Raw genomic sequence first — 57,671 nt, forward strand, 5'->3', positions numbered from 1 at the left:
ATGAACGAGAAGGCAATGAGGGAAACGCCGAGGAATGTCGGGATCAGCACCGCAAGGCGGCCGATGAAAAAACGCAACATGGCAGATGTCCAATAGTTTCCGGCGGTCAGGGGGTGCCTGACCGCCGGCTGCGCCCAGCTCTGCCGGGCATTCTTACATTTTTCTTGTTATTCGGATACGTCGACGCCGTCGAAGCGGTGAATGCCGAGCGGATCCATGAAGAAGCCGGTGACCTTCTTGCTCATCGGAACGAAGACGAGCGAGTGATCAAGCGTCGCCCAGGGGGCTTCCTTCTTGAAGATCAGCTGTGCCTGCTCATAGGCCTTGGTGCGCTCGCCGACATCGGCGGTGAGCTTGGCCTTGGTCATCAGATCGTCATATTCCTTGTTGCACCACTGAGCACGGTTGTTGCCGCCGACGGCATCGCAGCCAAGCAGCGTATCCATGAAGTTATCCGGGTCGCCGTTATCGCCGGTCCAGCCGAGGATGACGGCACCGTCGCGCTTCACGTCGGAGGAGAGCTTCAGATATTCGGCCCATTCATGGGTGACGATCTCGACCTTGACGCCGGCCTTGGCGAAATCGGCCTGGATCAGTTCGGCAGCGCGGCGCGCGTTCAGCATGTAGGGACGCGATACCGGCATCGCCCAGACCTTCATGCTGAGATCCTTGACGCCGGCATCGGCGAGAGCCTTCTTGGCGGCGTCCGGATCGTACTTGTCGTCCTGAACGGCGTCGTTATAGGACCACATCGTCGGCGGGATCGGGTTTTTGGCAACGGCCGCGGCACCCTGGAAGACGGCGTCGATGATCGCCTGCTTGTTGATCGCCATGTTGAGCGCACGGCGAACTTCCGGCTTGTCGAACGGGGCCATCTGCGTGTTGTAGGCGAGGAAGCCGACATTGAGGCCGGCCTGTTCCATCACCGTCAGATTGCCGTCCTTCTTCAGTTCGGGAACGTCAGCCGCATTCGGATAAGGGATCAGGTGGCATTCGCCGGCCTTCAGCTTCTGCGCGCGGACGGCAGCATCAGAGGTGATGGCGAAAACCAGATCGTCGATCTTTTCCTTGCCCTTGAAATAGGTTTCGTTGGCCTTGTAGCGGATGACGGCATCCGGCTGGTAGGCGACGAAGGTGAAGGGGCCGGTGCCGAGGGGCTGCTGGTTGAGCTGCGCCATCTTGCCGTCGGCGGCGAGCTTGTCGGCATATTCCTTGGAAACGATCGAGGCGAAGTCCATCGCCAGGTCGGCAAGGAACGGCGCTTCGGGATGGTTGAGCGTGAACTTGACCGTGAGGTCGTCGACCTTCTCGATCGACTTGATCAGATCCGGGAAGCCCATGCCGGCGGCGTATTCGTAGGAACCGCCCTCGACATACTTGTTCCACGGATTGTCGGCCTTCAGCTGGCGCTCGAAGGAGAACACGACGTCGTCGGCGTTGAAATCGCGCGTCGGCGTGAAGAAGTCGGTGGTCTGATACTTGACGCCGGGATGTAGCTTGAAGGTGTATTCCGTGCCGTCGGCCGAAACGCTCCAGCTGTCGGCGAGGCCCGGTTCGATCTCGGTACCGCCATGCTTGAATTCGACCAGCCGGCTATAGACCGTGCGCGACGAGGCGTCGAAGGTCGTGCCAGCCGTATAGAGGCTCGGGTCGAAGCCTTCCGGCGAACCCTCGGAGCAATAAACAAGGGTTTTGGACCAGGCCGACGTCGCCATGACCGAAATCAGGGCCGTCGCTGCCAGCATGACAGAGATCTTTTTCATAATTTTGTTTCCCGGTTGTTCTTTTTTGATGTCTGGAGACCGCAGATATTCATCCCGATCGACGGTCGATGGAACGATATTTATCTACTGAAAGCAACGGTCTACGGAGAAAATTTTTCCAGCTGGACAATTTTAGAAATTTTAAGTCAAAAATCGGCCTCATTTGGACAGATTCGGATAAAAACGTCCGGGATTTCGTCGTATCTTGGATAATTGCCCCTCTTAAACGTGTCGCGACCAATCGGATTCGCTTGCCACGGGTGGGATGTTTATGTCTTGCCGAGGGGCGAGACGCGCCAAAGCAAAAACCGCGATGGCCGGGGCCACCGCGGTTTGAAAACTCTGTCCTGCCCTTTTAAATTCAGGCGGCGGGCGCAACGATCGCGGGTTTGCGATAAGGCTGCTCGCCGGTGATTCCGAGAAGGAAATTGATCTGCGGCCGCGCCTTGACGAGGTCGTCGATGGAATAGTCCGACAGCACGGCGAAGAAGGCGTTGAGCGCCTTGCGCAGCGCCGAATTCAGGCCGCAGCTGTCAACCAGCGGGCATTCGACCACGCCGTCATCCTCGAAGCATTCGGCCATGGCGAAACTGTCTTCCGTCACCCTGACGACATCGAACAGCGTAATGTCGGCCGCCGGCTTGCCCAAACGCACGCCGCCATTGCGACCGCGCACGGTTTCGACGAGGCCGGCCTTGTTCAACGGCTGGAGGATCTTGAAAAGAAACAGTTCGGAAACGCCGTAAGCCCTGGCGATTTCCGGAATCCGACTCAAGTGCCCGTCGTTGGCAGCACAATACATCAACATGCGAACCGCATAGTTGGTCTGCTTCGTCAACCGCATGCCATTCTCCTGACTCGTGCCCGTTCAGACCTATATAGGCGGTTTGGTAGTTTTGAACAATTCCAAAATATGAAATTCGCATTCAGCTTATGAGGCCAAATGACGCGACGTCAATCCTGCGCCGAAATGCCATGCGCGGTTCTAGCGCGTGTGCGGTGCGTTGGTCTCCAAGACAGCAAATAAAACGGGGGCCAAAAGGCCCCCGAATTGCAGATCGATCAATCGTCAGATCACTTCATCGTCGGCATGACGAATTCCGCGCCGCTCTTGATGCCGGAGGGCCAGCGGGCGGTGACGGTCTTGGTCTTCGTCCAGAACTTGATCGAATCCGTGCCGTGCTGGTTGAGGTCGCCGAAGCTCGAGGCCTTCCAGCCGCCGAAGGAATGGTAGGCGAGCGGAACCGGGATTGGAACGTTGATGCCGATCATGCCGATATTGATGCGCGAGGCAAAATCGCGGGCCGCATCGCCGTCACGGGTGTAGATCGCGACGCCGTTGCCATATTCGTGCTTCATCGGCAGCGACAGCGCCTCTTCGTAATTCTGGGCGCGAACGACGGAGAGGACAGGTCCGAAGATCTCGGTCTTGTAGATATCCATCTCGGGTGTGACGTGATCGAACAGGCAGCCGCCGACGAAATAGCCGTCCTCATAACCCTGGAGCTTGAAGTCGCGGCCATCGACGAGGAGCTTGGCGCCTTCCTCGACGCCACGGTCGATCAGGCCGCGAACACGGGTATAGGCGTCCTTGGTGACGAGCGGGCCCATGTCGGCCTGGTCGTCGGTGTAGGGGCCGATGCGCAGCGATTCGATCTTCGGGATCAGCTTTTCGACGAGGCGGTTGGCCGTTTCTTCACCAACGGGAACGGCAACCGAGATCGCCATGCAGCGTTCGCCGGCCGAGCCGTAGCCTGCGCCCATCAGCGCGTTGACGGCCTGATCCATATCGGCATCCGGCATGATGATCATGTGGTTCTTGGCGCCGCCGAAGCACTGGGCGCGCTTGCCGTTCATTGCCGCCGTACCATAGACGTAACGGGCGATCGGCGTCGAGCCGACGAAGGAGACGGCGCCGATATCGGGATCGGTGAGGATCGCATCGACGGCACCCTTGTCGCCGTTGACGACGTTGAGGATGCCGGCGGGCAGGCCGGCCTCGATCATCAATTCGGCAAGACGGATCGGCAGGGAGGGATCACGCTCGGAAGGCTTCAGGATGAAGGCGTTGCCGCAGGCGATTGCCGGGGCGAACATCCACATCGGGATCATGCCGGGGAAATTGAAGGGGGTAATGCCGGCGCCGATGCCGACCGGCTGGCGGATCGAATACATGTCGATCGCAGGACCCGCGCCCTCAGTGAACTCGCCTTTGGCGAGATGCGGAATGCCGCAGACGAATTCGCAGACTTCGAGGCCGCGGATGACGTCGCCCTTAGCATCCTCGATCGTCTTGCCGTGTTCCTTGGAGAGCATCTCGGCAAGTTCATCCATGTGCTTGTTGAGGAGTTCGACGAATTTGAAGAAGACGCGGGCGCGGCGCTGCGGATTGGTGGCAGCCCATTTCGGCTGCGCAGCCTTGGCGTTTACGACGGCGGCGCGCAGTTCCTCGACGCTTGCGAGCGCGACCGTCGCCTGCACTTCGCCGGTTGCCGGATTATAGACATTGCTCACGCGGCCGCTGGTGCCGGCGACCTGTTTGCCGCCGATGAAATGACCGATCTCACGCATGGGTGCTCCTCCTGTTTTTGGGATGGCCTACAATCGCACTTCAATTTGCACAAATCAATGCGCTGATATAAGTAACCGTTGTGCGTAAATTATAGCGCCGCCATTTGCATCAGGCGTTGCTGCTGCTCCCAAACTTGGAACGGCACGCGGACAAGTCAAATCCCAAGGGGAGGTCAAAACGATGAGCTGCAAACCCGTCGTCAGAATGGCGGAGCTGGAGATTGATCCGGACATGCTTGACGCCTATCGCGCTTTGCTCACGGAGGAAATCGAGGCATCCGTCAGTCTGGAAGCAGGCGTCCTTTCTCTCAGTGCTGTTTCCCTCAGGGACGCCCCGAACCGGATTCGTATTCTCGAGGTCTATGCCGACCAGGATGCATACGAGGCTCATCTGCGGACGCCGCATTTCCTCAAATACAAGGCCGAGACGGTGGGCATGGTGACATCGCTGATGCTTCTCGACGTCGATCCGATCGCCATGCGGGCCAAGCCATGAACTGGGACGACGTCCGAATTTTCCTTGCCGTCGCCCGCACCGGGCAGATCCTTGCCGCCTCGAAGCGGCTGGGGCTCAATCACGCCACGCTCTCGCGCCGGCTGACCTCGCTGGAAGAAGCGCTGAAGACACGGCTTTTCATCCGCCGCACCAATGGCTGCGAGCTGACGGCCGAAGGCGAAGTGTTCCTGGCGTCGGCCGAGCGGATGGAAACGGAAATGCTCGCTGCACAGGCCAGCCTCGGCCACACCGATACGGCAATCGCCGGGACGGTACGCGTCGGCGCGCCTGACGGCTTCGGCGTTTCTTTTCTGGCGCCGCGCATGGGCCGGCTGATCGAGCGTCATCCGGCGCTGAAGATCCAGCTCGTCCCGGTGCCACGCTCCTTTTCGCTATCGCAGCGCGAGGCCGATATCGCCATCACGCTGGAGCGGCCCGAACAGGGCCGGCTCGTCTCATCCAAGCTCACCGACTACACGCTCGGCCTCTATGCCTCGCGTGACTATCTCGCCTCCCGGGGCACACCTTTTGATATCGAAGCGCTGAAGGCGCATCCGCGCATCGGCTATGTCGAAGACCTGATCTTCACCGCCTCGCTGAATTTCTCCGGCGAGGTGATGCGAAGCTGGGATGCAAGCTTCGAGATTTCGACGTCGATCGGGCAGACCGAGGCAGTGCGATCGGGCGCCGGCATCGGCATTCTGCATAATTATATCGCCCGGCAATATCCCGAACTCCAACGCATCCTGCCGGATGTGTCAATCAGACGCGCTTACTGGACGACCTATCACGAAACGGCGCGCGACCTGGTCCGCGTCAGGAGCGTTGTCGATTTCCTGCAGGAACTCGTCGGCGCCGAGCGGCAGATCTTTCTTTAGAGCCGACGTGCCTTGCCGGCTCGTCATTCTCGTCGGGATTGGGAACCGGCGCCTCGTCAGGAAGTCTGTCCGGCTCGGGCTCCGTGATCGGCGGCACCGGCTTCCAGCCAGGTGCCGGCATCGGCGGCTGATCGGGAATAGGTTCGTTGGGCACGGACATGGCCGCCTCCCTTTTGATACTGGATAAAACTGACGTCGGGCCGGAGTTATTTCTCCGCCTTCAGCACATCGGCAGCGCGCATCGGCATGCTGTCGATGATGGCGAAAAGCTCACGATCGGTTATCGGCTCGCTGACCTTGAGCTTCACCGTGCCATCCTTGCCGACAAGGAAGGAGGCAAATTCCCCGATCTCCGCCGCCTCGAGATCGCGGCGGATCGCCTCGCCGTCAAGGCCGTCCGCCGCACCGAAGAGCGGCCGGACAGTTGCGCCTGAGATTTTGAGCACCACCAGATCACGCTCGTCGAGGGCTGAGCGGTCGGCCAAAAGCTGATTTTCCTGCCGGGCGGCGCGGGCATTGTCCTTGTCGGCACAAACGACGAAGACGCGGTTTTTCCACTGGTACGCCGCGAGGCTTTCGACCGGGGCATAGGCGCTGTTCGTCTCGTCGATTTTTGTCGCGCCGTAGAGAAGGGTTTTTGACATGCATAATCTCCCATCAACTGGAGAACGGGGCGCGACGGCTTGGGTTCCATCGAAAAGAACGAGAGGTGGGTCGACTTTTTGTCACTGGAAAAATGACATTGCTGATGTGCGGTCTAGCTGCCCGGGTTTCGCGAACACCAGAGGCTGGAGTTTCCACTTCTTTAGCTGGTTTTAAACACCTCCTAACGCAATCCCGCGCCCACGATTGACCGCACGTTCCCGCCGTTCCGCGATAATCTGCTCACTGCTTTCCTGGCGGACGGTCTGCTGCAGGACCTTGAACCTCTCCTGCATCGCCGCGAAGGCCGGGCGCTGCGCCGGCGGGACCCGATTGATGAGATCCTTTTCACCGCGGATGATGGCATTGCGCCCGAAGCGCTCGTCAAGCGCCCGACTGACGTCCGCGAACTCCCGGCGAATGTTGGCATCGAGAGAAGTTGCCGGGATATTTAGTTTGCGACCATTCTCCCTCGCCTGCGCTGTCAGACGCATAAGCGCGTCTTCCGCAACCTTCGACAGACCCGGAATGGCAACCGCCATGCGCCTGCGCTCATCGATGATGGTCTGACGCTCGGCTTCGAGGGTGTTTGCATAGGCGGTCCCAAGCGACCGCAGGCGGGCCGCGGCTTCCGGCACGGCCCGCATCGCCTCTTTCCGCTCCCGGCCGGACGCCAGCATCCGGTCCATCAGGCGATCCGAACCGCGCAAAGCCCCATAGGCGGCCGGATCATTGGTCACCGCGGCGGCGATGCGATCAGCAGCAAAGCCTTTCCGGAGCAGTTCCTCGATCTTGCCGACGGCGCCCGACGGATCGCGCCAGATCATTGTCGCGGCGTTGGCCAATGCGCCACGCTGCTGGCGATAGAAAGGGTTGGAGAACACGCGCAATCGAGCCTCGTCGTCGACCGACGTCTTGAACGCGGTGACGGCAGCAAGCATCGGCGGCACGGCGACATTCTCCTTCCCCGGTCCGTTCTCTGTCTCTTTGCCCGGAACGACACTGGCAGCCATGACGATCTTCGAGCGATCCTGCCGCTCGGCGAGATGCTGCGCCTCGGCAAAACGTTTGACCGCTTCGAACAGTGCGGTCAGTTCCTCGCGCCGGCCGGCCGTCAGATCTTCCGGCAAACGCTCGGCCATATTGCGTTCAGCAACCGCATCCACCTTCGCGGTGAACGCACTCCAGCCAAAGCGGGCCGTTAACGCTTCGCTGACCGCCTTGATCTCCTGCACGACCTTGCGGTCCTCGGCGGCGAGCGCAAAGGCGCTCTTATAGGCGTCGTCCCCGCCCCGGTTGCGCACCGCCTCGACCTCCATAAGACGCGCCACCGCGCGCTCGGAAAGCGCCGGGATCGATAATGACATGTAGGAGCGCCGCGTCTGCTCACTGAGTTCGAACCGTTCGGCATTCCGCCGGAACCCGGTCGCATGGGCCCGGGCCAGGGGAAGCAGTTCCTCCAGGGCTGCCTTTGCGACCTTGCGCTCGTTACGCGCCGTGCGTCCGTCGACGATCAGCTCGGAGCCACGCAACCGGCCGAGCCGGTCGGGTGCTGCGGCAAGATCATCAGTGAGCCTGCGGGGTTGAGTGCCGGCGTCCGAGGCGAGCGCATTCAGGGCAACAAGTGCTGCATCCGGATCCCGGTAGATCTTAGTAAGCAGCGGTCGCAGCATCGTTTCCCGCTCCGTCCAGGCCGGTGATGAACGCTGCGCCAGCCGCGCATCCGCCTCGACGCTCCTGACGAACGAAGTGGTCGGCGGGATCAGATAGTGTGCTTCGCCAGCACTTGCGCCCGAGACGGTGTGGGATTCAGTTCGCGCCTCGTTGTAGGCGAAGCGCCGTTCCCGCTCGATGGCAAAGCCGAGCGCCACGCTTGCCCGTTCCCAGAGCTTTTCCACCTGCTCCCGCTTTGCGGCAATCCATGTCCAGCGCCGGGAAAGGCTTTCCTCCATCTCGGCGGCAGCAAGCGAGAGATGATCGAGCCCGCGGCGCCGGGCGAAGTCTTGCGCCTGGGCGCGATAGCCCGCCTCGCTCTCAAAATCGAGCGTCGTCGTCTTGGCACCGGAGCGCGACAAGCGTTCGACGAGACGGCTGAACACATCCGGCCGGTGGCTTTCCCGCTCGATGCGCTCCTGACGCGCTTCGGCGGTTTCGATCTGTCTGGCCGTCCAGACATTGCGGTCGACTTCCCTCTCCTCGTAACGCTTCTGACCTGTCTCCTCATCGACAATGGCAATCTGGACCTTGACCCGCTCGACACCATCCTTGCGCAGCGTGATGGTGTCGCCGTCGGAGATGCCGGCATCGTCGAGCGCTTTCGGCAGGCTGACGCCCCAGAGCCGATGGACGGTTCCGTCATCCGTCCTGACATCGGCATAGGGGCTGTCGTCGGCATCCTCGTCCTCGGGCCGGAATTTGGCTTCGCCGGTTTCGACAAGCTCGCCGGTGACGCCGGCGGCATGATCGACACGCGGCTTGCGTCCCCATTCCGGTCTTGGCTCAAAATCCTCTTTCGCCGCATAAAGGTCGACGCGGTCGCGATGCCGGGTCATCGACACATAGGTCAGATGCCGGTCCATCATGCCGGTGGCGAGCACGAAGGTGCGGTCGACGGTCGACCCTTGAGATTTGTGGATCGTTGCGGCATAGCCGTGGTCGACATTGTCATAACTGTCCTCGCCGAAGACGACTTTATTGCCATTGTCGAGCAGAACCGACAGCAGCGGATCGCCGCGTTTGTCGCCGGTCGCGGTGATCGTGCCGAGCATGCCGTTCTTCACATATTGTGGGCCGGAATGCCTGGCTCGTGGCTCTAGGAAGCGGGCGTTCTCCAGGAAGATGATGCGGTCGCCGACGGCAAATTCCCGCGTCCCGCGCTCGGTCCGGAAGCTGCGGCTGTCGGCGAGCGCGCCCTCTTGCGCCATCACTTCACGCAGCGCCTCGTTCAGGCGTTTGACATCATCGTTGGTGTGGGCGAGCACCAGCAGCTCATCTCCGCGAAGACGGCCATCCCTGCCCTCGGAGATCGAGCGACCGATTGCCTGTTTGCGTGCCTCTGTCCAATCGACCACAATCCTGTCGATCGTTTCCTCGCGTGTGCCCGCCTCGACCAGGTGGCCCTGCTGGGCATAGGCGTCGAGGCCCTTGTCGACTTCGCCGCGGGCAAACAGCCGTGAGGCGTCGCGCGCCCATTCCTCGCGCTGGCGGCGCACGCCGGCAAGCTCGGCAAAGCCGATCCGTTCGGTGATTGCCCGGAAGGCCGCACCTGCCTGGATCGGCTGCAGCTGCATCGCGTCGCCGACGAGAACGACCTTTACCTCGGCCTCTTCGGCAATCTTCAGCACACGGGCCATCTGCTGCGAGGCCACCATGCCGGCCTCGTCGATGACCAGCACATCGCCGCGATGGAGCGTGTCGCGCCCATTGGCCCAGGCCAGTTCCCAGGAGGCGAGCGTGCGCGAGGTGATGCCGGAACTGTCTTCCAGCCCTTCCGCCGCCTTGCCGGCAAGGGCGGCACCGATCACCCGGTGCCCCTCGCCTTCCCAGGCAAGACGCGCTGCCGCCAGCAGCGTCGATTTGCCGGCACCTGCCAGGCCGACAACGGCGGCAATACCGCTGTCACCGGAGACATGACGGATGGCATCGACCTGCTCCGCATCGAGCCGGAACGGCGTTTGAGGATCGCCGCTCTCGACGCGATCAATCGCCGCTTCAACGTGCCGCCTGGAAACACCGAAGCCGCCGCGCGCCGACAATGCCCGCGCCGACTGCGCCATGTCGTACTCGATGCGCAGCATGTCGCGGGTGGTGAACACGGCAGGCGTGGCCGCCTTCCCCGTCTCTGCATCGATCGCCTGCGGCTTCAAGATGACCAACTGGTCCGACGCCATCACCCGGGCGCGGATGTTGGCAAAATCGACCGGGTCGTCGACATAGCGGTGCAGCGCCTTGGCGATATCCTTCTCGTCGAAAGTGGAGCGTTCATTGCCGAGCTGCGTCAACAGAAGCTCCGGCTCTGCCAGCAACCGGTCGGCCATCTGCTGGCGCCTGGCGAGATCGGCCGGTGCGAAGTAGAGCTCCCTGCCCTTCCGGGCGAGTGCGGCCTTCTCCGGCCCAAGATGTTTTTGGGCGATGCCGTCGAGGCCCTGCTCGGCATAGGAACGACCGTCGAGGCGGATCTCGTGGCCGGCAAGCGCCAGATGCCGGTTGGCCGTCTCCGCCCAGGCGATCTTCCACGCCTTCAATGTCTCCTTGTCGCCGGCCCAGACTTTGTAAACGATCTTGCCGTTTTTTTGCGACGCAATGGCTCACCATTTTCCTCCAAAATTGGAGAGCTTTTCGGCCCGAATCCCTCTTCAGTCAGCGGTCGGATCGTCGTCATCAAATGGACGTGTGGATTACCCTCCTTGTCATGATAGACCCAATCGGCGACGATGCCCGCCGCGGCAAGTGTGTCGCGGACGAAATCCCGGACCAGCGTGATGTTTTCGTCCCGGGTCAGCTCTTCCGGCAGCGCAATGATCAGTTCGCGGGCGAGTCTCGCGTTCGCGTCCGTTTCGAATGCCTCGACGGCATTCCACAGTGCCTCACTCGCCCGGGCGACCGAATGGCCGTCGACCACCTTGTGAAGCCATGCCGGAATTTGCTCAGGCAGCGTCAGTTCCTCATGCACAAGTTCTCGACCACCGCCGCGATAGCTGAAGGATCTGCCCACCTGCTGATCCGTCATCTGGGTGCGGTGACGGTAGGCAGCTGCCGAGACGATGTTGCGTCCTGCGCCCCTGCTGATCACTTGCGCTCTGACAAACATGATAGCCAAATGACGTCTCCCGATCGTTAAGCATCGCCATTCAAGCGGACGGGACCGACCGGTCTGACGCCGTTTCCAGAACGTGTTTCAAAACCGTTTTCGTGCCGTGTTGCTTCCAATCGCGACAACCTACGCGATTTTACTGACTTATTCAAGATAGTATCAGTGAGAAGGGGCTCAAGAATTCCGTCGCCATTGTGCATCCGGAGAAAAAACGCTCAGACACGCCGTTGAAATTGAGATTGCCCCTGCCGAATTGTCATGGACGGCATAGGAACTTTCGCCTATCGATGATGCCATGAAGTCGTCCCTCGACCATATGCCGCTTCGCAAGCAACGCGAGATCGGCCGCGTTCTGGAGATCCTGCACGAGGAATTCGTAGACGCGCTAAAGGACGGGACGGCAGAATTTAAGAAGCGCGGCCGGATCCTGAAGATCATTCTGTTTGGTTCATATGCCAAGGGTGGCTGGGTCGATGAGCCATTCACGATGAAGGGTTATCGCTCCGATTTCGATCTTTTGATCATCGTCAACAATCGCAAGCTCTGCGATTTCGCCGAGTACTGGCACAAAGCCGCCGACCGGCTGATCCACGACAAGTCGATCGAAACACCAGTAAGCTTCATCGTCCACTCCAGGCGAGAGGTGAATACCCATCTCAAGGAAGGGCAATACTTCTTCTCCGATATCCGCAAGGAAGGCATTGTCCTTTACGAACTGGATGACGAGCCCCTGGCTCAGCCACTGCCACTCTCGCCGGCGGATCGGCACCGGGTGGCGAAGGAGCACTTTGAGGAGCGCTATCCAACCGCAGACGGGTTTCTGGATACTTCACGATATGCGCTTAGCCGAGGGCGCATCAAGGAAGCCGCCTTTCAGATGCATCAGTCCATCGAGCAGGCCTATTCCTGTGTCCTGCTCACACTCACCAATTACGGCCCGCCTTCCCACAACATCAAATTCCTCCGTTCACTCGCCGAGGAGCAGGACCGGCGCCTTGCCCAAGCTTTTCCCCGCGACCAGCATCGCGAGCGCGCCTGGTTCAACTTGTTGAACGAGGCCTATGTGAAAGCTCGGTATTCCAAGCATTTCGAGATCAGCGAGGAAGCCCTGGGATGGCTTGCCGAGCAAACCGCCACGTTGCTTACGCTGGTCAAAACGGTATGCTCGGAGCATCTGCAGACTTTCGAGCGGAACAGCGGGTAGCAGCGTCGCAAGCGAGATCAGATGCATACTGCTGGGCTAATCGATTGGATCCATCCTGAGAATCGACGGCACCCTTTTGATGGAGGTTTGCGATCAAGCCAAGCGCCCGACAACACGTGCGTTTGCCGCATGACCGACACCCACCTGAACGTTGGGAGGATGACAAACCTCAAACCAAGGCATGTTGGGCTCATTCGTTCGAATGAGCCGACAACTAGTCGACCGAATAACGCAATATCGGCAACTGGATCGGTAAAAATTTAGGGGCGCCGACGCCGACCATATTTCGGTCGACGGCGTCAACTGGAATTCTCGGTCGGTCTATCGAGGATTAACAAGATTGGAATGGTACGGTTGGGGGGTCTCGAACCTCCGACCTCAGGTGCCACAAACCTGCGCTCTAACCAACTGAGCTACAACCGCATAAATCACGCTTGGCGCGATGGGGGTCACATACGAGGACTTGGCGACGAATTCAAGCCCCATTCCTCGTCAATATACAAAAAGGCTGGACGCGAGGTCCAGCCCTTTGTCTCCGATCGGTCAAGACCGATCAGGCAACCTTGAAGGAAGCCATGGCCTTTTCGGCGGCGTCCTTGGAGGGCTTTGCGAGCTTTTCGGCAACCTGCTTGGTGGTTTCCTGGATCGACTTCGCCTGCTCGACGGTCAGCTCAGCCTGCTTGCGGATGAACGAGGTCTGCAGCTCGAAGAATTCAGCGGCAGACTTGACGCCGAGCAGCGCTTCGAAGTGCGAGAGCGAGTTCTCGGAATTGACGCGCAGGATGTCGATCGCCTTCAGGCCGAGTTCGACGCTGCCGGCCTGTGCCGTCTGGACAGTGGCTTCGAGCGTCTTGCCGGCTTCTTCGCCGGCGGTCTTCAGCTTGGCATAGGCGTCTTTGGACTGCTGAGCGCCTTTTTCGGCGAAATCGCGGAAGGATTCCGCGAACTTGGACGGATCGAAAGAAGCGATTGAAAAAACGTCGTCGGTCTTTATGGTAGCCATGGGTCGCATCCTTTGGGCTGAGGCAGTCGCTGCCTGCAATAGTTGGGATGTTGCTTATATAAGACATTTCATTGTGCATTGCAACAATTATTGTGCGATGCACAAGACGTTAACCTTGCCGGCCGAAAACCTCCTGCTCTTCTGGACCCGCATGCCCCCCGCAGTTATTAATAAGCCGTTAATTTAAGAAGGCCGACAGCGACAAGGTTCGATCATGCCCGCAGTCCAATATCCGTTCATCGATATCGCCGTGCATGCACGGGTGCGGGAACGTTTTTCACGCGGCGAGGCGATGGTGCTGTTTTCGGCCGACCTTGCCCGCCTGCTCTGGGCGAACGGCGCGGGTGCCGAACTTTTCGGCCATTCGGCCGTCTATGATCTGCTCGATCAGGGCGTCGACCGCACGGATATTACCTTCCGCCAGTTGGAAACGGCGGCGCGCCAGCTTTCCGATATCGGCGATAGCCGCAGCCTGATGATCCGCGTCGCCAAGGGTTTTCAACGCGTGCAGGTGCAAGCAGCGGTCGAACTCATCCGGCTTTCTTCAGCCGAAAAGGCCATGCTGTTTTCGGTGCCAGTCTCGGCAAAGCCGCTGACGTCAGGCGCCTCGGCGGCCCAGATGCTGCAGGGGCTCGATGACCCCGACACCCATATGGCTGTGATCGGCGCCGACGGCGACGTCATCGCCGCCTCGCCCGGCTTTGCCTCGCTCGGGATTTCCGCGCCGACGGCAAAGACCTTGATCAATCTTGCCGGCGCGCATCCGGACCGGTTGGTGAAGCGACCTGTTGCCACCGGCAGAGGCAATCTTCCGGCTGCCGTCGGCAAGCTCAGCGACGAGCCGGCGCTCAACCTGCTCTTTGCCGTGGAAACCGCAATCGGCCATCTCGATCCGACCGACGTGGCCGTTTCCGATCCGATCGATACGCCGGCGCTCGACTTGATTGATACGCCCGTGCAGGAAGACAGCGTGCCGCCGGCCGAAGACTTCACCAACGCGCCCGTTGCCGACACAGGCTTAACTGAGATCATCGAGGCGGTCTCGGGGATCGAGGAAGTCGAGGAAACGCTCGAAGACATCACCGACGAAAACGAACTTGCGGCGGAAAGCGCAGCGGCAACAGCAGACGAGATGGCCGACGAAGCCGATCTCACCGAACATGCGGAGCCGGAAAGCGACGGCGGCGTGATCGAAAGCAGCGCGGATGAGGCCAACGAGCCTGCCGCGATCATCAAGAACGACCTGGCCTCCGTCACGCAGACGGTGGAAACGGCGACGACGGCGGAGCCGCCTGTTGAAGCCGGCGAAGCGCCTGTCGAAGAGCCGCCGGAAGCCGCTCACGAAGAGCCCGTCGTCGCACCGCCTATAGTCGCCGACGCCTCCCCTGCTCCTGAGCTTGCGGCTGAGCCCGGCTTCGTCTTCAAGCCGAACAGCCGCGCCACGCGCTTCGTCTGGAAGATCGATGCCGAGGGCCGGTTCAACGAGGTCAGCCACGAATTTGCCGAGGCCGTCGGTCCGCATGCATCCGAGATTATCGGTTCTGCCTTCGGCGATATCGCCGCCCTCTTCAATCTCGATCCCGACGGCAAGCTTGCCGAAGCGCTCGCCCGCCGCGACACATGGTCGGGCAAAACCATCCTCTGGCCGGTCGAAGGCACCAGCCTCGTCGTTCCCGTCGATCTTGCCGCGCTGCCGACTTATACCCGCAACCGCGACTTCGACGGTTTCCGCGGCTTCGGCGTCGTCCGGCTTTCCGATGCGCAGGAAGATCCGCTGGCGCTCGGCCTGACGCTCGGCCCGGATGGGGTCGGCCATGATGCGGCAAGCCTCGGCCCGGTGAGCGATACCACCGCCGAGGCGGTACACGACGCGCCGGCAGCGCAGGAAGAGGTCGTGAGCAAACCCGCCCTGACGGAGGTCGAGGACCAGGCGCCTGCGGCAAGCGGGCCGCAGCCGGAGACGGAGCCAGCGCCTGAGGAGATTGCCGCCGAGCAGGCGTCGATCGAGCACGAGTCCGGCGAGCAGGCGTCCGACGAGCCGCCTATCCAGCCAAGCGCTTCGGAAACAGCAGACGATAGCGCCGAGGCCGGCGATATCTCCGCCGTCGAACCGGCAACGGAAACATCGAACGAGCCGCCGGCGCTTCGCATTTCAGAAACGCCCAACCGGCGTTTCTCCGACAAGATCGTTCAGCTCCATAACAGCGGCGCCGCACTGACGGCCGCCGAACAGGCCAATTTCCGCGAGATCGCCAAGCGTCTCGAGGCCTTCGGCGCCAGCAAGGACGAACCTGCTGCGCCGGCACGGAGTGAACCCGCCGGCACGGAAACGGCAAGCTTCGAAGAGGCTTCTGGGGCCGAAGCGCTTGAGGCCGAAACACCCGTTGCCGACGAGGAAGTGCCCTCGCTCAAGGAGATCGCGCCGCAGGAGGCGATTTTCGAGAATGCTGCCGACGCCCCGGGCGACGACGGCGCCGAGGAGCCTGACGACATAGAAGAGGACGAGGCGACGGAAGGGCTGGAGGAGACGGTCAGCCAGATCGAGGTTCTGACAAGCTTCATCCCGCCGCGTGTCAAGATGACCGAGGGGCTTTCGCTGGGAACGGTCGACCAGTTGCCTGTCGCGGTCCTCATCCATGTCGGCGATGCGCTGCTCCATGCCAATCCGGAATTCATGCGGCTGACCGGCTACGCAACGCTCGACGCATTGCGCGAGGTCGGCGGCATCGAAGCCCTGCTGCAGCGCCGCGAACTCGAGGAAAAGGCCGCAGGCTCCGGCACCATGATGCTGGTCAAGGCCGACGACAGCCTGGTTCCGGTGACGGCGCGGCTGCAATCGGTGCGCTGGGAAGACGCCAATGCACTGATGCTGGCGCTGATGCCGGTGGAAGGCAAGGAAGAGGGCCGCGGCGATGCAGGCCGGTCCGAGGGCCGGACAGAAGCGCGTCCCGAGCGGATGGTCGAGAAGGTCGCCAAGCTGCAGGTCGAAGTGGAGGAATTGCGCTCGATCCTGGAAACGGCGACCGACGGCGTCGTCGTCATCGGCACGGAGGGCGACATCCGCTCGATGAACCGGTCGGCGAGCGCGCTTTTCAATTACGACGAGCAGGAGACGCGCGGCAAACCCTTCGTCATGCTGTTTGCCCATGAGAGCCAGAAGGCGGTGCTCGACTATCTGAACGGCCTCTCCGGCCATGGCGTCGCCAGTGTGTTGAACGACGGACGCGAAGTGATCGGCCGCGAGGCCGCCGGCGGCTTCGTGCCGCTGTTCATGACGATGGGCCAGCTCACCTCCTCCAACGGCTATTGCGCCGTCATTCGCGATATCACCCAGTGGAAGCGCACCGAAGACGAGCTGCGCAACGCCAAGGGTGCGGCCGAAACCGCCAATGCCCACAAGACCGATTTCCTCGCCCGCGTCAGCCACGAGATCCGCACGCCGCTCAACGCCATCATCGGCTTTTCCGATATGATGGCCGGCGAACGCTTCGGCCCGATCGGCCATCCGCGTTATATCGAATATGCCAACGATATCGGCCGCTCCGGCCGGCACGTGCTCGATATCGTCAACGACCTGCTCGATATTTCGAAGATCGAGGCCGGCGAGATGGATCTCGATTTTGCCGCCGTCGGCCTCAACGAGGCGGTCTCCGAGGCGGTCGCCCTGGTGCAGCCGCAGGCGAACAGCCAGCGCGTCATCATCCGCACGGCGCTGTCGCATGCGGTGCCCGAGGTCGTGGCGGATCTTCGCTCGATCAAGCAGATCGCCCTCAACATCCTGTCGAACGCCATCCGTTTCACCCCGTCGGGCGGGCAGATCGTCGTTTCCACCTCCTATGAGGCCAATGGCAGCGTCGTGCTCAGGGTCCGTGATACCGGCATCGGCATGACGCGCAGCGAACTCGACCAGGCGATGAAGCCGTTCCGGCAGGTCTCCTCGACCCAATCGCGCCATCGCGGCGACGGCACCGGGCTCGGCCTGCCGCTGACCAAGGCGATGGTCGATGCCAACCGGGCCGTCTTCTCGATCAATTCGGCGCCGAACGAAGGCACGCTCGTCGAGATCACCTTTCCATCACAGCGGGTGTTGGCCGGCTGAGCCATAAAGAAAAGGCAGCCGAGGCTGCCTTGAATTTGGTGCTGTTCAACAAGAGCTCAGTCGATCACCATCATGTATCGAAAGCCCTGCTGCATGATTGCGCGTCTAAGACGCGCGGCGCGGTAGGGCTCCAGGCCGCCTCGTTCATACACGGCCCCCAAGTTGGCTTTTAGATTTGACAAACCTTTCTTAACGAAAGGTTTCGATGACAGTGCATCGATAAGTGACAAAAGCTTGTAACTTCCGATCCGCTATCAATCCTTGAGCTCCTCCAGCCCGGCAAAGAGCCGCAGCGCCTCGGGATTGGCGAGCGCTTCCTGGTTTTTCACCGGCCTGTTGTGAACGACCTCGCGCACCGCAAGCTCGACGATCTTGCCGGATTTGGTGCGGGGGATATCGGCGACCGCGATGATCTTGGCCGGCACGTGGCGCGGCGAGGCGCCGGTGCGTATCCGCGTCTTGATCGCCTTGACCAGATCCTCGGTCAGCGTCACGCCGGGGGCAAGCCGGACGAAGAGGATGACGCGCACATCATCGTCCCACTCCTGGCCGATGCACAGCGCCTCGGCCACCTCCTCCATCTGCTCCACCTGATTATAAATCTCGGCCGTGCCGATGCGCACGCCGCCGGGATTGAGCGTCGCATCCGAACGGCCGTGGATGACGAGGCCGCCATGCTCGGTCCATTCGGCGAAATCGCCATGGCACCAGACATTGTCGAACCGCTCGAAATAGGCGGCGCGATATTTGGCGCCGTCGGGATCGTTCCAGAACATCACCGGCATCGACGGAAAGGCCTTGGTGCAGACGAGTTCGCCCTTTTCGCCGCGCACCGGCTTGCCGTCATCGTTCCAGACATCGACCGCAAGGCCGAGGCCCGCCCCCTGGATCTCGCCGCGCCAGACCGGCTGCAGCGGATTGCCGAGCACGAAACAGGAGACGATATCGGTTCCGCCGGAGATCGAGGCGAGCTGCACATCTTGCTTGATGCCCTCGTAGACGAAGGTGAAGCCTTCGGGCGACAGCGGCGAGCCGGTCGAGGTCATCAGCCGCAGGCTGGAAAGATCGTGGCTCGTGCGCGGCGTCAGCCCGCTCTTGCGCACGGCATCGATATATTTCGCCGAGGTGCCGAAGATCGCGAAGTTCTCGGCCGCGGCATAGTCGAACAGCACGTTGCCATCGGGCGCGAATGGTGAGCCGTCGAACAGGCAGAGCGTGGCGCCGCTGGCAAGGCCGCTGACCAGCCAGTTCCACATCATCCAGCCGCAGGTGGTGAAGTAGAACAGCTTCTCGCCGGCCTGCAGCCCGCAATGCAGCCGCTGCTCCTTGAGATGCTGCAACAGCGTGCCGCCGGCCGAATGGACGATGCATTTCGGCACGCCGGTGGTGCCGGAGGAAAACAGGATGTAGAGCGGATGGGCAAAGGCAAGCGGTTTAAACTCGACCTCTTTGGCCTGATAGGGTGCGACGAAGGCTTCCAGCGTCGAAGCGCCAGGCGTTTGCCGCGCGACCGCCTCGGCATCGCCGGCATAGTGGACGACGATCGTCGGGACGCCCAAGCTTTTCGCCACCGCGGCGACCTTGGCGCCGACATCCTGCAGCTTGCCGGAATACCAATAGGCATCGCAGGCGATGAACAGCTTCGGGCCGATCTGGCCGAAGCGGTCGAGCACGCCCTGCTCGCCGAAATCGGGGGAGCAGGACGACCAGATGGCGCCGATCGAGGCGGCCGCCAGCATGGCGGCGACGGTCTCCGGCATGTTCGGCATCATCGCAGCGATGCGGTCGCCCTCACCGATTCCCTGCGCCTTGAAGGCCTGCTGCAGCTTCGAGACCAGCGCCCGCAGGCGGTTCCACGACCAGCGGTCCTCAACCTTGTCCTCGCCGCGAAAGATGATGGCATCGCCATCACCGTGGCCGGCCAGCAGGTTCTCGGCGAAGTTCAGCGTCGCATTCGGAAAGAAGCGGGCCTCCAGCATGCGGTCGCCATTAATGAGCACCTCTGCGCCGCGCTCTCCCTTCACGCCGCAGAAATCCCAGACGGCCGACCAGAACTTCTCCCGCTCGGCCACCGACCAGGCATGCAGATCTTCAAAGCCGGAAAGCGAAAGCCCGAAATCGGTATTGCAGCGCGCCATGAAGGCGTGGATCGGGCTTTTTGCAACGGCTTCCGCCGAGGGCACCCAAAGTGGTCTGTTATCCTGCATTCAATCCTCCTCCCAATCCCGCCTTTATATCATGCTGCATTGCATTATAAAGTGCGGAACCGACGCGATCCCAGCCTATGCAGTCCGAAGATCGATGCGTCGCTTCAAAGGGCTGCAGCATGCTTCGGCGCGTCTGAAAACAGGCGCGGCACTGTAGGGGATTTGCATATGCCCGATATTTCCTATATCCGGCGAAATCAGCGCTTAACGGGATAACCGGCGGAATTGCCGGCGGAGATCATGAGCACGTCAAGACATCGCAGGTGGCGCAGGAAGATCGGACCCGTTTCGCGCTGGCTTCCGGCCTTCGCCCGTCTGTCGACGGTGTTCCTGCTGATCGCGCTGGCGCTGTTCGTGGCGCTGAGGATCGCCGCACCCTATCTCATCACCACCGGTTTCGTGCGCTCGGGCATCGAGGACGCACTGTCGAAATGGACGGGCTACCATGCCGAGATCAAGGGCAGTCCGATTCTCGAATTCTGGCCGACACCGCGCATCACGCTGAACCAGATCACCATCCGCCAGCCGCGCGAAAGCGGCGACAAGCTGCTCGGCAGCATCGACAGCCTGTCGGCCGATTTCAGTCTCATCGACGCGCTGAGAGGCCGCACCAGCTTCCACGAATTCCACCTGGTGCGTCCCAACCTGGCGCTGACGCGCGACGAAAAAGGCCTGATCGACTGGAGTTATGCCGGCCTGCTCGCCCGCGCGATCAGCGGCGTGCGCACCGAAAACGGCGCCGAGGTGCTCGACCGCGATCTCGACGCCGAGATTGGCGCCGTGACGGTCGAAGACGGCACGCTTGCGGTGGCCGACATCAAGACCGCCAAGACCTATCGTTTCGACAGCGTCACCGCGGATATCGCCTGGCCGAGACTGTCAGGCGCGATCTCGGCGGTCGTCATCGCCCGCATCAACGGCGAGGACCTCAAGGTCGATTTCGCCTCGCGCCAGCCGCTGCTCGTCTTTGCCGGCCGCAATGCCGAGACGCGGACGTCGCTCACATCGAACCTTTTGACCGCGCACTTCCAGGGAATTGCCAATATCGCTAGCCTTTCGGCGCTTTCCGGCAATATCACCGCCAGCATTCCCGATATGCCCGCGCTTCTTACATGGTCGGGCAAATCCATCCCCGGCATCGCCACGCTGAAGAGCGCCTCGCTGGAATCCGACATCATGTCGTCGGGCAACGGTCTGCGCTTCAACAATCTCAGCCTGTCCCTGAACGAAGCGAGCGCCACCGGGGTGATGGACCTTTTCACCCAACCCGGCAAACGGCCGAAGATCGGCGGCACGCTCGCCTTCGACCAGATGAACCTCAAGCCGTTTCTCGACGCCTTCGCGCTGAGGCTCGCCGCCGGCGAGGCGGAGGAGATCTCCGCCGGCATAAACGGGCCGCTGCATCTGCTCGATGTCGATGTCAGGCTTTCGGCGCGGCGCGCGCAGATGGGTCTCTTCGCGCTTTCCGATGTCGGCGCCAGCATGATCGTTACCGGCGGCGAAGCGAAATTCGACATCGGCGACAGCCGGTTCGAAGGCGGCGAGATGACCGCGCATCTGGAAGCGACCCAGCGCGACTTCGACGGCGGCGGCAAGCTGCAGCTGTCGATCCGCGATGCCGACTTCGCAGCCCTTGCCGAACGACTGCAGCTGAAGGGACCGCTGCCGCTGGCGACCGGATCGCTCGATCTCGACCTGCAGTCGCCGAAGGCGATCTGGACGACCGGTCTTGCCGACGTCACCGGCAGGCTGCACTTCTGGACAAGGGAAGGCACGATCCCCGGCATCGATGCCGCGGCGCTGAGGACGCAGGCAGCCGAAAAACCGTTCTTTCCGCTGAGTGCTGCGGCAGGCGGCGCCTTCGCTTTCAATCAGTTGAACCTGCAGGCCGATTTCGCCAATGGTTCCGCCGAGATGCACGACGCCCGGATCGCCGGCACGGCCGAGACGCTGACGCTCTCCGGCGTCATCACCTATCAGTCGAACGGGCTGGCGCTGTCCGGATCGCTCGAAGCGACCGATCCGGCCAAGGCGGCGGATCTGCCGCTTCTGCCGTTCTTCATCGGCGGCTCCTGGCCGAACCCGGTGATCTCACCGGTACCGCTCTTCCGCAACACACCCCACGCGCAGTAGGTTCAAGCGCCGGCGGCCGCCGCACGCTCGTCCCGCTGGCGCTGGATTTCGCGGCGCTTGGTGACGATCGAGGCGCAGATGACGCCGACAGCAACGATGCCGATCAGGATGGTGCAGACCGCGTTGATCTCCGGCGTCACGCCGAGGCGGACCTGGCTGTAGATCCGCATCGGCAGCGTGGTGGCGCCCGGTCCCGAGGTGAAGCTGGCAATCACCAGATCGTCGAGCGACAGGGTGAAGGCAAGGATCCAGCCTGAGATCACGGCCGGCGCGATGATCGGCAAGGTGATCTCGAAAAAGGTGCGCACCGGCGGCGCGCCGAGATCCTGCGCCGCTTCCTCGATCGAATGATCGAAGCTCAGGAGGCGCGACTGGACGACGACGGCGACGAAACACATGGTCAGCGTCGTATGCGCCAGCGTGATCGTCCAGAAACCGCGGTCGAAGCCGATCGCAACGAAGAGCAGCAGCAGCGAAAGGCCGGTGATGACGTCGGGCATGACAAGCGGCGCGTAGATCATGCCCGAAAACAGCATGCGGCCGCGAAAGCGGGTGTAGCGCACCAGCGTCAGCGCCGCCATCGTGCCGAGGATGGTGGCGAGCGTCGCCGACAGCAGGCCGACACGGATCGTCACCCAGGCGGCGTCGAGCAGGCCCTGGTTCGAGAGCAGCGACACATACCATTTGGTCGAGAAGCCGCCCCAGACGGTGACGAGCTTCGATTTGTTGAAGGAGAAGATCACCAGAAGCACGATCGGCAGGTAGAGGAAGGCAAAACCGAGCGTGACGGAGACAATGTTGAAGCGGGTCCATTTCAGCATGGCTTATTTCCCCCGCTCTTCGGCCTTGGCCTGGGCATTCTGGAAGAAGACGATCGGGATCACCAGGATCATCAGCAGGATCGTCGCCACCGCCGAGGAGACCGGCCAGTCTCGGTTGGCGTTGAACTCGTTCCAGAGCGTCTTGCCGATCATCAGCGTCTGCGAACCGCCAAGCAGGTCGGGAATGACGAATTCACCGACAGCGGGAATGAAGACCAGCATGCAGCCGGCCACCACACCGGGGATCGACAGCGGAAAGGTGACGCGCCAGAAAGCCCGGATCGGCGTGCAACCGAGATCCTGCGCAGCCTCGATCAGCGTACCATCCATCTTTTCCAGCGCCGAATAGAGCGGCAGCACCATGAACGGCAGATAGGAATAGACGATGCCGATATAGACGGCGGTCGTGGTGTTGAGAATGATCAGCGGGCTGTCGATGATGTGCAGCGATTGGAGAAGCTGATTGAGAAGCCCTTCCGGCTTCAGGATCGCGATCCAGGAATAAACGCGGATCAGGAAGCTCGTCCAGAACGGCAGGATGACCAGCATCACCAGCGTCGGGCGGATGGTGCGCGGCGCCTGTGCCATGCCATAAGCGATCGGATAGGCGATCAGCAGTGTGAGGAAAGTGGAGATCCCGGCAATCACTACGCTCGAGATATAGGCATTGAAATAGAGCGCATCCTCGGTGAGGTAGGCATAATTGTCGAAGGACAGCTCGCCGATCTTGCTCCATAGCCCGGCCCAGCCGTCGGCAAGCGAGAACACCGGCTCGTAAGGCGGCATGGCGATTGCCGTCGTCGACAGCGAAATGCGGAAGACGATGAAGAACGGCGCCAGGAAGAAGAGCAGCAGCCAGGCATAAGGGATGGCAATGACGAGCCGGTTGTAGAGGCCGGAAGTGAGCTTGCCCATGATCTCAATCCTTCAAGAGAACGCCGGCGTTCTCGTCGAACGAGATCCAGACTTCCTGGTCATAGGTGAAGGGGTCGTCGACGGAGCGCTGCGCGTTGAGGGACGAGGCCTTGACGATCTTGCCGCTCTGCAATTTGACATGGAAGACGGTCATGTCGCCGAGATAGGCGATATCCCAGAGTTCGCCCCTGGCGGCGTTGACCGAAGCATTGGCGGGCGCCTGCCGCAACACCCGCATCTTTTCCGGCCGGATGGCGAAGCCGACGGCGCTGCCGGCCGGCGGTGTCTCGGAAGCGGCGACGCGCACGCTGAAGCCGCTGTCGACTGATATCTCGACGGTGCCGTTGCCCGATGAAGCGACCTTGCCGTCGAAGATGTTGACGTCGCCGATGAAATCCGCAACGAAGCGGGAATTCGGCGCCTCGTAGATCTCCGCCGGAGTGGCCACCTGCACGACCTTGCCGTGGCTCATGACGGCGATGCGGTCGGCCATGGTCATCGCCTCTTCCTGGTCGTGGGTGACGACGACAAAGGTCAGGCCGAGGCTCTGCTGCAGGTCCATCAGTTCGAACTGGGTTTCTTCGCGCAGCTTCTTGTCGAGCGCGCCGAGCGGTTCGTCGAGCAGCAGCACCTTCGGGCGCTTGGCGAGCGAGCGGGCCAGCGCCACACGCTGGCGCTGGCCGCCGGAAAGCTGGTTCGGCTTGCGCGAGGCGAACTGCTCGAGCTTGACGAGCTTCAGCATCTGCGCGACGCGGTCTGTCATCTCATCCTTTGCCATACCGTCCTGCTTCAGGCCGAAGGCGATATTCTTCTCAACCGTCATGTGCGGGAAAAGCGCATAGGATTGGAACATCATGTTGACCGGCCGCTTGTAGGGCGGCGTGCCGGCCAAATCGATGCCGTCGAGCACGATCTCGCCGGAGGTCGGCTGCTCGAAACCGGCGAGCATGCGCAGCAGCGTGGACTTGCCGCAGCCCGAAGCTCCAAGCAGCGCAAAGAACTCGCGGTGATAGATATTCAGCGACAGATCGTCGACGGCGGTGAAATCGCCAAAGCGCTTGGTGACATTCCTGAAAGCAATGAAAGGTTTTGCAGAGGGATCAGTCCAGGGCGCAAAAGCGCGGCGGATATTGCCGAGAGACTTCATATTATTCCCCGAATACAAGGTTTTTTCCGGCCTTCACCCGGGCCGTTAATTGAAAGGCCCGGACGTTGCCGTCCGGGCCCAAGGCAGCATTACTGGCCGGTGACCACCTTCGTCCAGAGGCGCGTCCCCAGGCGCTGCGTTTTCGGATCCCACGGCTTGACCGTGAAGAGGTTCTTCATCACCTCTTCGGTCGGATAGATTGCGGGGTCTTCCAGAATGTCCTTGCTGACGAACTGCTGCGAGGCCTTGTTGCCGTTGGCATAGAAGGTGTGATCGCTCGCCTTGGCGATGACCTCAGGCTTCATCATGTAATTCAGGAATTCGTGGGCTTCGGCGACGTGGGGCGCATCGGCGGGGATAGCCATCATGTCGAACCACATCTGGGCGCCCTGCGGGGGAACCGAATAATTGACCTCGACACCGTTCTTGGCTTCGGCCGCACGGTCGCGCGCCTGCAGCATGTCGCCGGAATAGCCGAAGGCGATGCAGATGTCGCCGTTGGCAAGCGCGTTGATGTATTCGGACGAATGGAACTTGCGGATGTTGGGGCGGACCGCCGTCAGCAGTTCTTCGGCCTTCTTGAAATCCTCGGCCTTTGTGGAGTTCGGGTCGAGACCGAGATAGCGAAACGCCGTGGTGATGACGTCCTTGGGTGTGTCGAGAACGTAGATGCCGCAATCCTTGAACTTTGCGGCAACCTTCGGATCGAAGATCACTTCGAGGCCGGGCTTGGCATCGGGACCGAGGATTTCGGCAACTTTCTTGACATTGTAGCCGATGCCGTCGGTGCCCCACATGTAATCGACCGCGTGTTCGTTGCCCGCGTCGTATTCGGCGGTGCGCTGCTGAATCACATCCCACATGTTGGAAAGGTTCGGCAGTTTCGACTTGTCGAGCTTCTGGAAGACGCCGGCCTGAATCTGGCGCTGCAGGAAGTCGGCTGTGGGAACGACGACGTCGTAACCTGTGCCGCCAGCCAGCAGCTTGGTTTCCACCGTTTCGTTGGAATCGAAGGTGTCGTAGACGACCTTGATGCCGGTTTCCTTGGTGAAGTCGGCAAGGATGCTGTCGTCGATATAATCCGACCAGTTGTAGACGTTGACCACGCGCTCCTGCGCAAAGGATGGCGCAGCGGCAAGCAACGCGGCAACGGCAGCGGCCGTCACAGTTGGAATAATTGACCTCATGACTTCTCCTGTTTGTTCAAAGAGCCCGCATGCCAGGACATCTTTTCCCTCTGGTTTTATCAGCAGACTAAGAAGGAATTTCACAGCCCACAAGCGCAAAATCCTGCGCCTTCAATGATTTCACAATCACTGGAAATCGAAGGCGCTGAGGCCCGCCACCATCTCGTCGAGTCCGAGCGGCCGCGTCACCGGAGGCTCGGCCCGGGAAAGACAGCCGCGCCGCTCGCACAGGCGACAGGCGGGGCCGATCGCGACCGGCTCGAGCGCCGTCGCCTGGCCATAGATCAATGCCTCGCTAAGGGCGGCGTCACAGCCGATCAGGATCGCGGTGCGCCTCAGCCTTTCGCCGAATTCGACGCTCGGCCCCTCCAGTGTGCGGGCGACCGTCAGGAAGGAGGCGCCATCCGGCATGACCACCGTCTCGGCCAGGATCTGGCCCGGCTGCAGGAAGGCGGCGTGGAGATTGAGCTTCGGACAGCCGCCGCCGAAGCGGGCCTGTGGAAACCCCTGGGCGCCTGCCCGGCGCAGCCGGTGGCCCGCGGCATCGATCTCGATCAGGAAGAAGGGAATAGCGGCGGCACCCGGGCGCTGCAGCATCGTCAGGCGTGCTGCAGCATGACCGAAGGAGACGCCGAAGCGGGCGCGCAGAATGTCGATGTCGTAACGCGTCGCCTTCGCCGCCGACAGGAAGGCCTCATAGGGCATTGCGAGTGCCAGCGCCGCGATGCGGGCAAGCTCGAAGCGGGCGATGCGGCGCGCCTCGGCGGAGGAGAGCGAGAGATCGTCGAGTTCGGCATCGATGGCTGGCAGCAAGGCAAGGGTCGCCGCCTCGACGGCGATCTCATGCGCACGATCGGCCTGCGACAGGCGCTCCGAGATAAAAAGCCGCATCGAATGACGATCGAAACGGCGGCGCAGATCCGGCATGACGTGCACCGGCAGAACCCGCACCGCAATGCCGCGCTCGGCGCGCAGCCAATCCTTCAACCCAGCAGCAAGATCGAGGCCGCCGGGAAGCGTTGCGGCAAGGGCTTCCGCCGCCGTCTCGATCCGTCCGAAATAGGCGGAGCGGCGTTCCAGCGTCTCGCGCACCTCGTCGAGCGGCAACCGGCCGGCGGCAACAGGCGCATGGCCTTCGGCGGCCATCAGCGCCGTCAGATCAGACAGCCTTGCCGCCTGCTCGCGATAGGCGCGGTAGAGCTTGATCATGCCGCTTGCCGCATTGGGTGCGGCTTCGGCCACCTCGACCAGTTCCTGGTCGCCGGGCAGCTCACCCGACAGCAGCGGATCGGCAAAGACCTCCTTGAGCTGGCCCAGGCTGCCGCCGGTCTGTCCGCGCAACTCCTTGAGATCGACCCGGTAGACGGCCGCGAGCTTCAACAGCAGTTGGACCGTCAGCGGCCGCTGGTTGCGTTCGATCAGGTTCAGATAGGAGGGCGAAATTTCCAGCGCCTCGGCCATGGCGGTCTGGGTCAGCGCCAACGCATTGCGGATGCGCCGCAATTTCGGGCCTGCGAATATCTTCCGTTCCGCCATTGTCACACCCTTTGACAGGCACGCGACACCAACATTTACAAAACTTTACAAATTCACAGGGCCGCTCTGTCAATCGTCGTCATCTTAACCTCTTTTCCACCGGGAAATCAAAGGTTTTCCTGGCCATTCCGCAGGATATTGTCAATCTTGTCATCAACACCACCGATATCGATTTTTAGTGAGGAGATCAGCATGACCGATTTTGACAAGCTTGTTCCCAATGCACCGGCAGGCCGCTTCGACGGCATCGACAGGCCCTATTCGGCCGATGACGTGCGGCGGCTCAGGGGCTCGGTGGCGCTGACCCATACGCTGGCCGAAATGGGGGCGGACCGGTTGTGGCGGCTGCTGCACCAGGAGGATTTCGTCAATGCGCTCGGCGCGCTTTCCGGCAATCAGGCCATGCAGATGGTGCGGGCCGGGCTGAAGGCGATCTATCTCTCCGGCTGGCAGGTGGCGGCCGACGCCAATACGGCATCGGCGATGTATCCCGATCAGTCGCTCTACCCCGCCAATGCCGGGCCGGAGCTTGCCAAGCGCATCAACCGCACGCTGCAGCGCGCCGATCAGATCGAGACCTCGGAGGGCCAGGGGCTGTCCGTCGACACCTGGTTCGCGCCGATCGTCGCCGATGCCGAAGCCGGCTTCGGCGGCCCGCTCAACGCCTTCGAGATCATGAAGGCCTATATCGAGGCAGGTGCGGCCGGCGTCCACTTCGAGGACCAGCTCGCCTCGGAGAAGAAATGCGGCCATCTCGGCGGCAAGGTATTGATCCCGACCGCCGCCCATATCCGCAATCTCAACGCCGCCCGGCTTGCCGCCGATGTCATGGGGGTTGCGACACTGGTGATTGCCCGCACCGACGCGGAAGCGGCCAAGCTTTTGACATCCGATATCGACGAACGCGACCAGCCCTTCGTCGATTATGATGCCGGGCGCACGGTCGAAGGCTTCTATCAGGTCAGAAACGGCATTGAGCCCTGCATCGCCCGCGCCGTCGCCTATGCGCCCTATTGCGATCTCATCTGGTGCGAGACCTCGAAGCCCGACCTCGATCAGGCGCGGCGTTTTGCCGCAGGCGTGCACAAGGTCCATCCCGGCAAGCTGCTCGCCTATAATTGCTCGCCGTCCTTCAACTGGAAGAAAAACCTCGACGAGGCGACGATCGCAAAATTCCAGCGCGAACTCGGCGCGATGGGCTACAAGTTCCAGTTCATCACGCTCGCCGGCTTCCACCAGCTGAATTACGGCATGTACGAGCTGGCGCGCGGCTACCGGCAGCGGCAGATGTCGGCCTATTCCGAGTTGCAGCAGGCGGAGTTCGACGCCGAGGTCAACGGCTATACCGCCACCAAACATCAGCGCGAGGTCGGCACCGGCTATTTCGACGCCGTGTCGCTCGCCATCACCGGCGGCCGGTCGTCGACCACGGCAATGCACGATTCAACCGAACATGCGCAGTTCAAACCGGCTGCGGAATAGAGCGAAGAGGAGGAGAAAATCATGGCATCCATTTCACGCGTCAGGGAACGGGCCGAGGAGCAATCGACCAGCATGAGCGAAGATCAGCAGACGACGATCCGCATGCTTGCCAACGATCTGCATCGGCTGAACCAATCGGTCATGAAGGCCGTCGAGGCCGGCGTCTCCGTCGAGCTGGTGCGCTCGGCCCGCCATCACGGCGGCGACGGCAATTGGGGCGACCTGCTGATCCCCGTCGTCGTCACCAACCGGCATTGACCGGACGTCCAACGCGGCCCAACGATACGGGCGCGCGCTTATCGACCAGAGCGCCCGCGCATTCGACACATGTGCGGGCGCCTTGTCGTAACCATAGAACGCCCAGACGATCAGCCGCGGCTCGGCCGTTTTCCGGCGAAGAGATCGGCATAACTTCTAATCAGCTTGGTCATGCGGTCGGCGACCGTGCGGATCTCCGGGCGATGGCGGTCCTCGGCGTTCATGACGATCCATTGCGCGTGGCGCAATTCCGGGATCTCGCCGCCAAGGCGCTGCAAATCGGGGTGGAGATCGCCGACAAAACAGGGAAGTACCGCCTTGCCGGCGCCGGCGCGCACCAGATCCGGCAGCGAACGCGGCCGGTTGACGGTGGCGACGATCGCAGCTGCGGCATGTGTGTGCGGCCAGCGCAGATAGGCGGAGATCGCCTCCTCCTCGGCAACTGCAATCCAGCGCTCATCCGTCTCGGCAGCGTTGCGTCTGACATAAACGGCATAGGCGACCTCGCCGAGCCGGCGGGCGGCGAGATTGGCCTCCTCCGGCTCGAAGGCGCGAATGCCGATATCGCTCTCGCGATAGGCAAGGCTCGCCCGCGCCTCGCCGATGGTGAGCGAAATGGCAAAGCCATCGCTCGGCATGCGGATGGCGGCGAAATTCTCCGTCAGCAGCCAGGCGACCCAGGTGCCGGCGGCGATCCTGACGGTCGTGCCACCCTCGCCCGATTGCCGCCACGCCTCCACCTTGCGGGCGGCGGCCTCCATCTCCTGAAGGTGATCGAGCAGCGCCTGGCCATCCTGGGTCAGGCGGTAGCCGGTCTGGCTGCGTGAAAACAAAGCGCGACCGACCTCCTGTTCGAGATCGAGCATGCGCCGGCCGACGGTCGCAGGGCTAAGCCCGCTTGCTGTGCTTGCCCCCGTCAGGCCGCCGAGGCGCGCGACCTGCAGGAAGAGCTGGTAGGAATCCCAATTCGCGTTTTTCATCCATGAAAAACATAGCGTGATATTCCCTGTTTATGAAGAGATATTCGATGCCTAAATCAGGAGATATCTTCTACAGAAAGGACATCGCCATGATCGATCTGATCACCATCGCGGGCACCCATGGATATCGGCACACTTGCAGGCCGGGCAGAAGCAAGACCGACGAGGATCGGTTCTATGCCGAGTTCGGAGACAGCGGTCTCGTCAATTTCGCCGCCTGGCTGACCTCGCTCGATCTCAGTCTCAGACGACGCCGCAAAGCTGCGGCGCAATCCGGCGGCTGCGGCTGTGCGCCTCAGGCGACCTTCCTGGTGCCAAGATGAGCGGCAGCGGGCTCGGCAATGATCCGGAACCGGTCGATCAGTGCCATCAGCGTATCGGCCTCGCCGGCAAGCAGGCGGCTTGCCTGCGTGGTCTCGGCCACCATCGAGGCGTTCTTCTGGGTCATCTGGTCCATGGCGTTCACCGAACCGTTGACCTCCTGAAGTGCTGCCGACTGATCGCGGCTTGCGGTGGCGATGGTCTCGACATGGCCGCTGATCGCGATGATCTCATGGCTGATTGTGGCAAGGACGCTGCCGGTCTTCTGAACCAGTTCGGAGCCCACCGTCACCTCGCGGCTGGAGGTCTCGATCAGCGACTTGATCTCGCGCGCCGCATCGGCCGAACGCTGGGCAAGTTCGCGGACCTCCTGGGCGACAACGGCAAAACCCTTGCCAGCCTCGCCGGCTCGGGCCGCCTCGATGCCGGCGTTCAGCGCCAGCAGGTTGGTCTGGAAGGCGATGTCATCGATCACCTCGATGATCTGCTCGATGCGTTGCGAGGCCTCTTCGATGCGCTCCATGGCGGCAACGGCATCGCCGACGACGGCGCCGGAATTGTCGGCCGTGTTCTTGGTCGCAGCGACGACATTGTTTGCTTCGCGGGCGCGCTCGGCGGAAGAGCGAACGGTGACGGTGATCTCCTCAACCGCGGCGGCGGTTTCTTCGAGGCTTGCCGCCTGCGCCTCGGTGCGTTTCGAAAGCTCACTTGCTGAAACCGAAACGGCGCCGCTGTTGCGCTGGATGGTCGAGGCGCTGTCGCGGATACCGGAGAGCGTATCCTGGAGCCGCAGCAGCGAAGCGTTGAAATCGACGCGCAACTGCTCCAGCCGACCGACGAAGGGCGTACCGATCGTTTCCGAGACATCGCCCTGCGACAAGCGTCCGAGGCCGGCGGCAAGCTGGTTGACGGCAAAGTCGATCTGGCTGTCGAGCGAGCGCTTGTCGGCATCGTTCCTGGCGCGCTCGGCATCGCTCAAGGCGCGCTGTTCGGCAGCCTGGGTTTCCAGATCGCGCCTGGCGCGGGCGCTGTCGCGAAACAGCGCCAGAGCCCGGCCGATATCGCCGAACTCGTTCTTCTTGGTGACGCAGGGAATCGCGCCGTCGAGATCGCCCGAGGAAATCGCGTGAACGCTCGCGGTCAGCGCCTGCAAAGGCTTCACCGACAGGCGGATCGCATAGAATGCGAGAACGCCGACGATGAGCATGACGATGGCGCCGACGCCGAGGACCAGCATCTGCAGTTCATACATGCGCTGATAATAGACCTCCATCGGAATGCCGATGAAGAGAATGCCGACATTGGCATTCGAGGCGTTCTTGACCGGGAAATAACCCGTCATGAACTTGCGGCCGAAAAGCTCGGCCTGGCCGTAATAGGCTTCGCCCCTGGCGAGAACCGGCTGGGCGGGGTGCTCGGCGACCAGCTTGGTGCCGACGGCGCGGTCGCCGTTTTCCTTCTTGACGTTGGTGGAGATGCGGACATAGTCGCCGCCCCGCTTCTGGAAGACGGTAGCGACACCGGCGATCGACTGCGCGGTGCGGTCGACCAGCGAATGATCGGCAAGGGCGGGGATAGCGTCTTCCGTCACGGTCGCGAGCTGGTTGTCCTTCAGCTCGACCCTGGCGCCTTGATCGGCTGCGCCGTAGAGGACGGCCATGGCGCGGGTAGCATCCCTGGCATCGGAGACGGCCCCGTCCATGACATAGCGGCTGAGATTATAATAGGTCGCGCCGACGATGGCGGCCGTGCTGACGGCCAGCAGACACAGCGTGATCGCAACGATCTGGCGGACAATCGACGTAGAAAAAAGGCGCAGCATCAAAACCCCCGGCAGACAAACCGAGGCTAAATTAGACGAAAAGCGTTAAGGAAAATTTTCGGTAAATCAAGGCCGCAGGCAGCACGATTTTGAAACGCAAAAACGGCCCCGGAATAAAGCCAGGGCCGTTCGAAAGACGACAGATCGGGCGACGATCAGGCGGCGCGGTAGACCGGGCCGGCGGCCGCCTCGCCGTCGATCTTGAACTGCTGGATCAGTCTGCGCAGCGAATCGGCCTCGTCGGCCAGTTCGCGGCTGGCGGCAGTCGTCTCCTCGACCATCGCGGCATTCTGCTGCGTCATCTGGTCCATCTGGTTGACCGTCGCATTGACGCTCTGCAGCGCGTTGGACTGGTCGTGGCTGGCGCGGGCGATCATCTCGACATGCTGGCTGATCGTGACGATCTGGGCACTGATCTTGGCAAGCACCGTGCCGGTCTCCTGCACGAATTGCGAGCCGGAACTGACCTCGTGGGTCGACTTGTTGATCAGTCCCTTGATCTCCTGCGCCGCGGCTGCGGAGCGCTGGGCGAGTTCGCGGACCTCCATCGCCACCACCGCAAAGCCCTTGCCGGCTTCGCCGGCGCGCGCCGCCTCGATGCCGGCGTTGAGCGCCAGCAGGTTGGTCTGGAAGGCGATCTCGTCGATGACGCCGATGATCTGCTCGATCTGGCGCGAGGCATCCTCGATGCGGCCCATCGCATCGATCGCATTGCTGACGACGACGGCGGAATCGTCGGCGCTGCGCTTGGCTTGGCGGACGATCTGGTCGGCATCCTTGGCGCGCTCGGCCGACGAGCGGACGGTAACAGTAATCTCATCGACGGCGGCCGCGGTCTCTTCGAGCGAGGCAGCCTGCTGTTCGGTGCGCTTGGACAGATCCTCGGCCGACTGGGCCATCTGGTTGCCGTTGCCCTGGATCAGTTCGACATTGTCGCGGATCTGGCTCATCGTCGCCTGCAGGCGCATCATCGAACCGTTGAAATCCTGACGCAGCTGTTCGAGGCGGCCGATGAAGGGCGTTTCGATCGTCGTCGAAATATCGCCCTGCGACATGCGTTCGAGGCCGGCGGCAAGCGCATTGACGGCGAATTCGATCTGGCGATCCATTTCGCGCTTGTCGGCGTCGTTGCGCTGGCGCTCATGTTCGGCGGCGGCGCGCTCTTCGTCGCTCTGCTCCTCGATGCGGATCTTCGAGATGGCATTTTCCTTGAAGATGCCGAGCGCGCGGGCCATGTCGCCGATTTCGTCGTGGCGCTGCTCGCCGGAGATATTGGTCTCCAGCGCGCCTTCAGCGATGCGGCGCATGGCGGCGGTGATCTGGCTGATCGGACGCTGCAGCGTCAGCACCAGGGCAATGCCGCCGAGGATCGACAGGAGGATGCCGAGACCGGTGGTCATGACGGAGATGCTGTTTGCCTGGGTGCGCTCTGTGCCGGCCGTCTGCTTCTGCAGCTCGGCGAAATCGGTGAGCTTCGTCCAGATCTGGTCGAGCTCCTGGCGGGCTGCGGCATAGGCCGTGACACGCTCGCCGATCGTGTCGACGATCTTCGAGCCGCCGCCGGAGATGGCGTCGAGTGCGGGCTGGATCGCCCCCGATATGCCTTCGGCAAAGCCCATGCCCTTGGCGCTGGTGATCAGCACCTGCATGTCCTTGCCAAGCGTGCCGGCCTGCTGTTGCAGGCGCACGAGATTGTCCTTGCTTGAATTGGCGAGGAAATCGGAAAGCACGATCTGCAGGGCATAGACGGAATTTTCGAGACGCCTGGTATCCTGAAGGACGGAGTTGGTCTGGCCGATGCGGCCCTCGAGGTCGGCGAAACGCTGTGTCGCCTCGCGCATCTTCTGCGTTGCGGTCAGTTGCGTATAGGTCGAAGTCTGGCGGAAGCGCGACACGAGACGGCCAAGTTCGACAATGTTCTCATCAGTCGGAGCGGGCATCGCCGCGATCGCCTTGATGCTGTCGATGGTCGCCGCCAGTGCGTCGATGACGTTCTTCTGGTTGGTCGGAACCGAAATGGCGATCAGTCGCTGGGATTTGATGATCGCAGGCATCTGTTCGTTGATGTAGGCGATCTTTTCCTCCGGCGTTTGCGGCTTGCTGTAGCCGCTGGCGACGGTGCCGAGGAAGTCGCCGCCCTTCAAGAGGCGGTCGGCCGTGCGAAGCGTAATGGTGGCTGCGCCCTCGTCCTGCTGAAGCGCGGTTTGCAATTCCTCGGCCTGATAGGAAACCGTGAAGCGGGTGCTGATCAGGCTCTTTTGCGCTGCGTCGATCTGCTCATGCAGTGCCTGCTCCTGCTCATGCAGGCCCCAGAGCTTGTCGACGACGCCGGAAATATCTTTGGTGCGGCGCGACGCTTCGGCCAGGCTATCGCGGCCGGCAGCCTCTTCACCGACCTGGTTCAATGTCGCATCGAGTACGCCCTGCTGGGTCTTCAGATCCGCAAGCAGCTTGTCGCGCGCCTGCTGGTTGGTGATGCGCAGGAAATCGTCCATCGAACCGTAGAGATCCTTGAACCCGCTCAACGACTGCAAGACGCTGTTGGATATTTCCATGCGCCCCTGCAGCAGTCCCGAAGCGTAAAGGCCCGTCAGGCCGACCGCCGAAATGGTGACGACGAAAGGCAGAACGAAGATCAGGACCTTCGTCTTGATCCTGAAGCGGGAAAGTATCTTGTCAATCAACATGGCGTTCCGGGCCTTTCATACACCACTCCTCCCGCAGGCGGCCATTTGGCGCCAGCCGGGTGCACATCGAGCTGTTCTTAATTCACATTGGGGAACCCGGAGGCCAGGCGGCAGTCATTGCCAGTTCATGTCCAAACAACTTTGGAGATGCCCAAATAATCGCGGGCAATTGTGTCAGATTAGATATTAATTTTCGGATAAGCGGTTGCGGCGGATAAAGCCAAGGCGGTGAAATAGTTGCAATTTAGTAGGCCGCAGTACTGCGGGGGCGCAAGCGCGCCGCGACCTTCATTGCAGGCCTGAAGACACGATCAGAGAAAGTGCGAAAGAAGCAGTGCGAGGCTGGTGGCGGTGGCGCCGGCTGCAAGCATCAGATAACACAGGGTGACCATGCGGGCGTTCGGCTTGGCCTCGGCAATTGCAATGGCGCGGGCGCGTCGTGTGTTTCTGGTCATGCTCGAAACCTCACTTCTATCTGACACAACAATCCACCAAAACGGCTTGCTGGTAAAGCTTATTTAGGAAGAGCTTTGCAGACCGCCAATTGAGACAGGATGGCGCACCTCTCTTAAGAAGTCTTGAATCGGTATTACTTACATTTACGCATATTCGCCGGCGGCAAATCCGGAGGCCCAGGCCCATTGGAAATTATAACCGCCGAGCCAGCCGGTGACGTCGACACATTCGCCGATGAAATAAAGCCCGGGCACGGCCTTGGCCTCCATGTTGCGGGAATCGAGCGCTGCTGTATCGATACCGCCGAGCGTCACTTCAGCCGTGCGATAACCTTCCGAGCCGGACGGTTTGACCGCAAAGTTCTGCGCCGCCGCGGCAAGGCGCAACAGGGCTTTGTCGGGCAGGTCGGCCATGTTGCCGGCGATCTTTTCGCGCTCGACGAGAAATTGGGCCAGCCGCTTCGGCAGGATGTCGCTAAGTGCCGTCTGCGGCGACTGGCGGCCATTCAACTGCTTTGCCGTCTTCAGATGTGCTCCGATGTCGATATCCGGTTCGACCGAAACGACGATCTCGTCGCCCTCGCGCCAATAGGAGGAGATCTGCAGGATGGCGGGGCCGCTGAGGCCGCGGTGGGTGAACAGCAGCGCTTCGCGAAAGGCGGTCCTGCCATGGCGGATTTCGGCCGGGGCGGAAATGCCGGCAAGGGGCGCGATGGCCTCGAGCAGGCCGGGATCGAGCGTCAGCGGCACGAGGCCGGGGCGGGTTTCGAGCAGGGGAAGACCGAACTGCTCGGCCAGGCGATAGGCAAAGCCGGTGGCGCCCATCTTCGGGATCGACTTGCCACCTGTGGCGACGATCAGCGCCGAGGCTTCGAAGCTATCGTCACCGGTCGAGACGCGAAAACCCGCCTCCACCTTTTCGACACCTGTTATCTCAGTGCTAAGATGCAGTTGCACGCCGGCCGCGCGCATCTCCGTCAGCAGCATGCGGATGACGTCCTTGGCGCTATCGTCACAGAAAAGCTGGCCGAGCGTCTTTTCATGCCAGGCGATGCCGTGCCGGTCGACCATGGCGATGAAATCGGTTGGCGTGAAACGGGCAAGCGCCGACTTGCAGAAATGCGGATTGGCAGAGAGGAAGTTCTTCGGCCCGGCATGGATATTGGTGAAATTGCAGCGGCCGCCGCCCGAGATGCGGATCTTCTCGCCGGGCGCTCTTGCATGGTCGAGGACCACGACCGAGCGGCCGCGTTTTCCCGCCCGGATGGCCGCCATCATGCCCGCCGCCCCGGCGCCGATGACGATGACGTCGCTTTTGCGCTGCAAACCCGTTTCCCCGATCAAGACAGCGCCTTCTTTTTCCATCAAAGGGCGAAAGTCAACGTTCTCAACCTCTCGCCAATTGGCAAAGTCCGGTTATGATGGCGCCACGATCAACCAAACCGGTGTGTCATGTCCCCAAAAAAGACGACGCTGAAGCCTGCCAGAAACGTACCCGCCTCGAAGAAAACTCCCCCGGACCCCGGGTCTCTGCGCGGCGTTGCGAACTGGAAGGAAGCAGCGCGCTGGCTGAGGGACAGGGGCATCGAAGACATCGAATGCATCACGCCGGACCTTGCCGGCGTTCCGCGCGGCAAGATGATGCCGAGTTCGAAGTTCACCTCGAACACCTCGCTGGCGCTGCCTTCGGCGATCTATCGGCATACGATTTCGGGCGAGTATCCAGAAGAGACGGAAAGCTTCCGCTACGAGCCGCGCGACAGCGATCTGAAGCTGATGCCAGATCTTTCGACGCTTTCGGTCGTGCCCTGGGAGACCGACCCGACGGCACAGGTGATCTGCGACATCGTCGATTCCGACGGCGGCGAAGTGCCCTATACGCCGCGCAACGTGCTGAAGCGGATCATGAGCCTTTATCACGACCGCGGCTGGAAGCCGATCGTGGCGCCGGAGATCGAATTTTACCTGGTCGCCAAGAATGACGACCCCGACTATCCGCTGCACCCGCCTAAGGGCCGCTCCGGCCGCTCGATCCTCGGCGGCCAGGGCTATTCGATCGCCGGGATCAACGAATTCGACGAACTGATCGACGACATCTACCATTTCTCGGAGAAGCAGGGCCTCGAGATCGATACGCTGATCCACGAAGAGGGGCCGGCGCAGCTCGAGATCAACCTGCGCCACGGCAATCCGATCGAACTTGCCGACCAGGTGTTCCTGTTCAAACGCACGATCCGCGAGGCGGCGTTGAAACACGACATCTATGCGACCTTCATGGCCAAGCCGATGCAGGCCCAGCCGGGTTCGGCGATGCATATCCATCAGTCGGTGGTCAATATCGAAACGGGCAAGAACGTCTTCTCCAATGCGGACGGATCGGCCTCGAAGGAATTCTTCCATTTCATCGGCGGCATGCAGAAATTCGTGCCGAGCGCGATGGCGATGCTGGCGCCCTATGTGAATTCCTACCGGCGCCTGCAGCCGGATATGTCCTGTCCGGTCAACAATGCCTGGGGTTACGACAACCGGACGACGGCCTTCCGCGTTCCGGTATCCGATCCGCAGGCCAGGCGCGTCGAAAACCGGCTGCCGAGCTCGGACGCCAATCCTTATCTGGCGCTTGCCGCCTCGCTCGCCGCCGGCCTGCTCGGGATCATGAAGCAGATCGAGCCGACGGCGCCGACCGAGGATTCGGCCAATGAGGGCTCGATCGACCTGCCGCGCGGCCTCCTGGAAGCCGTGGCGCTGCTCGAGGACGAGCCGGCTTTCGAGGAGATTTTCGGCAAGCAGTTCATCGGCCTCTACGCCGGCGTCAAGCGCGGCGAGTTCGAGACCTTCATGCAGGTGATCAGCCCCTGGGAGCGGGAATTCCTTCTGCTCAACGTGTGAGGGAGCGTCATGGCATCGCAGGAGACGTGGCAAAGCCCGATCTCACCGGGCTTATCCTGGTATCAGGCAACCGTCGGGGAGCGGCCGAGCTATGCCGCGCTCGACGGCTCGAGAACATCTGACGTCGCCATCATCGGCGGTGGCTATACCGGCCTGCAGGCGGCCTATAATCTGGCCAAGTCAGGCGTCTCGGTGGTGCTGATCGAGTCCTGCCGCTTCGGTGACGGGGCGTCCGGGCGCAATGGCGGCCAGCTCGGCACCGGCCAGCGATGGTGGCCGGAAGAACTCGAGGAGAAGATCGGCTACCAACGATCGAAGGCGCTGTTCGATCTTGCCGAGGCGGCCAAGCGCCATCTCCTCGATTTCGCCAGGGAGCACCAGATCGAGATCGATTATGTGCCCGGCCAGCTCAACGTCGCGCACAAGGCAAGCTATGAACGCGACTTTCGCCAGAATGCCGAAATCGCCGCGCAGCGCTACGGCTATCCGCACATCAGCTTCATGGGCGAGACGGAAACGCAGGAGCGGCTCGGCTCGAAGCGTTTTTATTGCGGCGTGCGCGATGTCGGCACCGGCCATATCCATCCGCTGAAGCTATTGATCGGGCTGGCGCGGGTCGCCGCCGATGCCGGTGCTGCGATCTTCGAGATGACAAAGGCAAAGACGATCCGCCAGGGCGGCGGCAAGGTGACGATCGAAACGGACAAAGGAACGATCACCGCCAGCCGCGCGCTGATCGCCTGCAACGGCCATATCGGCAATCTGGAGCCGGTGACGGCAAGCCATGTCATGCCGATCCGCTCCTTCATCGGCGCGACCGCCCCGCTCGACCGGCAGCCCAACGTGCTGCCGGGCGGCGAGGCTGTGGCCGATCTGCGCTTCGTCGTGCGTTACTTCCGCCGATTCGAAGGCCGGCTGCTGTTCGGCGGGCGGGAGGCCTATACGGCGGACAATCCGCGGGACATTTCGCAGCATATCCGCCGGCAGATCGCCGAGATCTATCCTGAGCTGAAAGACATCGAGATCACCCATGCCTGGGGCGGCACTGTCGGCATCACCATGCCGCGCCAGCTTTTCGTACGCGAGGTGATGCCCGGCGTCACCTCGATCGGCGGTTATTCCGGCCATGGCGTCATGCTGTCAAACTACTGTGGCAAGCTCTACGCGGAAACGGTGCTTGGAAAATCCGGCGATCTCGATCTCTTCGCGTCGCTCGATATTCCCGCCTTTCCCGGCGGGGCGCGGATGCGGGCACCGCTGCTTTTCCTTGCCTTGTCGTGGTTTGCGCTTCGCGACAAGTTTTAGCCTGATTGCGGATTTCCTCTTCCGGAAATTCGCACTAAAACCGGTGCCTGACAGATTCATTGCACTGCACACTGGCTTTTTTAAATCGATTAGATTAAAAGGGCCGCCAACCAGCCTGATTGAGAGACAAGCTCATGAGCAGCCAGATTATTCCCGTTGAGCCTTTTGATTACGTCGTCTTCGGCGGCAGCGGCGACCTTGCCGAACGCAAGCTTCTGCCCGCGCTCTACCATCGCCAGATCGAGGGCCAGTTCTCCGAACCGACCCGGGTGATCGGCGCTTCGCGCAGCCCGCTTTCCAACGAGGAATACCGCAAATTCGCCAAGGATGCGTTGAACGAGCACCTGAAGAAGGGCGAATATGACGAAGCCGAGGTGGAGAAGTTCTGCGCCCGTCTCTACTACGTCTCCGTCGACGCCCGCACCGACACCGGCTGGGACCAGCTGAAGAAGCTGCTCGACGAGGGCAAGGAGCGCGTGCGCGCCTTCTACCTCGCCGTCGCGCCCGGCATCTTCGGCGATATTTCGCAGAAGATCCACGACCACAAGCTGATCACCAAGTCGACCCGCATCGTCGTCGAGAAGCCGATCGGCCGCGACCTCGCCTCGGCACTGCAGCTCAACGACACGATCGGCCGCGCCTTCAAGGAAGAACAGATCTTCCGCATCGATCACTATCTCGGCAAGGAGACGGTGCAGAACCTGATGGCGCTGCGCTTTGCCAACGCGCTCTATGAGCCGCTGTGGAACGCCAACTATATCGATCACGTGCAGATCACCGTGGCTGAAGCGGTCGGCCTCGAAGGCCGCGCCGGTTATTACGATACGGCCGGTGCGCTGCGCGACATGGTGCAGAACCACATTCTGCAGCTGCTCTGCCTGACGGCGATGGAAGTGCCCTCGTCGATGGATTCGGAAGCCGTCCGCGACGAGAAGCTGAAGGTGCTGCGCGCGCTGAAGCCACTCAATGCCTCCAATGTCGAGCAGGCGACGGTCCGCGGCCAGTATCGCGCCGGCGCTTCGGGCAGCGGCCCGGTCAAGGGCTATCTCGAAGAGCTCGAAGGCGGCGTCTCCAACACCGAGACCTTCGTCGCCATCAAGGCGGAGATCAACAACTGGCGCTGGGCGGGTGTGCCCTTCTATATCCGCACCGGCAAGCGCCTGACCGGACGCATGTCCGAGATCGTCATCACCTTCAAGCCGATCCCGCATGCGATCTTCGACCAGGCAGCCGGGCGCATCGTCGCCAACCAGCTGATCATCCGTCTGCAGCCGGATGAGGGCGTCAAGCAGTCGCTGATGATCAAGGATCCGGGCCCGGGCGGCATGCGCCTGCGCAACGTCTCGCTCGACATGAGCTTCGCCCAGGCCTTCAACGTCCGCAATCCCGACGCCTACGAGCGCCTGCTGATGGACGTGATCCGCTCCAACCAGACCCTGTTCATGCGCCGCGACGAAGTCGAAGCCGCATGGAAATGGGTGGATCCGATCCTGAAGGGTTGGGAAACCACCGGCCAGCAGGTGCAGGGCTATACCGCCGGCACCTGGGGCCCGAGCCAGGCCATCGCGCTGATCGAGCGCGACGGCCGCACCTGGCATGACGATATCTAGGACGAAACCGATGGCATCGACCCTGCATTCCTTCGCCAGCCCCGCAGATCTCGCCGGCAGCCTCGCCGACAAGGTTGCCGATACGCTTTCGGCGGCGATCTCAGCCCGCGGAACGGCGTCCGTCGCCGTTTCCGGCGGTTCGACCCCGAAGGCCTTCTTCCAGGTGCTGTCGACGCGCGACATCGCCTGGGACAAGGTGACGATCACGCTTGTCGACGAACGTTTCGTGCCGGCCGACAGTGCGCGCTCGAACCACATGCTGGTCGATGCCAATCTCTTGCAGAACAAGGCGAAGTCGGCACGTTTCGTGCCGCTTTACCAGCCTGCCGCCTCCGTCGAGGAAGCCGCACGGCTTGCGACTGAAAAGAGCGCCGAAATCGGCATTCCCTTCGACGTCGTCATCCTCGGCATGGGCGGCGACGGCCACACCGCCTCGTTCTTTCCCGGCGGCAGCAACCTTGCCACGGCACTCGATGCATCGACGCCGCGCGGCATCATCACCATGGAAGCGGAAGGGGCCGGCGAGCCGCGCCTGACCTTCACCTTCTCCAGTCTTCAGGATGCCGCACTCCTGGTTCTTCATATTGAGGGCGAAGGCAAAAAAGACGTTCTCGCCAAGGCGGAAGGCAGCGGAGACGAGGCAGACATGCCGATCCGCGCCATTCTGCGCCGGGCCACTTCCCCGGTCGAGATCTACTGGGCTCCCTGATCGGCCGTCAATCCGGATCGAATATCAGGCCAGAGCCGCCGAAACAGATTAGACAACGAACAAGGCAGGGATTTTCCATGTCCGCTCACGCACGCATTTCTGCGATCACCGATCGCATTGTCGAACGCTCGAAACCAACCCGCGAGCGCTATCTGGAGCGCCTGCGCGCCGCCGCGTCCAGGGGCGTCCAGCGCTCGGTGCTCGGCTGCGCCAACCTGGCCCACGGCTTTGCGGTCTGTTCCCCCGCCGACAAGGATGCGCTGGCCGGCGACCACATCCCCAATCTCGGCATCATAACCGCCTATAACGACATGCTCTCGGCCCACCAGCCGTTCGAGACCTATCCGGCGATCATTCGCGAGGCCGCCGCAGAGGCAGGCGGCGTGGCGCAGGTGGCAGGCGGCGTGCCGGCAATGTGCGACGGCGTCACCCAGGGACAGCCGGGCATGGAGCTTTCGCTGTTTTCGCGCGATCTGATCGCCATGTCGGCGGGCGTCGGCCTGTCGCACAACATGTTCGATGCCGCCCTCTTCCTCGGCGTCTGCGACAAGATCGTGCCGGGCCTCGTCATTGCGGCCTTGTCCTTCGGTCACCTGCCGTCGATCTTCGTTCCCGCCGGTCCGATGACGACGGGCCTGCCGAACGACGAAAAGTCGCGCGTCCGCCAGCTCTTCGCCGAGGGCAAGGTCGGTCGCGCCGAGCTCCTGGAGGCCGAATCGAAGTCCTATCACGGCCCCGGCACCTGCACATTCTACGGCACCGCCAATTCCAACCAGATGCTGATGGAGATCATGGGCTTCCACCTGCCCGGCTCCTCCTTCATTAATCCCGGCACGCCGCTACGCGAAGCGCTGACGCGCGAGGCCGCCAAGCGGGCGCTGGCCATCACCGCGCTCGGCAATGAATTCACCCCGGCCGGCGAGATGATCGACGAGCGCTCGGTCGTCAACGGCGTCGTCGGCCTGCATGCGACCGGCGGCTCGACCAACCATACACTGCACCTTGTCGCCATGGCGCGTGCGGCCGGCATCCAGCTCACCTGGCAGGATATTGCCGAGCTTTCGGAAGTGGTGCCGCTGCTTGCCCGCGTCTATCCGAACGGGCTTGCCGACGTGAATCATTTCCAGGCGGCCGGCGGCATGGGTTTCCTCATCAAGGAACTCCTGAAGCACGGCCTGGTGCATGACGACGTGCGCACCGTCTTCGGCCAGGGTCTCCAGGCCTATACGGTCGATGCGCGCCTCGGCGAAAACGGCACCGTCCGGCGCGAGCCGTCGCCGGAAAAGAGCGTCGACCCGAAGGTTCTCTCCAGCATCGAAACGCCGTTCCAGGCGAATGGCGGGCTGAAGATGCTGCGCGGCAATCTCGGCAAGGCGGTGATCAAGATCTCCGCCGTCAAGCCGGAGCGTCACATCATCGAGGCGCCGGCGATCATTTTCCACAGCCAGCAGGAGCTGCAGGACGCCTTCAAGGACGGCAAGCTCAACCGCGATTTCATCGCCGTCGTGCGCTTCCAGGGGCCGAAGGCGAACGGCATGCCGGAACTGCACAAGCTGACGCCGCCGCTCGGCGTGCTGCAGGACCGCGGTTTCCGCGTGGCACTTTTGACCGACGGGCGCATGTCGGGAGCCTCCGGCAAGGTGCCGGCTGCGATCCACGTGACGCCTGAGGCGGTAGACGGCGGCCCGATCGCCCGCATCCGCGAGGGCGACATCATCCGGCTGGACGCGATCAAGGGCACGCTCGAGCTGCTCGTCGATGCGGCCGATATGGCCGAGCGCGAGCCAGTGACCGTCGATCTCTCTGACAATGAATTCGGCATGGGCCGCGAACTCTTCGCACCCTTCCGCCGCGCCGTCGGCCCTTCGGATCAAGGTGCCAGCGTGCTCTTCCACCACTGAACGTGGTCGCCGGAGACAAACAAAAACCCGCGGGCGCGCGAAGCAGCCGCGGGTTTTCTGTATCAGTCTTGCACTCGCTTAGGCGCGGATATCGAGAACGTAGTCGCGATGCGCCGGATGGGTGCTGTAGACGAAGATTTTGTTCAGCTCCTTTTGCGTCAGCAGGCGCAGGAAGCGGACTTCAATCGTATTGTTGGCGTTGACCTTCATCAGCAGGCAGCCGACTTTGGTGATGCGGGCATCCGGAATATCCAGATAGAACTGCTTCGGCAGGTTGAACTGAGTGAGGATCGCGAGCGTCGCGCTGCTCATCGAAATACGGACGATATCGCAACGGCGCGAAGCCGCGTGCATCACGCCCTTTTCGGTGTATTCGATGCGCGCGGCATTCATCGTGTCCTCCATCTTGAACCGCTGCTCGCGGTCATACATGAAGGATTCTTCCTTGCTCAGGAAATGAGACTTTGGCTGTGACGGATTTGAAGCGGCCACTTGCTTATCCCCCCTCTTAAATCGACTGGGAAAAGGTAGCAGCCGATCTTTAACAGAAAGTGAGAATTTGGCCCGTCAGGCACAATTCCACAGACCATCACCCCAAAAATGGCCGCCTCATTTCCGGTAGCTATGGCCGGTCGCATCAAACAGATGCAGCTTCTGCCGGTCGGCGGCAAAACGCATCTTCTGACCCTTCTTCACATCGTAGATGCCGGGCAGTTTGACGACGATCGGCTCGCCCGGGACCAGGCCCTCGATATAGAGCAGCGTGACTTCGCCGAGCGCTTCGACGATCGACACCTCGCCCTCGAAAAGATAGTCGGTGCCGTCGGCGATCCTCAGATCCTCCGGACGAACCCCGAAGCTTGCCTGCTTGCCGGCTTCGGAAGCGCCGGTCGCCACATCGAGGGTCACCGACATGCCGCCGGTCAGCGTCACCGTCGTCTGGTTTCCGGTCGCAGCGACCGTTGCCGGGATGATGTTCATCGCCGGCGAGCCGATGAATTTGGCAACGAAGAGGTTGGCCGGGCGCTCATAAAGCTCCAGCGGCGCGCCGACCTGCTCGATGTTGCCGGCAGAGAGAACGACGATGCGGTCGGCAAGCGTCATCGCCTCGACCTGGTCGTGGGTGACGTAGATCATCGTCGTATCGGCCATCTGTTCGTTCAGGCGGGCGATCTCGATGCGGGTGGCGACGCGCAGCGCGGCGTCGAGGTTGGAGAGCGGCTCGTCGAACAGGAAGACCTTCGGATCGCGGCAGATGGCGCGGCCAATCGCCACGCGCTGGCGCTGGCCGCCGGAAAGCGCCTTCGGCAGGCGGTCGAGATATTTGGTCAGCTGCAGGCTCTCGGCCGCCGCCTTGACGCGGCGGTCGATCTCCTGCTTGCTTTCGCCGGCGATCTTCATGCCGAAAGCCATATTGTCGAAGACGGTCATGTGCGGATAGAGCGCATAGGACTGGAAGACCATGGCGATGCCGCGCTTGGAGGGCGGCACGTCATTGACGAGATGGCCGTCAATATACATCTCGCCGCCGGTGATCGCCTCGAGACCGGCGATCATGCGCAGAAGCGTGGACTTGCCGCAGCCGGACGGACCGACGAAGACGATGAATTCGCCCTGCTTGATATCGAGGTCGATGCCGTGGAGAACGTCCACGGAACCGTAGGATTTGCGGATATCCTTCAGCGTCAGTCCAGTCATGTCTCTCTCCCCTGCTGATCCTTAAGCGAGACGGGCGAAATACGCCCCCCAGGCCGGAATATCGATCTTGTCGCCATAGTTGTTGCTGATAAAGCCATGCCCCGTCAACGCCTGCCATTCGCCCGCAGGCAAAGTGACGCCGGTTTCGGTCGGGCTCATGTTGAAGATGCAGAGCAGCTTCTCATTGCCATATTCACGCGTGAAGACCAGGGCATCGCCCTGCGGCTCCTCGAATTCGATCTCGCCCTTGGCAAAGGCCGGGTGTAATTTGCGGAAAGCGATGAAGCGGCGATAGTGCTCGAGCACCGAAGCCTCGTCGCCCTGCTGGACGCTGACGGCACGCAGGATATGCTCGACCGGCACCGGCAGCCAGGGCTTGACCGTGGAAAAGCCGCCCTGAGCGACCTGGCTGTCCCAGACCATCGGCGTGCGGCAACCGTCGCGGCCCTTGAATTCCGGCCAGAACTGGATGCCGTAGGGATCCTGGAGATCCTGGTAGGCGAGATCGGCCTCGGTCAGCGCCAGTTCCTCGCCCTGATAGAGGCAGACCGAGCCGCGCAGCGTCATCAGGAGCGAGGCATAGAGCTTGGCGAAGGCGTCGTGATCGGCGACCAGCCCGCCCCAACGGCTGACATGGCGCATGACGTCGTGATTGGAGAAGGCCCAGCAGGCCCAGCCATCCGGTGCTGCGGCGTCGAAATCCTGCATCACCTCCTCGACCCGCTCGGCCGTCAGCGGATCAGGGGCGAGGAATTCGAAGGCATAACACATATGCATCTTGTCATTGCCGGAGGTATATTCGCCGACGATTTCGAGGCCGCGCTGGCTGTCGCCGACTTCGCCGACGGCGGCAATCGCCGGAAATTCTTCCAGGACGGCGCGGAAGCGCTTCAGGAAGGCGAGATTCTCCGGCCGGTTCTTGTCGTAGATATGTTCCTGGAAATTATAGGGATTGACCGCCGGCGCCGTCGAGGCGTTGCGGCGCTCAGGCGCAAGTGCGGGATTGTCTCGCAACAGCGTATCGTGGAAATAGAAATTGATGGTGTCGAGGCGGAAGCCGTCGACGCCGCGGTTGAGCCAGAAGCGCACGACATCGAGCAGACGGTCCTGCACCTCAGAATTATGCAGGTTCATATCCGGCTGCGAGGTCAGGAAGTTGTGCAGGTAATATTGCATGCGCGTCGGATCCCACGCCCATGCCGAGCCGCCGAAGATCGACAGCCAGTTGTTCGGCGGCGTGCCGTCCGGCTTGGCATCGGCCCAGACATACCAGTCGGCCTTGGCGTTGGTCTTGCTGGAGCGGCTCTGCACGAACCAGGGATGCTGATCCGAGCTGTGCGAGATGACGAGGTCGATCATCACGCGGACGCCGAGGCGATGGGCCTCTGCTATCATCGTGTCGAAATCCACCAGCGTGCCGAAGATCGAATCGACATTCTCGTAGTCGGAAACGTCGTAACCGAAATCGCGCATCGGCGAGGTGAAGAAGGGCGAGATCCAGATCGCATCGACGCCGAGGCTTGCCACATGCGGCAGGCGGGCGGTGATGCCCTTCAGGTCGCCGATGCCGTCACCGTTCAGATCCTGGTAGGAGCGCGGATAGATCTGGTAGATCACCGCGCCGCGCCACCAGTCCTTGTCGGGGTTCGAGATCGATTGAGGAGCCGCGTTCATGGAATATCCTGTCTGAAGTCACGTTTGGAAATGGTCAGCCTCCCTTCACCGAACCCGCCAGCAGGCCACGCACCAGATAACGCTGCAGCCCGAAGAAGACGAGCAGCGGCACGATGATGGTGACGAAGGCCGACGCCGTTAAAATCTCCCAATTGCCGCCGCGCGAGCCGAGCAGCGCGTTGAGGCTGCCGGTCAGCACGAGGTGGTCCTTGTCGGTGCCGAGGAAGACCATGGCAACCAGCAGGTCGTTCCACACCCACAGGAACTGAAAGATGGCGAAGGAGGCGAGCGCCGGGAAGGACAAAGGCAAGACGATGCGCACGAAGATCTCGAAGTCGCTGGCGCCATCGACGCGGGCGGATTCGATAATCTCCTTCGGCAGGCCGGCGATATAGGCCCGCAGGAGATAGATGGCGAGCGGCATGCCGAAGGCGGTGTGGGCGAGCCAGATACCGGGATAGGTCTTGGACGGCTGGCCGAGCATGGTGCCGATCTCGTTATAGAGGCGCAACAGCGGGATCAGCGACATCTGCAGCGGCACGACGATGAGGCCGACGACCAGCGCAATCAGCAGCCCGCGACCGGGAAATTCCATCCAGCTCAGCGCATAGGCGGCGAAAGCGGCGATCAGGATCGGGATGATCGTCGCCGGGATCGTCACGGTCAACGAGTTGATGAAAGACTGGCCGATACCCTCACCGGTAAGAACCGTCTTGTAGTTCTGCAGCGTGAATTCCGGCGGCGCGGAGACCGACGCATAGATGCGCCGCGGGCGTTCGTCGGGCGAAAATGCGGCGTTCTTCATATAGCGGTAGCTGCCGTCGCTGTTGATCTGCAGGGTCTCGCCGTCGCCGAGATCGGCGGTCTCGCCTGCCTTGAAGGCGGCGGGCTGCTGCACGCGGTTTCCGAAGGCTTTTACCGCACGGCCGGTCTGTCCTTCCAGCACGTTGCCTGAGATGACGTAGGTTGCGCCTTCCTGCTGCTGCTGGTCCGGCGTGCCCAAGCGGACGGCGACGGTCTGCGTCGAGCCGACGAAGGCCGTCCACCAGCCGGAGACGACGATCTGGTCCTTGTCGCGCAGCGCGCTCACGAAGATTCCAAGCGTCGGGATCAGCCAGACGATGACGATCAAGAGAACGGCGGCGTGAACGAAGAGACGGGCGGGGCCGATCTTGAAGTAGCTTCCGACAGCTGTCATCTCAGTGACCCTTCAGTTCGCGGTTGGCGCGGCGGACGTTCCAGACCATGATCGGCGTGACGGCGAGCATGATGATGATGGCGATGACCGCACTTCGGCCGGAATCGCCGCCGCCGCGGAACAGCCAGTTGAACATCAGGTTCGCCAGCACCATCGATTGCCACTGGCCGTTGGTCATGGTGAGAACAATGTCGAAAACCTTGAGAACGAGGATGGTGATCGTCGTCCAGACGACCGCGATCGAGCCCCAGACTTGCGGCACCATGATGCGCCAGAAGATCTGCCAGCCATTGGCGCCGTCGATGACGGCGGCCTCGATGGTCTCCTCGGGAATGCCGCGCAGGGCGGCCGACAGGATGACCATGGCAAAACCGGTCTGGATCCAGATCAGGATGACCATCAGGAAGAAGTTGTTCCAGAAGGGAATGGATATCCACACCTCGGGCGTGCCGCCGAACGTCTGGACGATGGCATTCAGCAGGCCGATCTGGACGTCGTTGCCACCGCGATATTCATAGATGAATTTCCAGATGACCGAGGCGCCGACGAAGGAAATCGCCATCGGCATGAAGACGATGCTTTTGGCGATATTGCCCCACCAGATGCGATCGGTCATCACGGCGATGACGAGGCCGAAGAAGGTGCAGGCGGCCGGCACGACGGCAAGCCAGAGGATGTTGTTGAAGATCGACTGGCGGAATTCGCGGTCGCCGAGTGCCCATTGGTAGTTGGCGACGCCGACGAACTGCTGGCCGGCGCGGTCGTAAAAGGAGAGGATGAAGGTCGCAACGACCGGATAGACGAGATAGACGACGAGCAGGAAGAGCGCCGGACCGACGAACAACCACGGCCGCACGAGGGCGCGGCGGTTGAGATTGCGCGAGGCGGCGCGGATGTCGCCATCCTTGACCGGCAGAGCGAGATCCAGGATCTTGTTCGAAAAATAGAAATAGGCCGAGCACGCGAAAACGGCGACGACCACGACGCCCAAAGCGGACACTATCTGCGACAGCATTTCGTCCCTCCCCTGCTTCCCCTGATCTTATTGCGACCGGTTGTTATTCTGACGGGTCAGCGCCGGTCATCGTCAATCTGTTTGTATTGCCCAATCACAATATATCCTGCGATGGCCGGGCTCTTTGCGAACCCGGCCAGTCATGCAGGCCATGCCGCCGGCAAGCCGGCGGCATAATTCTGGAAGATTACTTGATGCCGTCCCAGGCACTCTGGATTTCGCCAGCAGCCTCTTCAGCCGACTTGCCGCCGACGAAATCTACCATGCCCGTCCAGAAGGCGCCGGCGCCGATCTTGCCCGGCATCAGGTCGGAACCGTCGAAGCGGAAGGTGGTGGCCGAGGTCAGGATCTCGCCTTCCTTCTTCATCTGCGGATTGGCGTAGGCCTCGGTGCTGACGCCCTTATACGGAGTCAGGAAGCTCGACTGCGCCATCCAGACCTCATGTGCGATCGGGGTCTTCAGGAAGTCGATGAAGGCACGGGCCGTCTTCGAGTCCTTGGCGATCGAGACGAGCGTGCCGGCGCCGAGAACCGGCTTGCCGAGTTCGGGATGCGACGCAAAGGTCGGCATGTAGAAGAAGTCGGCATCCTGGCCGAGCTTCGTGCCCTCAGGGAAGAAGGACGGAATGAACGAGGCCTGATGGTGCATGTAGCACTTCGGCGGAACGGCGAAGAGGCCCTTCGGGCTGTCGCGGAAATCGGTCGAGGCCACGGCCGCGACGCCGCCGTCGACATATTTCTCGTTCTTGGCGAACTTGCCGAACTCGTCGATCGCGGCAACGACGGCCGGATCGGTGAACTTCAGCTCGTTGGTCGTCCACTTGTCATAGGCTTCCGGCGGCTGCATGCGCAGCATGATGTCCTCGACCCAGTCGGTCGCCGGCCAGCCGGTGGCGCCGCCGGACCCGAGACCGATGCACCAGGGAACGCCGCCGTCCTTGACGATCTGATCGGTCAGGGCATGCAGCTCTTCCATGGTCGTCGGGATCTTGTAGCCGGCCTCTTCGAAATTCTCCGGAACATACCAGACCAGCGACTTCACGTCGGCCTTGTAAGGGAAGGCGTAGAAGGCTTCCTTGCCGTCCTTGCCCTTGTAGGTGCCGTAACCGACCCAGCTGTCGCCGGCGCCGTAATTGTCCTTGATCCACTTGGAGTTGTCATCGCCGAGCGGCGTCAGGAAGCCCTTGCCGGCGAGATCGGCCAGCAGACCCGGCTGCGGCAGAATTGCAATGTTCGGCGGCGAGCCCGCCTGCGTGTCGATGACAATCTGCTGTTCGTAGTTCTCGGACGAGGAGTATTTGGCATCGATGCCGGTCGCTTCGGTGAAATAGGCAAGAACGCTCATGAAGAACGCCTCGTCCTCGCCGCGCCACGGCCCGAAGATCGTCAGCGGCTGACCTTTCAGATCGGCATGAGCGGCCTTGAATTCGTCATAGCTCTTCCAATTGAACTTGGAATCCTGTCCCGGGGCAAATTTCAGATCGGCCGCGGATGCAGCACCGGCAAAAAGCGCTGCCACGGCAACGCCCATCAAAAATGACCTTTTCATGTGATCAACCTCCCATCACAATCCCAACCACGCCGAATTCCCTTTAAAAGAAATTTCAAAGCGCTTTGACACTCAACTCATTCCACTTTCGGTGGAATGGAGTCAAGTCATTTCACGAAAACCCGCTGTGGACCTGGTCGCCATCACAGAGGAGCAGCGGCTATCGGCAAATATGGAGCGATTTTTCTTGAGTCAAGCGCGTCAGATGCTACATAATTGAAAGCGCTTTGGATGCCACTGGGAGGCGGCAGGCCTTTTCAAGACGGCCGACGGGCGGGCCGGGAGGAAGCATAGCAGGTGAATCTCAAACAGCTATCGGAATTGCTGGGGCTGTCGCAGACGACGGTGAGCCGAGCGCTCAACGGTTATCCTGAGGTCAACGAGGCGACCCGGGAGCGCGTGCTTCAAGCTGTCAAGGAAACCGGGTATCGCCCGAACAAGGCGGCGCAGCGGCTTGCGACCGGTAAGGCCGGCTCGATCGGCCTTGTCATGCCGACGGCGCCCGGCCACCAATCCGACGTTCATTTCGGAGAGTTCCTGGCCGGGCTCGGCGAAGAGGCGGTGCGCCACGACTTCCACTTCGTCATCATGCCGGCCGACCCAGATGACGAGGTCGCAGCGCTCAGGCGGCTTGCGATCAGCGGCAATGTCGACGCGCTGTTCGTCGCCTATATGCGCGGCCACGACCCCCGGCTCCCCATGCTGAAATCGCTCTCGATGCCCTATGTCGTGCACGGCCGATCCTTCGGTTCGGAACCCGACTATCCCTATCTCGACATCGACAATGAAGGCGCATTCTACGATGCGGCGCGGCTCCTGCTGCAGCTCGGCCATACGCGCTTTGCGCTGATGAACGGGCAGATGCATCTCGATTTTGCCATCCGCAGGAAGAACGGCGTCATATCGGCGCTGGCAGAGCGCGGGCTGGCGCTCGACGAGGATTGCATCAGCCATACGTTGATGACGGACGAACAAGGCCAGTTGGCGATGGAACATTTCCTGCAACTGCCGGAGCGGCCGACGGCCATCCTCTGCGCCAGCACGGTGCTGGCGCTCGGTGCGATCCGCGCGGTCAACCAGGCCGGATTGCGGCTCGGCGAGGATATCTCGCTGATCGCCCATGACGACGTGCTACCGCTCCTGAAGCCGGAAAATTTCTCCGTGCCGCTGACGACGACGCGCTCTTCGCTCAGAGGCGCCGGTGTTCGCATCGCGCAGCGGCTGATCGGCACGGTGAAGCAGGCAGGCCCCTTCCCCGAACAGGAACTCTGGAAGACCGAACTGATTGTCAGAGCTTCCACCGGCCCCGCCCCGCAGCAGCTCTAAAGCGCGTCGCGATCTTTCAGATTCGCTCCTCGCGCTTTAGCCCTTTGTTTTACGCACGTTGCGGCAAAAGCGCTTCGCGCTTTGCCTGGGAAAACCGCCGCACACTTTTGCGCGACATGCTCTAATCAGAACTGCGGCGGGGTCTGCCCTGCAGCGCGATGGGCGGCGATGACGGTATTGGCCATCAGCATTGCGATGGTCATCGGCCCGACACCGCCGGGAACCGGGGTGATGGTGCCGGCGACCGCAAAGACCTCGTCGAAGGCGACGTCGCCGACGAGCCGGGTCTTGCCCTCGCCCCTTTCGGGGGCTGGCACGCGATTGATGCCAACGTCGATGACCGTCGCACCCGGCTTGACCCAATCGGCCTTGACCATCTCAGGCCGGCCGACGGCGGCGACCAGAATGTCGGCATTGCGGCAGACCTCGGCGAGGTTCTTGGTTCTGGAATGCGCGATCGTCACCGTCGCATTGGCGTTGAGCAGCAATTGCGCCATCGGCTTGCCGAACAGGTTGGAGCGGCCGATGACGACGGCGTTGAGGCCGGAAAGATCCTCGCCATGGGTGCGGCGGACGAAGACCATGGCGCCGGCCGGCGTGCAGGAGACCAGTCCGGTTTTCAGGTCGCCGATGGCAAGCTTGCCGGCATTGGCAATGCTCAAGCCGTCGACATCCTTTTCCGGCAGGATCGCCTGGATGATCGGCTCGCTGTCGAGCGGCTTCGGCAGCGGCAATTGGACCAGGATGCCGTGGATCGACGGATCGGCGTTGAGGGTGGCGACGAGGGCTGCCAGCTCCTCCTGGCTGGTCTCGGCCGGCAGTGTGTGCTGGACCGATTTGAAGCCGCATTCCTTGGCCATGCGGCCCTTGGAGCCGACATAGGCGTGACTTGCCGGATCGTCACCGACGATGACGACCGCAAGACCGGTGGTGACGCCGCTGCTCTTTTCCAGCGCCGCCGTCGCACTCTTGACCGTCTGAATGACCGATGCAGCTACGTTCTTGCCGTCGATTACTGTCGTCACGCGTCTCTCCGCCCTGTTTCGCGCCAATCTATGGATAGTCGGCGAGCGTCAAATGCCCGCTAACGCCCTATCCTGTCGGAAAGCAGCAAGGCAATATCAAAAATGCAAGGAAATGACCGTTCAGCGCAGCGGCTGCCGCGCCTCGAGGCCATGAACAAGAAGCCGGTCGCGCAGGCCGGAGATTTCGGAGCGCAGCGCCTCCATCTCGTCGACCTCGGTCGGGACCGGTTGCGGTGCCGGCGGCTGCGGCGAAGACAGTGGTTGGGACCGCGGCATTTCCTCTTCGGCTGCGGCCACGGGTTTACGCAGGCGCAGCACGAGAGCCACAGCAAGGCCGGCGGCGAAACCCGCGGCAGCACCGGCCAGCGAGCGGCCGGTCAGGCCGTCGGGCGCCGATACCGCCGTTGCCAGCGCCGGCTTCATCAGAGTGATGTGGCCGTCGGCGACCGTTCCCGCTGAGGCTGGGGCCGCATCGTCCAGGCGCGAACGCGCGGCGGTCGCTTTCTCGCTGAGCTCGGTCAGCCGGGCAAGATCGACGCCGGTATCCCGGCTTTGCGCAATCAGCGTGTTGCGCCGGTCGTTCAGGGCCTTGCGCGCATCGAGGGCGGCCTTAGCGGCGGCGTTGGCGGCCTGGGCAAGACGGGCCAGCTCCTTGCCCATATTCTCCTTCAGACCATCGGTTTCGGCCTGCTGCTGCAACAGCCGCGGATGGCGCGGGCCGAGTTCGGCCGAAAGCTGCGCAAGCGCTGTCTTGGCAACCGCATATTTGTCGCGCCAGTCCTGCAGCGCCGGCGAGAGCATATCGGAGGGGAGAGAACCGTCGAGCACGCCGGCGAGTCTGGCGGCTTTCAGCCGGTCGGCCTGCGCCTTGGCGTCCAGGATGGTCTGGTCGGCCTGTTTCAGATCGGAATCGAGCCCGTCGATCTGCCGGCGAAGATCGACGGCCACCTTGACGTTGCCCTCGCCGCTTTTTGCCGTGAAGGCTGCAAGTTCCGCCTTCGCCTCGTCATAGGCCTTGCGCAAGGCGGCGTCGGTTTCGCCGTTGCCGCGGGGTCCACTTGCCGGGGAAACCGCTTCGGCAAGCCTTGCGGCGATGCGCATGGATTTGCCGCTGTCGCCGGTCGTCACCCGCACGAGGATCGTCCCGGCGGCGGCATCGGGCAGGATCTCGACCGAATGCTTCAAGGTTGCCTCGGCGCGCGAGGCCGGATCGGCCGCTGCCCCTGTCGCCGAGAGTAGATCGAGCGCAATGCCGAGCGCATTGGCCCTCTGGCCGGCAAATTCGGGATCGTGGTCGAGTTTTAAAGCGGCGACCGTCGAAGCAACCACGCGTGCCGACATCAGGCCTTGCGCCGCAGCCTCGGTGAAGGCGGCCCGGCTTGCGGCATCGGTCTTTACCGCAAGCGTTGCTTCGGCACGGTAGAGGGCCGGCGAAGCCGGCATCAGCACCGGCAGGCCGGCGCCGATCATCGTCGCAGTGGCGACCATGATCGCGAGAGCACTGCCGCCGCCGCGCCGGCGCGGCGCTGCCGGGCGAGGCCCGGCGGGTTCCTCACGGATCACGGCCAGCGGTTCGGGTGAAATTATCGGCGCGTCGGCCGGAGCAGCCGGTTCTTCGCGGCGCGGCTCTTCCTGCGGAAGCGGGTGGCCGATGTCGTTAGCGGCCCGAAGATGATTGCCGAGGATGGTTTCGATGCGATCGACCAGCGGCGCCGTGCGCGCCGCTTTGGCGCGCTGCTCTTCCAGCGCGCGGCCGATGGCGCGCAGCAGTTCGGCCTCGGGCAGCGCGATATCAGGCCGGCCCGACCGGGACGCGCTCCCAGGCAGTCGATAGCGATCGTCATCAGCGCGCGCCGGTGCGGGCGACGCCGCCTGGGCGGCCGCGCGATCGTGAAAGCTGCTTCTGGCCCTGATATCGTACATTTGCGCCACATCTCATGCACATGATGGCCGAATTCGCTCACCCGCACGGATGCCGATGATTAAGCCAGTCTAAATATTCATGGCAAAGAAATGGTTAACCGCAGCGTGCAAGAACTATGCATAGCTCTCAAATCGGAACCGATCCAAGGATGTATTCCAAAGTGTCATAGTGTCTTGGAAAGACGCCAGCGTCAGCTTGCCTTCTTGTGTTCCGAACGCGGCTGCAGCGCGGTGCTGTGTTCTTCCGGATGGCTGAGAATTCGTTCGCGCCGGCGGAAGCGATAGCGCAGGACATGGAAAAGAAAGACCGGGATGCCGATAACATAGCGGCGCCATAGGCGCGTCGGCTCCTGCAGCAGGCGATAGGCCCATTCCAGGCGCATCATCCGCACCGTCCTCGGCGCACGCGGGACGGCACCGGAGACGAAGTCGAAGAGAGCGCCCACCGTCAGCACCAGGCGCGCATGATCGGCACGGATATTGTCGTGGACCCATTTCTCCTGCAACGGCGTTCCCATGCCGACGATCAGGATATCGAGCTTCTGGCGCTCGATCTCCTCGGTGACGATAGTAGAATCGACCTTGTCGAAATAACCGTCGGAAACAACGACGAATTCATGCCAGGGCGTATGCCTGCGGAAATTTTCTGCCGCCGCCTCGACAACCGAACGCGTGCCGCCGATCAGACCGATGCGGCGCGGGGCTTCCATGAAAGTGAGGAAGGCCGGCACGAAATCGGTGCCGTTCAGATTGGCCGGAAACGGCGAGCCATGGGCGATCTGCGATGCAATGTTGAGACCGATGCCATCCGGCAGCACCAGATTGTGCGACATGATCCGGTAATATTCGTCATCGTGAAGCGCGGTCAGCATGTTGTGAGCGTTGACGAAGCAAACCACGGTCTGGCCGACGGGAATGGAGGCCAGCTCGTTGATAAATACGAGGGCGTCATCCCAGCCAAGATCGCAGACCGGCAGATCGAAGATCGTCCGCCGCGATGCGAGCACCGCGAAGTTTGCAATCAGATTCATTCCTACCTCCTGCCGAGGATGCTTCATGCGCCCGACACCCCGGAAAACAAGCCCACACCTCCGCGCCGGGTTTCGAAGCGCCGGTCGCGTCCCGCCATGACGGTGTCGCCCCGAATTCGGAAGCGGCACATGCCAAGCTGTGACAGCCGGTATAACAGGACGGCTTCAAACAACCCTTAGGAAAATTCCTTGAATTTCCATGCTCGCATAAGTGGTTTATTAACCAAGGGCGCCAACGAAAAACGGCGCTCTCCGGCGCCGTTTTTCGTCGATATCATTGTCGTGCTCAGCGAGCGGTCGGCGCCGGCGTTTCGCCGGCCGGTGTGGTCTCGACGATCTTGACGGGTGTACCCACCTTCTTCGGCTGCCCAGCGGAGCTCTCCTTGACATCTTCCTTGGAGAGATAGTCGAGCTGCTCCAGCATCACGTCGGCGACATATTCGCCGCCAAGGCGCTCGTTCATGCCCTTCTTAATCTCTTCACGGAAGGCCTTCGGATCGAAGGATTTGATGTGGGCGATATCGACCATCTTGTTGCCGACGAGCAGGCTGAAAAGCTCGTCCGTGGTCATCTCGGCCAGCGGCAGCGTGACGCCCTTCAGCATCTCCTTGTTCATCATAAAGGAAACACGGCCGAGGAAGTAGCCGGTGATCGCGCCGTTGCCGATGATGGGTACCGTGATGGTTTCACCCTTCACCAGTTCGAGCGCGTTCTGCTTGGAATCCGTTGCCGCGGGCGCCGGCGCGGTCGCCAGGTACACCGAGAAATAGACCGATGCCAAGGTGATGGCGCAAACCCAGATACCGGTGAGAACGAGCTTGATCATCAGTTTCCACGCGTGGCGAATTGTTCCTGGGAATAGGTCCCGTCGGCATCGGCGTCCTGAACGGCGTTCTTCAGCAGATCGGCGACAGCACGAACCGCTTCGAGATGCGCCTCGACCCGACGAGCGTTGAGAACCAGCTTCTTCTTCAGGCCGTGCAACTGATCGAGATGAGCAGCGGCAAGCTCGGCCGGATCGGTGTCGCGAAAGAGCATCGACAGCTCATAGAGGCAGCGGCTCTTATGCGCATTTGAGACCTTGAGATCGAACTGCGGATCGCTGCCGATCCGAGTGTTCTCATTGTCGATGATCATTTCGAGGCGTCCGAGAACGGATTTGATTCTGTATTCGTTCGAAACTATTTCCATTTTACCCCCGGTTATGCGTCGCTTAGAGCACGATGCTGAAAACTGTGCGCGGTTTCGCACGGCATCACGCTCCAACTATTTCATTGAGAACAGGATTCAGATTTTAGGCCAACGGCCCTAAAGTCATCCTGCTCTATCGGTCTTGGCTTCGGCGGTCGGCGTACCAAATGTCTTGCGCTGGAAGTCGTCGATCATGCTGAGCGCAGT

At 61.9% G+C, this 57,671-nt stretch carries 44 protein-coding genes, 1 tRNA gene and 1 pseudogene (2 of these 46 cut by a window edge); 14 read left to right on the forward strand and 32 right to left on the reverse strand.

Annotation, left to right across the window (positions count from 1 at the left end; genetic code table 11):
- From ACS4RS_RS03750 to ACS4RS_RS03765, 4 genes are all read right to left on the reverse strand, one after another.
- A protein-coding gene (locus ACS4RS_RS03750; protein ID WP_439008654.1) for an ABC transporter permease subunit crosses the window boundary here: on the reverse strand, positions 1-80 show its beginning. It extends 925 nt beyond the left edge of the window; the window shows 80 of its 1,005 coding nt (coding positions 1-80); it begins with the start codon at positions 78-80; its stop codon lies off the left edge, out of view.
- A gap of 87 nt (positions 81-167) precedes the next feature.
- Entirely contained in the window at positions 168-1,763 is a 1,596-nt protein-coding gene (locus tag ACS4RS_RS03755; protein ID WP_439008653.1) for an ABC transporter substrate-binding protein, read from the reverse strand.
- Positions 1,764-2,124: 361 nt separating this feature from the next.
- Entirely contained in the window at positions 2,125-2,607 is a 483-nt protein-coding gene (gene rirA, locus ACS4RS_RS03760) for an iron-responsive transcriptional regulator RirA (RefSeq protein ID WP_439008652.1), read from the reverse strand.
- Positions 2,608-2,837: 230 nt separating this feature from the next.
- Positions 2,838-4,334, reverse strand: a complete 1,497-nt coding sequence (locus ACS4RS_RS03765) for a CoA-acylating methylmalonate-semialdehyde dehydrogenase (RefSeq protein WP_439008651.1) — start codon at positions 4,332-4,334, stop codon at positions 2,838-2,840.
- A 181-nt stretch (positions 4,335-4,515) separates the two neighbouring features.
- Between ACS4RS_RS03765 and ACS4RS_RS03770 the strand changes: the two genes are divergently transcribed.
- Together ACS4RS_RS03770 and ACS4RS_RS03775 are read left to right on the forward strand one after the other, a co-directional pair.
- Positions 4,516-4,830 carry an antibiotic biosynthesis monooxygenase gene (locus ACS4RS_RS03770; protein ID WP_439008650.1) on the forward strand — a complete coding sequence of 105 codons (315 nt, stop codon included), beginning with the start codon at positions 4,516-4,518 and terminating at the stop codon, positions 4,828-4,830.
- Positions 4,827-5,708, forward strand: a complete 882-nt coding sequence (locus tag ACS4RS_RS03775; protein ID WP_439008649.1) for a LysR substrate-binding domain-containing protein — start codon at positions 4,827-4,829, stop codon at positions 5,706-5,708. The genes ACS4RS_RS03770 and ACS4RS_RS03775 overlap by 4 nt, the downstream gene beginning before the upstream one ends.
- Here the strand turns inward: ACS4RS_RS03775 and ACS4RS_RS03780 are convergent.
- The 3 genes and pseudogenes from ACS4RS_RS03780 to traA form a co-directional block, all read right to left on the reverse strand.
- A complete protein-coding gene (locus ACS4RS_RS03780; protein WP_439008648.1) occupies positions 5,647-5,868 on the reverse strand; it encodes a hypothetical protein in 222 nt (73 codons plus the stop codon). The two genes, ACS4RS_RS03775 and ACS4RS_RS03780, sit on opposite strands and share 62 nt — an antisense overlap.
- Before the next feature lie 46 nt (positions 5,869-5,914).
- Positions 5,915-6,352, reverse strand: coding sequence for a DUF4174 domain-containing protein (locus ACS4RS_RS03785; RefSeq protein WP_439008647.1), 438 nt, complete (start codon positions 6,350-6,352; stop codon positions 5,915-5,917).
- Positions 6,353-6,523: 171 nt separating this feature from the next.
- Positions 6,524-11,169, reverse strand: a pseudogene (gene traA, locus ACS4RS_RS03790) (Ti-type conjugative transfer relaxase TraA).
- Between the two features lie 289 nt (positions 11,170-11,458).
- Between traA and ACS4RS_RS03795 the strand changes: the two are divergent.
- Positions 11,459-12,367, forward strand: coding sequence for a nucleotidyltransferase and HEPN domain-containing protein (locus ACS4RS_RS03795; RefSeq protein WP_439008645.1), 909 nt, complete (start codon positions 11,459-11,461; stop codon positions 12,365-12,367).
- A 346-nt stretch (positions 12,368-12,713) separates the two neighbouring features.
- Here the strand turns inward: ACS4RS_RS03795 and ACS4RS_RS03800 are convergent.
- Together ACS4RS_RS03800 and ACS4RS_RS03805 are read right to left on the reverse strand one after the other, a co-directional pair.
- A tRNA-His gene (locus ACS4RS_RS03800) sits at positions 12,714-12,790 on the reverse strand.
- Positions 12,791-12,920: 130 nt separating this feature from the next.
- Entirely contained in the window at positions 12,921-13,370 is a 450-nt protein-coding gene (locus tag ACS4RS_RS03805; RefSeq protein ID WP_003570225.1) for a phasin, read from the reverse strand.
- Positions 13,371-13,584: 214 nt separating this feature from the next.
- Between ACS4RS_RS03805 and ACS4RS_RS03810 the strand changes: the two genes are divergently transcribed.
- Entirely contained in the window at positions 13,585-17,469 is a 3,885-nt protein-coding gene (locus tag ACS4RS_RS03810; RefSeq protein WP_439008644.1) for an ATP-binding protein, read from the forward strand.
- Positions 17,470-17,723: 254 nt separating this feature from the next.
- On the opposite strand, the gene ACS4RS_RS03815 is transcribed toward ACS4RS_RS03810, so the two are convergent.
- Positions 17,724-19,676, reverse strand: coding sequence for an acetoacetate--CoA ligase (locus ACS4RS_RS03815; protein ID WP_439008643.1), 1,953 nt, complete (start codon positions 19,674-19,676; stop codon positions 17,724-17,726).
- A 240-nt stretch (positions 19,677-19,916) separates the two neighbouring features.
- On the opposite strand from ACS4RS_RS03815, the gene ACS4RS_RS03820 reads away from it, so the two are divergent.
- Complete coding sequence (locus ACS4RS_RS03820; RefSeq protein ID WP_439008642.1) at positions 19,917-21,809, forward strand: AsmA family protein; 1,893 nt, start codon at positions 19,917-19,919, stop codon at positions 21,807-21,809.
- A 2-nt stretch (positions 21,810-21,811) separates the two neighbouring features.
- On the opposite strand, the gene ACS4RS_RS03825 is transcribed toward ACS4RS_RS03820, so the two are convergent.
- From ACS4RS_RS03825 to ACS4RS_RS03845, 5 genes are all read right to left on the reverse strand, one after another.
- The gene (locus tag ACS4RS_RS03825) at positions 21,812-22,630 is read right to left on the reverse strand and encodes an ABC transporter permease (protein WP_449313885.1); all 819 of its coding nucleotides are present in this window, start codon (positions 22,628-22,630) and stop codon (positions 21,812-21,814) included.
- 3 nt (positions 22,631-22,633) lie between these two features.
- The gene (locus tag ACS4RS_RS03830) at positions 22,634-23,545 is read right to left on the reverse strand and encodes an ABC transporter permease subunit (protein WP_439008640.1); all 912 of its coding nucleotides are present in this window, start codon (positions 23,543-23,545) and stop codon (positions 22,634-22,636) included.
- 4 nt (positions 23,546-23,549) lie between these two features.
- Positions 23,550-24,692, reverse strand: coding sequence for a polyamine ABC transporter ATP-binding protein (locus tag ACS4RS_RS03835; RefSeq protein WP_439008639.1), 1,143 nt, complete (start codon positions 24,690-24,692; stop codon positions 23,550-23,552).
- Between the two features lie 89 nt (positions 24,693-24,781).
- Positions 24,782-25,879, reverse strand: a complete 1,098-nt coding sequence (locus ACS4RS_RS03840) for a polyamine ABC transporter substrate-binding protein (RefSeq protein ID WP_449313886.1) — start codon at positions 25,877-25,879, stop codon at positions 24,782-24,784.
- A gap of 126 nt (positions 25,880-26,005) precedes the next feature.
- Entirely contained in the window at positions 26,006-27,415 is a 1,410-nt protein-coding gene (locus ACS4RS_RS03845; RefSeq protein ID WP_439008638.1) for a short-chain fatty acyl-CoA regulator family protein, read from the reverse strand.
- Positions 27,416-27,607: 192 nt separating this feature from the next.
- On the opposite strand from ACS4RS_RS03845, the gene aceA reads away from it, so the two are divergent.
- Complete coding sequence (gene aceA, locus ACS4RS_RS03850) at positions 27,608-28,897, forward strand: isocitrate lyase (RefSeq protein ID WP_439008637.1); 1,290 nt, start codon at positions 27,608-27,610, stop codon at positions 28,895-28,897.
- A 21-nt stretch (positions 28,898-28,918) separates the two neighbouring features.
- Positions 28,919-29,155, forward strand: a complete 237-nt coding sequence (locus tag ACS4RS_RS03855; protein WP_003584324.1) for an SMc00767 family acetate metabolism repressor — start codon at positions 28,919-28,921, stop codon at positions 29,153-29,155.
- Positions 29,156-29,265: 110 nt separating this feature from the next.
- Here ACS4RS_RS03855 and ACS4RS_RS03860 read toward each other — a convergent pair whose 3' ends face one another.
- Positions 29,266-30,135, reverse strand: coding sequence for a LysR family transcriptional regulator (locus tag ACS4RS_RS03860; RefSeq protein ID WP_449313887.1), 870 nt, complete (start codon positions 30,133-30,135; stop codon positions 29,266-29,268).
- An 89-nt stretch (positions 30,136-30,224) separates the two neighbouring features.
- On the opposite strand from ACS4RS_RS03860, the gene ACS4RS_RS03865 reads away from it, so the two are divergent.
- Entirely contained in the window at positions 30,225-30,458 is a 234-nt protein-coding gene (locus ACS4RS_RS03865) for a hypothetical protein (RefSeq protein ID WP_439011760.1), read from the forward strand.
- Here ACS4RS_RS03865 and ACS4RS_RS03870 read toward each other — a convergent pair.
- The 4 genes from ACS4RS_RS03870 to ACS4RS_RS03885 form a co-directional block, all read right to left on the reverse strand.
- Positions 30,431-32,278: a methyl-accepting chemotaxis protein gene (locus ACS4RS_RS03870; protein ID WP_439008636.1), complete on the reverse strand. Its 1,848-nt coding sequence runs from the start codon at positions 32,276-32,278 to the stop codon at positions 30,431-30,433. The genes ACS4RS_RS03865 and ACS4RS_RS03870 overlap by 28 nt on opposite strands.
- 155 nt (positions 32,279-32,433) lie before the next feature.
- Entirely contained in the window at positions 32,434-34,965 is a 2,532-nt protein-coding gene (locus tag ACS4RS_RS03875) for a methyl-accepting chemotaxis protein (RefSeq protein ID WP_439008635.1), read from the reverse strand.
- A gap of 311 nt (positions 34,966-35,276) precedes the next feature.
- Positions 35,277-35,420 (reverse strand): hypothetical protein, encoded by a 144-nt coding sequence (locus ACS4RS_RS03880; RefSeq protein WP_439008634.1) that lies wholly within the window; start codon positions 35,418-35,420, stop codon positions 35,277-35,279.
- 144 nt (positions 35,421-35,564) lie between these two features.
- Positions 35,565-36,785: an NAD(P)/FAD-dependent oxidoreductase gene (locus ACS4RS_RS03885; protein ID WP_449313888.1), complete on the reverse strand. Its 1,221-nt coding sequence runs from the start codon at positions 36,783-36,785 to the stop codon at positions 35,565-35,567.
- An 87-nt stretch (positions 36,786-36,872) separates the two neighbouring features.
- Here ACS4RS_RS03885 and ACS4RS_RS03890 point away from each other — a divergent pair, with 87 nt between their 5' ends.
- The 5 genes from ACS4RS_RS03890 (at position 36,873) to edd (ending at position 43,834) form a co-directional block, all read left to right on the forward strand.
- Positions 36,873-38,309, forward strand: a complete 1,437-nt coding sequence (locus ACS4RS_RS03890) for a glutamine synthetase family protein (RefSeq protein WP_439008632.1) — start codon at positions 36,873-36,875, stop codon at positions 38,307-38,309.
- A 9-nt stretch (positions 38,310-38,318) separates the two neighbouring features.
- Positions 38,319-39,614, forward strand: a complete 1,296-nt coding sequence (locus tag ACS4RS_RS03895) for an FAD-dependent oxidoreductase (protein ID WP_439008631.1) — start codon at positions 38,319-38,321, stop codon at positions 39,612-39,614.
- A 134-nt stretch (positions 39,615-39,748) separates the two neighbouring features.
- Entirely contained in the window at positions 39,749-41,224 is a 1,476-nt protein-coding gene (gene zwf, locus ACS4RS_RS03900) for a glucose-6-phosphate dehydrogenase (RefSeq protein ID WP_439008630.1), read from the forward strand.
- A 10-nt stretch (positions 41,225-41,234) separates the two neighbouring features.
- Positions 41,235-41,933, forward strand: a complete 699-nt coding sequence (gene pgl, locus ACS4RS_RS03905; protein WP_439008629.1) for a 6-phosphogluconolactonase — start codon at positions 41,235-41,237, stop codon at positions 41,931-41,933.
- A gap of 77 nt (positions 41,934-42,010) precedes the next feature.
- Positions 42,011-43,834 carry a phosphogluconate dehydratase gene (edd, locus tag ACS4RS_RS03910; protein ID WP_439008628.1) on the forward strand — a complete coding sequence of 608 codons (1,824 nt, stop codon included), beginning with the start codon at positions 42,011-42,013 and terminating at the stop codon, positions 43,832-43,834.
- A 78-nt stretch (positions 43,835-43,912) separates the two neighbouring features.
- Here the strand turns inward: edd and ACS4RS_RS03915 are convergent, their stop codons facing one another.
- The 6 genes from ACS4RS_RS03915 to ACS4RS_RS03940 all read right to left on the reverse strand — a co-directional run bounded on the left by ACS4RS_RS03915 (position 43,913) and on the right by ACS4RS_RS03940 (position 50,968).
- Positions 43,913-44,266, reverse strand: coding sequence for a hypothetical protein (locus ACS4RS_RS03915; RefSeq protein WP_037092480.1), 354 nt, complete (start codon positions 44,264-44,266; stop codon positions 43,913-43,915).
- Between the two features lie 177 nt (positions 44,267-44,443).
- Complete coding sequence (locus ACS4RS_RS03920; protein ID WP_439008627.1) at positions 44,444-45,532, reverse strand: sn-glycerol-3-phosphate ABC transporter ATP-binding protein UgpC; 1,089 nt, start codon at positions 45,530-45,532, stop codon at positions 44,444-44,446.
- Positions 45,533-45,553: 21 nt separating this feature from the next.
- On the reverse strand, positions 45,554-47,206 hold the full coding sequence (gene bglA / locus ACS4RS_RS03925) for a beta-galactosidase BglA (protein WP_449313889.1): 1,653 nt from the start codon (positions 47,204-47,206) through the stop codon (positions 45,554-45,556).
- 34 nt (positions 47,207-47,240) lie between these two features.
- A complete protein-coding gene (locus ACS4RS_RS03930) occupies positions 47,241-48,404 on the reverse strand; it encodes an ABC transporter permease subunit (protein ID WP_439008625.1) in 1,164 nt (387 codons plus the stop codon).
- A gap of 1 nt (position 48,405) precedes the next feature.
- The gene (locus ACS4RS_RS03935; RefSeq protein ID WP_439008624.1) at positions 48,406-49,419 is read right to left on the reverse strand and encodes an ABC transporter permease subunit; all 1,014 of its coding nucleotides are present in this window, start codon (positions 49,417-49,419) and stop codon (positions 48,406-48,408) included.
- Between the two features lie 187 nt (positions 49,420-49,606).
- Positions 49,607-50,968, reverse strand: coding sequence for an extracellular solute-binding protein (locus ACS4RS_RS03940; RefSeq protein WP_439008623.1), 1,362 nt, complete (start codon positions 50,966-50,968; stop codon positions 49,607-49,609).
- 297 nt (positions 50,969-51,265) lie between these two features.
- Here ACS4RS_RS03940 and ACS4RS_RS03945 point away from each other — a divergent pair, with 297 nt between their 5' ends.
- The gene (locus tag ACS4RS_RS03945) at positions 51,266-52,294 is read left to right on the forward strand and encodes a substrate-binding domain-containing protein (protein ID WP_439008622.1); all 1,029 of its coding nucleotides are present in this window, start codon (positions 51,266-51,268) and stop codon (positions 52,292-52,294) included.
- A 125-nt stretch (positions 52,295-52,419) separates the two neighbouring features.
- On the opposite strand, the gene folD is transcribed toward ACS4RS_RS03945, so the two are convergent.
- From folD to ACS4RS_RS03975, 6 genes are all read right to left on the reverse strand, one after another.
- On the reverse strand, positions 52,420-53,319 hold the full coding sequence (gene folD / locus ACS4RS_RS03950; RefSeq protein WP_449313890.1) for a bifunctional methylenetetrahydrofolate dehydrogenase/methenyltetrahydrofolate cyclohydrolase FolD: 900 nt from the start codon (positions 53,317-53,319) through the stop codon (positions 52,420-52,422).
- Positions 53,320-53,439: 120 nt separating this feature from the next.
- On the reverse strand, positions 53,440-55,242 hold the full coding sequence (locus ACS4RS_RS03955) for a succinoglycan biosynthesis protein exop (RefSeq protein WP_439008621.1): 1,803 nt from the start codon (positions 55,240-55,242) through the stop codon (positions 53,440-53,442).
- A gap of 191 nt (positions 55,243-55,433) precedes the next feature.
- A complete protein-coding gene (locus ACS4RS_RS03960) occupies positions 55,434-56,273 on the reverse strand; it encodes a WecB/TagA/CpsF family glycosyltransferase (protein WP_439008620.1) in 840 nt (279 codons plus the stop codon).
- 286 nt (positions 56,274-56,559) lie between these two features.
- Positions 56,560-57,099 carry a hypothetical protein gene (locus tag ACS4RS_RS03965; RefSeq protein ID WP_439008619.1) on the reverse strand — a complete coding sequence of 180 codons (540 nt, stop codon included), beginning with the start codon at positions 57,097-57,099 and terminating at the stop codon, positions 56,560-56,562.
- Entirely contained in the window at positions 57,099-57,464 is a 366-nt protein-coding gene (locus ACS4RS_RS03970; RefSeq protein WP_049733063.1) for a hypothetical protein, read from the reverse strand. Before ACS4RS_RS03970 ends, ACS4RS_RS03965 begins: the two co-directional genes overlap by 1 nt.
- A 123-nt stretch (positions 57,465-57,587) precedes the next feature.
- Positions 57,588-57,671 carry the final stretch of a rod-binding protein gene (locus ACS4RS_RS03975; protein ID WP_439008618.1) on the reverse strand. Its footprint extends 480 nt past the window's final position, so 84 of the gene's 564 nt are visible here — the last part of the coding sequence; its start codon lies beyond the right edge, outside the window; it ends in the stop codon at positions 57,588-57,590.

This window comes from Rhizobium sp. F40D2, from assembly GCF_051810745.2.
GTDB lineage: Bacteria > Pseudomonadota > Alphaproteobacteria > Rhizobiales > Rhizobiaceae > Rhizobium.

Coding starts and splice junctions, on each gene's coding strand:
- ACS4RS_RS03755 (WP_439008653.1), bottom strand. CDS start 1,763: ATGAAAAAGATCTCTGTCATGCTGGCAGCGACGGCCCTGATTTCGGTC.
- rirA (WP_439008652.1), bottom strand. CDS start 2,607: ATGCGGTTGACGAAGCAGACCAACTATGCGGTTCGCATGTTGATGTAT.
- ACS4RS_RS03765 (WP_439008651.1), bottom strand. CDS start 4,334: ATGCGTGAGATCGGTCATTTCATCGGCGGCAAACAGGTCGCCGGCACC.
- ACS4RS_RS03770 (WP_439008650.1), top strand. CDS start 4,516: ATGAGCTGCAAACCCGTCGTCAGAATGGCGGAGCTGGAGATTGATCCG.
- ACS4RS_RS03775 (WP_439008649.1), top strand. CDS start 4,827: ATGAACTGGGACGACGTCCGAATTTTCCTTGCCGTCGCCCGCACCGGG.
- ACS4RS_RS03780 (WP_439008648.1), bottom strand. CDS start 5,868: ATGTCCGTGCCCAACGAACCTATTCCCGATCAGCCGCCGATGCCGGCA.
- ACS4RS_RS03785 (WP_439008647.1), bottom strand. CDS start 6,352: ATGTCAAAAACCCTTCTCTACGGCGCGACAAAAATCGACGAGACGAAC.
- ACS4RS_RS03795 (WP_439008645.1), top strand. CDS start 11,459: ATGAAGTCGTCCCTCGACCATATGCCGCTTCGCAAGCAACGCGAGATC.
- ACS4RS_RS03805 (WP_003570225.1), bottom strand. CDS start 13,370: ATGGCTACCATAAAGACCGACGACGTTTTTTCAATCGCTTCTTTCGAT.
- ACS4RS_RS03810 (WP_439008644.1), top strand. CDS start 13,585: ATGCCCGCAGTCCAATATCCGTTCATCGATATCGCCGTGCATGCACGG.
- ACS4RS_RS03815 (WP_439008643.1), bottom strand. CDS start 19,676: ATGCAGGATAACAGACCACTTTGGGTGCCCTCGGCGGAAGCCGTTGCA.
- ACS4RS_RS03820 (WP_439008642.1), top strand. CDS start 19,917: ATGAGCACGTCAAGACATCGCAGGTGGCGCAGGAAGATCGGACCCGTT.
- ACS4RS_RS03825 (WP_449313885.1), bottom strand. CDS start 22,630: ATGCTGAAATGGACCCGCTTCAACATTGTCTCCGTCACGCTCGGTTTT.
- ACS4RS_RS03830 (WP_439008640.1), bottom strand. CDS start 23,545: ATGGGCAAGCTCACTTCCGGCCTCTACAACCGGCTCGTCATTGCCATC.
- ACS4RS_RS03835 (WP_439008639.1), bottom strand. CDS start 24,692: ATGAAGTCTCTCGGCAATATCCGCCGCGCTTTTGCGCCCTGGACTGAT.
- ACS4RS_RS03840 (WP_449313886.1), bottom strand. CDS start 25,879: ATGAGGTCAATTATTCCAACTGTGACGGCCGCTGCCGTTGCCGCGTTG.
- ACS4RS_RS03845 (WP_439008638.1), bottom strand. CDS start 27,415: ATGGCGGAACGGAAGATATTCGCAGGCCCGAAATTGCGGCGCATCCGC.
- aceA (WP_439008637.1), top strand. CDS start 27,608: ATGACCGATTTTGACAAGCTTGTTCCCAATGCACCGGCAGGCCGCTTC.
- ACS4RS_RS03855 (WP_003584324.1), top strand. CDS start 28,919: ATGGCATCCATTTCACGCGTCAGGGAACGGGCCGAGGAGCAATCGACC.
- ACS4RS_RS03860 (WP_449313887.1), bottom strand. CDS start 30,135: ATGAAAAACGCGAATTGGGATTCCTACCAGCTCTTCCTGCAGGTCGCG.
- ACS4RS_RS03865 (WP_439011760.1), top strand. CDS start 30,225: ATGATCGATCTGATCACCATCGCGGGCACCCATGGATATCGGCACACT.
- ACS4RS_RS03870 (WP_439008636.1), bottom strand. CDS start 32,278: ATGCTGCGCCTTTTTTCTACGTCGATTGTCCGCCAGATCGTTGCGATC.
- ACS4RS_RS03875 (WP_439008635.1), bottom strand. CDS start 34,965: ATGTTGATTGACAAGATACTTTCCCGCTTCAGGATCAAGACGAAGGTC.
- ACS4RS_RS03880 (WP_439008634.1), bottom strand. CDS start 35,420: ATGACCAGAAACACACGACGCGCCCGCGCCATTGCAATTGCCGAGGCC.
- ACS4RS_RS03885 (WP_449313888.1), bottom strand. CDS start 36,785: ATGGAAAAAGAAGGCGCTGTCTTGATCGGGGAAACGGGTTTGCAGCGC.
- ACS4RS_RS03890 (WP_439008632.1), top strand. CDS start 36,873: ATGTCCCCAAAAAAGACGACGCTGAAGCCTGCCAGAAACGTACCCGCC.
- ACS4RS_RS03895 (WP_439008631.1), top strand. CDS start 38,319: ATGGCATCGCAGGAGACGTGGCAAAGCCCGATCTCACCGGGCTTATCC.
- zwf (WP_439008630.1), top strand. CDS start 39,749: ATGAGCAGCCAGATTATTCCCGTTGAGCCTTTTGATTACGTCGTCTTC.
- pgl (WP_439008629.1), top strand. CDS start 41,235: ATGGCATCGACCCTGCATTCCTTCGCCAGCCCCGCAGATCTCGCCGGC.
- edd (WP_439008628.1), top strand. CDS start 42,011: ATGTCCGCTCACGCACGCATTTCTGCGATCACCGATCGCATTGTCGAA.
- ACS4RS_RS03915 (WP_037092480.1), bottom strand. CDS start 44,266: ATGTATGACCGCGAGCAGCGGTTCAAGATGGAGGACACGATGAATGCC.
- ACS4RS_RS03920 (WP_439008627.1), bottom strand. CDS start 45,532: ATGACTGGACTGACGCTGAAGGATATCCGCAAATCCTACGGTTCCGTG.
- bglA (WP_449313889.1), bottom strand. CDS start 47,206: ATGAACGCGGCTCCTCAATCGATCTCGAACCCCGACAAGGACTGGTGG.
- ACS4RS_RS03930 (WP_439008625.1), bottom strand. CDS start 48,404: ATGACAGCTGTCGGAAGCTACTTCAAGATCGGCCCCGCCCGTCTCTTC.
- ACS4RS_RS03935 (WP_439008624.1), bottom strand. CDS start 49,419: ATGCTGTCGCAGATAGTGTCCGCTTTGGGCGTCGTGGTCGTCGCCGTT.
- ACS4RS_RS03940 (WP_439008623.1), bottom strand. CDS start 50,968: ATGAAAAGGTCATTTTTGATGGGCGTTGCCGTGGCAGCGCTTTTTGCC.
- ACS4RS_RS03955 (WP_439008621.1), bottom strand. CDS start 55,242: ATGTACGATATCAGGGCCAGAAGCAGCTTTCACGATCGCGCGGCCGCC.
- ACS4RS_RS03960 (WP_439008620.1), bottom strand. CDS start 56,273: ATGAATCTGATTGCAAACTTCGCGGTGCTCGCATCGCGGCGGACGATC.
- ACS4RS_RS03965 (WP_439008619.1), bottom strand. CDS start 57,099: ATGATCAAGCTCGTTCTCACCGGTATCTGGGTTTGCGCCATCACCTTG.
- ACS4RS_RS03970 (WP_049733063.1), bottom strand. CDS start 57,464: ATGGAAATAGTTTCGAACGAATACAGAATCAAATCCGTTCTCGGACGC.